Source organism: Streptomyces sp. NPDC023481 (assembly GCF_055560195.1).
In genome coordinates, this window is sequence record NZ_JBVHJE010000024.1 from 56,552 (window position 1) to 106,774 (window position 50,223).

A 50,223-nucleotide genomic window follows, 5' to 3' on the forward strand; every position below is an offset into this window, starting at 1 on the left:
TCACCTTGGCGGCGGTCAGCCCGAGACCGTCGATGAGGATCTGGACGGGCGGGGCGGCGGCTCCGGCCACCTTGGCGTAGTCGCCGATGCTGTAGACCAGCGCCAGCATCAGGACCAGGCCGGCGACCGCCGAATACCCGATGGCGCGGGTGATGCCCTTCGGGGCGCTGACCGTCGCGTGGACCGTTTCCTCGGACATGTGGAAGCTGCCGTCGAAGCCGGTGAAGGTCCAGCTGGTCACGAGCAGGCCGAGCATGCCGCCGTAAAGCCCGCTCGTGAAGCCGGTGTTGTTCTCGAAATGCGTCACGAAGGAAGCGGACTGGTGGTGGTCGGGCATCACGGTGAGTGCGCCCACGATCACGACGAGTCCGATCAGCAGCCACCACACGGAAATGCGGTTCAGTACGGCGACGAGCTGGACGGTGTAGGTGTTGGCGAGCCCCTGGAGCACGATGACCAGGGCCGTGATCAGGACCGTCTGGTGCGCGGTCGGCCGGTAGGACGGCCACTGCAACTGCACGAACACCTGGATGAAGGTGGCCGCGGCATAGCCGGTGGCGGCGGTGCCGCCGACCTGGCCCACGAAGTTCAGCCAGCCCGTGAACCAGGACCAGGCGCCTTTGTGCCGCTTGGCGAGTTTGCCCGCGGAGAAATACAGCGCACCGCTCGTTGGATAGGCGGAGGCGACTTCCGCCATGGCCGAACCGATGAGCAGAACCATGAGCGAGACGCCGATCCAGCCGAACACGAGAATGCGCGGGCCGCCCGCGTTCATACCGAATCCGAAGGACGAGAAAATACCCGAGAGGATGTTGATGATGGTGAACGAGATCGCGAAGTTGTCGAACGCCTGGAAACGCCGGGTGAGTCTTCGCGGATAACCCATCGCGTGCAGGGTGGCGTCGTCGTCGAGCACGACGGGGTCCGCGGCGCGGGCCCGCGACCGGGCGGTCGACATCCGTTCCGACACAGATCGGCCTTTCTCTCGATGGGGGGTGGGGGCGAGCGGGTCAGGCGGGCCCCGGCACGGGCAGGCCGCAGGCGCGCCGGGCCCGGGAGAGCTGCTCGGCGGGGTCGCCGAAGGCGCTCCAGGGCATGCGCGAGGCGTAGGGGCCCATCGCCGTGAAGACCGCCCGGGCCTCGAACTCGCGCCGGCCCATGACCAGCGCGTGCGCGAGATAGGCGAGGTCGAGCACCGGGGTGAAGCGGTAACCGGCCACTTCGGGCAGCCAGTTCTGGTAGATCGACAGCGCGGTGGCGCGCCACTGGGGCTGCTCCCAGACCTGGTCGGCGAGCAGCTGGGTGGGGTTGTAGCTCTCCACCAGGGCCACCAGGGGCAGCAGCCGGAGGGCGGAGTCGGCGGGCGCCCGCTGGCTGAGGAAGGCGGCCACGTCCCAGGCCGCGGTGACCGAGCCGCCGTGACGCGTGAAGAAGAAGGACAGGAAGCGGTGGTGGGCCTCGCGGTGCCAGGGGTCGAGGGAGAGGATGTGCGCGAACAGCCGCCAGGGGCCGGGCGGGGCGGTGAGCAGGCCGTGCGGGGCGGGGTCGCGCAGCCGGTGCAGCCGGGCCATGGCGAGCCGGGCGACCCAGGGGGTGGGGTCGATCGGGTCCGCCTCGGCGGCCCGGTCGCAGGCGGTCAGCGCGATCCGCTCCAGCGCCTCGGCGCGGTCGTCGCGCGCGTCGGCGGCCCGCAGGGCGCGCTGCACCGCGACCCGGGCCCACATCAGCGCGGCCTCGGGCGTCGGCTCCTCGGCGAGCCAGCGTTCCACCAGGTCGGTGCCGGCCGCCTCGGAGGCGAGGACCAGCGAGCGGTGGGCGCGCAGGGCGGGGTCGCGGCGCGTCTCGGCGAGCGCCTCGTGGGCGTACCGATAACGGCCGGCGCGCACGTCGACACATACGCTCGCCAGGACGCGGTCGTCGGCCGCCGGGTGCCATACGTAGTGCCCCTCGAATAAGTCCGCGACCATGTCCCCCTGCCCCATCGCCGTCGATGCATCACCGTGCGCAGGAGGCACCCTACTCAGCGTCGGCCCCACCTGGAACGCCTAATTCGACATATCGGTCAGGGGATTCGCCATGTTTATCGGGCGCCTTTGACTGGCCGCCAGCCGGTGGTTCAAAATCTGACGTTTTCCCGGCCCGGGGACTCCCCCGGTTCGGCCGCTGTGTGCCCCACTAGAATGTTTCACGGAAAACCCACACTCCGCACCGTCGGCCCCACAGGCCACACGCACCCCGGGGAATGACCATTCACGAACTCGCCGCCCGGCTGCTCGGGCTCCCCCCTTCGCTGGGACCGGTCCGGCTGGTCGCCGTCGACGGGCACGCCGGCTCCGGGAAGTCCACCTTCGCCGCACGGCTGGCGCACGCGCTGGGCGGGGCCCCGGTGCTCCATCTCGACGACATCGCCAGCCACGAGCAGCTCTTCGCGTGGACCGGGCGGCTCACGGCCCAGGTGATCGAGCCCCTGGCCCGGGGCGAGTGCGCGCACTACACCCCCTACGACTGGCGGGCCCGCGCCTTCGGTGTCCCCCGCCCGCTGCCGGCCGCCCCGGTCGTCCTGATCGAGGGCGTGGGCGCCGGCCGCCGGGCGCTGCGGCCGCATCTGGCCCGGCTGCTGTGGATGGAGCTGCCCCAGGAGGAGTCCTGGACGCGCGGCCGGCGGCGGGACGGCGCGGAGCAGCGGGAGTTCTGGGAAGGGTGGGTCGCCGCGGAGCGAGCGCACTTCGCCGCCGACCCCTCGCGCCCCCATGCCGACCTGCTGGTGCTCCAGGGGCGGGAGGGTTACGAGGTGCTGCCGGGGCCGGGAGCGACGTCCCGGGCCGGGCGGGATGTGACGCTGCGTGATGGACCGTCCCCGATGTGGTGAAGTGGTGAAGACCCTCGCTGGGCAACTTCTCCGAGTGCCCCAACTCCGCTTGACCGGGGGGCCGTACAGGTCTTACGTTCTCAATGTGCGGCTTTCGGAGTCGCCCGGCGACGCGAGGCCCCCGGTTGTTCCCCCGTGACCGGGGGCCTCGTTCTGCCCCCGGCCCGCTTTTTCCGGCCGCCCCGCGCGCCGGACCTCTCACCCTGGGTCACGAAAAGCCGCGCGCCCCGTCTGCCCCGACCTCGCCGAACGCCCTGTGCGGCACCCTTCGGCCCGCACGGGTACCGCGGGTACGATGCCCTCGGTGCGACCTTTCGAGCGGCTGCCTCGCACCTGCAACTCCGGTCCGCGGCACAGCGGTTCGACCGCGGCGGCCGTCGGGCGACTGCCCGGCGGTGAACCACGGGGGCACGGTTTGTGGGGGGACGTGATGGACTTCGGCACGCAGGGCCCCGAGGCCCCGGCCGACCTCGCCTGGCTGCGGGGGGTGGACGCCTACACGATGGGCGCCTACCCGCAGGCCGAGGAGGAGTTCCGCACCGCGGTGCGGATGGACCCGGGCATGGCCGACGCCTGGCTCGGGCTGCACGCGCTCCGGGTCGACACCACCACCGCGCTGCTGCGGATGTTCCGGCACCGCGACCGCTTCGGCGAACAGCGCACTCGGCACCGCCGCGCCCTCAACTCCTGGTACTGGCTGGGCTGGTGGGTGCAGCCGGTGCTGGAGAGCCCGCGCGATCTGCTGCTGGCGCACGCCTCCCACTGGCTGGACGGCCGGCACGTGCCCGAGCTGGACCGCGCCCTCGCCGGACTGCCCCCGGTCGACGCCGACCCGCAGGTCCGCTTCCTGCACGCCTGCCGCGCCTACCTGGTCAAGGACTGGGAGCAGCTGGTCCGGCACACCGACCCGCTGCTGGACGACCCCCTGCTCGGCATCGAGGCCGGCCTGTTCGGCGGCATGGCCCGGGTCCGGCTGGAGATCTACGGCCAGGCCGAACCACTGCTGGCGGCCGCGCTGATGCGGTGCCGCAGCGAGCAGCCGCAGCGCAAGGAGCTGCGGTACTGGCTGGCGCGGGCGCACGAGGGAACGGGACGCTCGGCCGCCGCGCTCCCCCTGTACCGGGCGGTGCACCGGGTCGACCCGGCCTTCATGGACACCTCCGCCCGGCTCGCCGCGATCTCCGAGGGCGACGGGTACGACGAGACGGCCGGCCTCGCCTCGATCACGCTGACCGGCGCCGGGCAGGACACGGTGGACGGGCCGGACGGGTTCGATCCGCTGTTCGGCATGGAGGGCCGGGACCTGCGGCTGTCCGAGCCCGAGCTGCCGACGGGGCCGCTGCCGTCGGTGACCGGCCCCTCGGTGCGCACGAAGACGGGGCCGACCGGGGTGGCCGCCTCGCCGATCCCGGCCGGACCGACGGACCCCGCGCTGCTGGAGGAGGCGCTCGCCGAACTGGAGCGCATGGTGGGGCTGGAACCGGTCAAGCGCCAGGTCAAGGCGTTGTCGGCGCAGCTGAACATGGCCCGGCTCCGGGCCGGGCAGGGGCTGCCGGTGCAGCCGCCCAAACGGCACTTCGTGTTCTCCGGGCCGTCCGGCACGGGCAAGACCACGGTCGCGCGGATCCTCGGCCGCGTGTTCTACGCGCTGGGACTGCTGGGCGGCGACCACCTCGTGGAGGCCCAGCGGGCCGACCTGGTCGGCGAGTACCTGGGCCAGACGGCCGTGAAGGCCAACGAGCTGATCGACTCCGCGATCGGCGGGGTGCTCTTCGTGGACGAGGCGTACGCGCTGTCCAACTCCGGGTACGGCAAGGGGGACGCGTACGGCGACGAGGCGCTGCAAGTGCTGCTGAAGCGGGCCGAGGACAACCGGGACCACCTGGTGGTGATCCTGGCCGGCTACCCGGAGGGCATGGACCGCCTGCTCGCCGCCAACCCCGGCCTGTCCTCCCGTTTCACCACCCGGGTCGACTTCCCCTCCTACCGCCCGCCGGAGCTGACCGAGATCGGCAAGGTGCTCGCGGCGGAGAACGGGGACCAGTGGGACGACGAGGCCCTGGAGGAGCTGCGGTCCATCGCCGGGCACGTGGTCGACCAGGGCTGGATCGACGAGCTGGGGAACGGACGGTTCCTGCGGACGCTCTACGAGAAGAGCTGCGCCTACCGGGACCTCCGCCTGTCGTCCTACCCCGGTTCCCTGTCCCGGGAGGACCTGGCGACCCTGCGGCTGCCCGACCTGATGCAGGCCTACGGCGAGGTGCTGTCGGGCCGGGGGCCGCAGGATCCGTCGTCCTACAGCTAGGGCGCCCAGCCTAGGCCATCGCTCCGGCCTCCTCCGGTTCCCCGCTCACCCTCGGTTCGGTCAGCCGCACCTCGGGAGCCTCCCGGTGCGCGGGGTCCCTTACCTCGCCGACCAGCATCTCCAGGACGTCCTCGAGGGCCACCAGGCCCAGGACCCGGCCGGAGGCGTCGGCGACCTGGGCCAGATGGGTGGCCGCGCGGCGCATGACGGTGAGGGCGTCGTCGAGCGGCAGCTCGGCGCGGAGCGTGGCCATCGGGCGCCACACCTGCTGCGGTACGGCCCGTTCGGAGTCCTCCAGGTCGAGGACGTCCTTGACGTGCACGTACCCCATGAAGGGGCCCTTCTCGTTCGCCGCGACCGGGAAGCGGGAGTAGCCCGTGCGGGCGGTCAGCTCCACGATCTCGCCCGGGGTGACCGAGGGCTCCACCGTGACCAGCGACTCCCGGCGCAGCAGGACGTCCGTCACCGGGCGGGAGCCCAGCTCCAGGGCGTCTTCCAGGCGCTCCTGCTCCTCGGGGTCGATCAGGCCCGCCTGGCCGGAGTCCTCCAGCAGCCGGTTGAGCTGCTCGGTGGTGACGACCGCCTCGACCTCGTCCTTCGGCTCGACCCGGAACAGCCGCAGGATGCCCTGGGCGCAGGCGCCGAGGGCCACGGTGATCGGCTTGCACAGGCGCGCGAAGTACACCAGGCCGGGGCTGAGCCACACCGCGGCCTTCTCCGGGGCGGCCATGGCGAGGTTCTTCGGGACCATCTCGCCGATCACCAGGTGGAAGAAGACCACCGCGGCCAGGGCGATGACGTAGCCCAGCGGATGGACCATGCCCTGCGGAAGGCGGACCCACTCGAACACCGGTTCCAGCAGGTGCGCCACCGTCGGCTCGGCGACCGCGCCGAGGGTCAGGGAGCAGACGGTGATGCCGAACTGGGCGGCGGCCATCATCTGCGGCAGCCGTTCGAGGCCGTACAGCACCTGGCGGGCCCGGGCGGTGCCGAGCGGTTCGATCTGGCTGCGGCGCACGGAGACGAGCGCGAACTCGGCGCCCACGAAGAAGCCGTTGGCGAGCACCAGCAGGCCCGCGAAGACCAGTTGGAGGACGCTCATCGGGCGGCCTCCATCGCGTTCCCGGCCGGGACCGTCCTGACCAGGCGGACCCGTTCGGCGCGGTAGTGGCCGACCTGGCGGACCGAGAGCCGCCAGCCGGGCAGTTCGGCCCGGTCGCCGGGGGCCGGGATCCGGCCGAGGAGGTCGGCAACCAGACCGGCGACGGTCTCGTACGGCCCCTCGGGCACGTCCAGGCCTATGCGCAGCAGGATGTCGACGCGGCAGCTGCCGTCGACGTCCCAGGCGGGCCTGCCGTCCTCGGGCGGGGCCGGGGCCAGCTCGGGCGTGTCCTTGGCGTCGTGCTCGTCGCGGACCTCGCCGACCAGTTCCTCGACGATGTCCTCCAGGGTGACCACGCCGGCCGTGCCGCCGTACTCGTCCACGACGACCGCGATGGGCTGCTCGCTGCGCAACCGGGCGAGCAGCGGCTGGACGGGCAGGGTCTCGGGGACGAGGAGCGCCTTGCGGGCGATGCGGCCGGCCGGGGTGCGCAGCCGGTCGTGGACCGGGACGGCCAGTGCGTCCTTCAGGTGGGCCATGCCGACGATCTCGTCGATCTTCTCCCGGTAGACGGGGAAGCGGGACAGGCCGGTGGCCCGGGTGAGGTTGACGACGTCCTCGGCGGTGGCCGAGTCCTGGAGCGCGCTCACCTTCACCCGGGGGGTCATGACGTGCTGTGCGGTCAGCTCGCCCAGCGAGAGGGTGCGCACGAACAGGTCGGCCGTGTCCTGTTCCAGGGCGCCGGCCCGGGCGGAGTGCCGGGCCAGCGAGACCAGCTCGCCCGGGGTGCGGGCGGAGGCCAGCTCGTCGGCGGGTTCGACGCCGAGGGCGCGGACCAGCCGGTTGGCGACCGTGTTCAGCGCGGAGATCACCGGGCGGAACAGGCGGGCGAAGCGGTGCTGGGGGCCGGCCACGAAGCGCGCGACCTGCAGCGGCCGGGACACCGCCCAGTTCTTGGGCACGAGTTCGCCGACCACCATCTGGATCGCGGAGGCCAGCAGCATGCCGACGACCACGGCGATGCCGGAGGCGGCGCCGTCGGGGATGCCGAGCGCGGCGAACGGGCCGTGCAGCAGCTCGGCCAGGGCCGGTTCGGCGAGCATGCCGACGACCAGGGAGGTGATGGTGATGCCGAGCTGGGTGCCGGAGAGCTGGAAGGACAGCTCCTTCAGCGACTCCACGACCGTACGGGCGCGGGTGTCGCCGTCGGCGGCGGCCTGCTCGGCCTCCGGCCGCTCGACCGTCACGAGGCCGAACTCGGCGGCCACGAAGAAGCCGTTGGCGAGGATCAACAGGAACGCGGCTGCGAGGAGCAGCAGGGAGATGGTCACGCTGCCACCGCCTTCCCGTTCTGACGGGCAGGGGTGGCGCAGGTACTACAGGACGATCCGTCCATCGCTGGAGGGAGTCACTCCTCGGGTAGCAGGAACCCCTGGGCGCCGGGCGGCGCGCAGGGGCAGAGGCGCAGCGAGATGGCCTCCACCCACCAGATTAATCAAGATCTGGGCTCGTGCGGCAGGGCGGACGACGCCGAGTGGGCCTCGGCGAGCGCGCGCAGGGCCTGGGCGTCGGCGATGGCGCGCCGCTTGGCGATGCCCGGCTGGATGCCGAGCGCGGGCAGGCTGCTGCCGTCGCTCAGGTCGAGGAACACCCAGGGGTCACCCGGCCGGAGGTTCACCCGGAGGATCTCCGCCCAGGCCAGGCGCCGCTTGCTGGCGATGTTCACCACGGTGACGCCGGTCCGGTCGGCGACCACCTTCACCCGGGCGAGCTGGGCCAGCACCCAGAAGATGAGCGCGCCGGTGAGGACGAAGCTGAGCCGCTCCCCCGGGCCGAGCTGGTCCAGCAGCATCGCCATGCCGGAGATCACGACGAGGATCACGACACCGGCGGTGAGCAGGATCACCCGGGTGTGGCCCGGCCGGAAGGTGGCGGGGAGGTCGGGAAGGGGGGTGGATTCGGACATCGGTCGGCGTACCCCTCAGAGGCGGCAGGCGTGGATGGCCGTGGTCAGGATGGCGCGGGCGCCGATGGCGTAGAGGTCGTCCATGATCCGCTGGGCCTCCTTGGAGGGGACCATGGCGCGAACCGCGACCCAGCCCTCGTTGTGCAGCGGGGAGACGGTCGGGGACTCCAGGCCGGGCGTGAGCGCGACGGCCTTCTCCAGCTGCTCGACCCGGCAGTCGTAGTCCATCATCACGTACGTGCGGGCGACCAGGACGCCCTGGAGGCGGCGCAGGAACTGCTGGACCTTCGGCTCCTCGGCGTCGGCGCCGGTGCGGCGGACGACGATCGCCTCGGACTTCATGATCGGCTCGCCGAAGACCTCCAGGCCCGCGTTGCGCAGGCTGGTTCCGGTCTCCACGACGTCGGCGATGACCTCGGCGACGCCCAGCTCGATCGCGGTCTCGACGGCGCCGTCCAGGTGGACGACGGAGGCGTCGATGCCGCCGTCGGCGAGGTGCTTGGCGACGATGCCCTCGTAGGAGGTGGCGACCGTGCGGCCCTTGAGGTCCGCGAGGCCCTCGGCGGTGCCCGGCTTGGCGGCGAAGCGGAAGGTGGAGCGGGCGAAGCCGAGCGGGAGGATCTCCTCGGCGTCGGCGCCGGAGTCGATCAGCAGGTCACGGCCGGTGATGCCGATGTCGAGGCGGCCGGTGGAAACGTAGATCGCGATGTCACGGGGGCGGAGGTAGAAGAACTCGACCTCGTTCTCCGGGTCGACGATGCGCAGCTCTTTGGACTCGCGGCGCTGCTGGTAGCCGGCCTCATGCAGCATCTCCGCCGCAGGGCCGGACAGGGAACCCTTGTTGGGGACGGCGATGCGCAGCATGGGGTCGGCTTCCTTTGCTCGTTCTCTACGGTGGTGGGTGCGGGGGCGGCTTACAGGTGGGCGTAGACGTCGTCCAGGGTGATGCCGCGGGCGACCATCATCACCTGGACGTGGTACAGCAGCTGCGAGATCTCCTCGGCTGCCGCCTCCTTGCCCTCGTACTCGGCGGCCATCCAGACCTCGGCGGCCTCCTCGACGACCTTCTTGCCGATGGCGTGGACGCCCTTGGCGACCAGCTCGGCGGTGCGGGAGGTGGCGGGATCGCCCTGGGCTGCCTTGTGCTGGAGCTCGGTGAAGAGCTCCTCGAACGTCTTCTTGGACATGGTGCGCCCCACCCTACGCGGTGCGGGCGTCTCCCTAGTGCCAGGGTTCGGATACCGAGCGGAGGGTGGCCGCGGTCGCCACGGCGGCCGTCACCGCCTCGTGGCCCTTGTCCTCGTTCGAGCCCTCCAGGCCGGCCCGGTCCAGGGCCTGCTCCTCGGTGTCGCAGGTGAGCACGCCGAAGCCGACGGGGACGCCGGTCTCGACGGAGACCTGGGTGAGGCCCTGGGTGACGCCCTGGCACACGTAGTCGAAGTGGGGGGTGCCGCCGCGGATGACGACGCCGAGGGCGACCACCGCGTCGTAGCCGCGGCCCGCGAGGACCTTGGCGGCGACGGGCAGTTCGAAGCTGCCGGGGACCCGGATCAGGGTCGGCTCGTCGATGCCCAGGTCGTGCAGGGCGCGCAGGGCGCCGTTAACCAGTCCGTCCATCACCTTGTCGTGCCACTGCGCCGCGATGACGGCGACCCGGAGGTCGCTCACGTTGCGTACGGACAGTTCCGGTGCACCCTTGCCGCTCACGTCTCTCCTCAGAGCTGTCTTGCTGTCCTGCTTGCTGTCTTGCTGTCTTGCTGTCTTGCCTACTGGTTGCCGCAGGCCGACACCGCGGGTGTGTCGAGCCAGGGCAGGTCGTGGCCCATCCGGTCCCGCTTGGTGCGCAGGTAGCGGAGGTTGTGCTCGCCGGCCTGGACCGGCATAGGCTCGCGGCCGGTGACCTTCAGGCCGTGGCGGAGCAGCGCGTCGGTCTTGTCGGGGTTGTTGGTCATCAGCCGGACCCCGCGCACGCCGAGGTCGGCGAGGATCTGCGCGCCGGCGCCGTAGTCACGGGCGTCGGCGGGCAGGCCGAGTTCGAGGTTGGCGTCCAGGGTGTCGTGGCCCTGCTCCTGCAGCGCGTAGGCGCGCAGCTTCGACAGCAGGCCGATGCCGCGTCCCTCGTGTCCGCGCAGGTAGACGACGACGCCCCGGCCCTCGGCCTGGATGCGTTCCAGGGCGGTGTCCAGCTGGGGGCCGCAGTCGCAGCGCAGGGAGGCGAAGACGTCGCCGGTGAGGCATTCGGAGTGGACGCGGACCAGGACGTCCTCGCCGTCGCCGATCTCGCCGTGGACGAGGGCGACGTGCTCGACGCCGTCGACGGTGGACCGGTAGCCGTAGGCGGTGAAGGTGCCGTGCCGGGTGGGCAGGCGGGTCTCCGCCTCGCGGCGGACGGTGGGCTCGCTGCCACGGCGGTAGGCGATCAGGTCCTCGATGGAGATGATCGTCAGGCCGTGCTTGCGGGCGAACGGGACCAGTTCGGGCAGGCGGAGCATCCGGCCGTCCTCGCCGGCGATCTCCACGATGGCGCCGGCCGGGCGCAGGCCCGCGAGCCGGGCGAGGTCGACGGCGGCCTCGGTGTGGCCGTTGCGGACCAGGACGCCGCCCGCCCTGGCGCGCAGCGGGAAGACGTGGCCGGGGCGGACGAGGTCGTCCGGCCGGGCGGTGCCGCTCGCCAGGAGGCGGAGGGTGGTGGCGCGGTCGGCGGCGGAGATGCCGGTGCTCACCCCGTGCGCGGCGGAGGCGTCCACCGAGACGGTGAAGGCGGTCTTCATGGACTCGGTGTTGGCGTCCACCATCTGCGGCAGCTGGAGCCGGTCCAGTTCGTCACCCTCCAGGGGCGCGCAGATCAGGCCCCGGCACTCGCTCATCATGAAGGCGACGATCTCGGGGGTGATCTTCTCGGCGGCGATGACGAGGTCACCCTCGTTCTCCCGGTCCTCGTCGTCCACGACGATCACCGGGCGGCCGGCCGCGATGTCGGCGATGGCCTGCTCGACCGGGTCGAGTGCGAGGTCGTCCAGGTCGTCGCCGTCGTACAGCAGCGGTGCCGAGGTCATGCCGGCGCTCCTTCCAGTACGGGCTGCGGGCCCCGGCGGGAGCGCAGCCACCAGTCGCGCATGCCCCACAGGACGAGTGCGCCGTAGATGACGTAGACGAATCCGGAGAAGGCGTAGCCGTTGGCGAAGTTGAGGGGGACGCCGACGAGGTCGACGAGCAGCCAGGCGAACCAGAACTCGACCATGCTCTTGGCCTGCGCGTACATCGCGACGATGGTGCCGACGAAGATGTAGGCGTCGGGCCAGGGGTCCCAGGACAGCTTCGGGTAGGCCGTGAAGAGCAGGGCGACGGCGACCGTGCCGGCGGCGGCCGCGGCGAGCATCGCCGCGCGCTCGGGCCAGGTGGCGAACCGGGGCGTGATGTGGCCGTCCGTGGACCGGTTCCTGCTGCGCTGCCACTGCCACCAGCCGTACAGCGCCACGGCCATGACGACGACCTGTTTGCCGGCGCTGCCGGTCAGGTGGCCGTAGAAGGCGGCGAAGAGGACGAGACCGGACAGGAACTGGACGGGCCAGGTCCACAGGGAGCGGCGCCAGCCGAGGGCGAGGGTGATGAGGCCCAGGATGTTGCCGACCATGTCCGACCAGATGATGTGCTGGCCGAAGAGGGTGAACGCCTCGGAGTTCATCCAGTTCACTTGGCGTCCCCCCGCGCACGGTCGCCGAGGAGCCGCTCGACGTACTTGGCGATGACGTCCACCTCGAGGTTCACCGGGTCGCCGGGCTGCTTCACGCCGAGCGTGGTGAGGGCGAGGGTGGTCGGGATGAGGCTGACGGTGAAGTGGTCCGCGCCGGCGTCGACCACGGTGAGGCTGATGCCGTCGACGGTGATGGAGCCCTTCTCCACCACGTACCGGGAGAGTTCCGCGGGGAGGGAGATCCTGACGATCTCCCAGTTCTCGGAGGGCTCGCGGGCCAGGATCTCGCCGGTGCCGTCCACGTGCCCCTGCACGATGTGGCCGCCGAGGCGGGCGCCGACGGCGGTGGGGCGTTCCAGGTTGACCCGGGAGCCGGCGGTGAGCGCGCCGAGGCTGGAGCGGTTCAGGGTCTCGGCCATGACGTCGGCGGTGAACTCGTCGCCCTCGTGCTCCACGACCGTGAGACAGACCCCGTTCACGGCGATGGAGTCGCCGTGCTGCGCGCCCTTGGTCACGACGGGGCCGCGGAGCCGGAAGCGGGAGGCGTCGCCGAGGTTCTCGACGGCGGTGACCTCACCCAGCTCTTCGACGATTCCGGTGAACACTTCCCGGGTCCTCCTGCCTCTTCGGGCACGGACTCCGGGGCACTGTCGATGACGACAGAACGTACGGACGAACACACACCGGGGCGTCGCCGGAACGGACACGTCCGGACACGGACGGATCCCGAAACGGCGGCGCGCACACCTGAGACGCGTGCCCGCCCGCCGCGCACTGCCTCCCATCCGGACTTTAACCGTCGGTCCAGGAATTTCACCTGGTCAACCGGCCGCTGGAAGCGACCGGGTCGCGGACTGTAACCGCCGGTTCGGACTTTCACCGACCCCGGAGTGCGCTGCTTCTGGTACAGGGCCAGTGTGCCACGCCCCGTACTCGTCCAGGCGGGTGATCCATGTGGGCTCGCTCACAGTGTGTACCGCTCGTTTCGCGCGGTGCAACCGTGCTGGTCAACCCGCCACCGCGGGCGGTGCGTCGAGCCCGGTCCGGACCATTGACCTTACTGGTCTAGTCCTTTTAGGGTGCGGACGGGCCCGGCGGCGGTGACGACGGCCCTTGCCCGCCGCCGGGCCGTGTCACGTTTCGGTGGTTCCGATCCGTCCTGGGACACGAGGGGTGCTCCACGGGGGAGCACCCCGGTGTCCGAGGAGACGGAGAACGGCATGACCACGATCCTGGTGACCGGCGGAACGGGGACGCTCGGCCGGCTCGTCACGCGGCGGCTGCGGGCGGACGGCCATGAGGTACGGGTGCTCAGCCGGCACACCCAGCCGTACGCGGTGGACCTGCGCACGGGCGGTGCCGGCCTGGACGCGGCGCTGGCCGGCGCGGAGACGGTCGTGCACTGCGCCAGTTCACCCCGGGGCGGCGACGAGCAGCCCGCCCGGAATCTGCTCGCGGCGGCCCGGCGGGCCGGGGTGGGCCATCTGGTGTACATCTCCATCGTCGGCGTGGACCGGGTGCCGTTCGGCTACTACCGGAGCAAGCTCGCCGTGGAGCGGCTGGTCGAGGAGTCCGGGCTCGGCTGGACCGTGCTGCGGGCGACCCAGTTCCACGACCTGGTGGTCTCGGTGCTCCAGGGCCTGGCCAAACCGCCGGTGCTGATGCTCCCCGCGGGAGTGGCGGACCAGCCCGTCGAGGTGGCGGAGGTGGCCGACCGGCTGGCGGAGCTGGCGCTCGGTGCACCGGCCGGACGAGTGCCCGACCTGGCCGGCCCCGAGGTCCGGACGTTCGACTCACTGGCCCACGCCTACCTGCGAGCGACCGGCCGGCGCCGCCCGGTGGTCCGAGTGCCCCTGGCCGGGAAGGCGTACCGCGCCTTCCGGTCGGGCGGCCACCTGGCCCCGGACCGCGCGGTGGGCAAGGTGACCTTCGAGGAGTACCTGGAGCGGCGCTTCGGTCAGAACTGACGGCACCTGCCCACGGGCACCGCCCGCGGACGGCCGCACCGGCCCGCCCGCCCGGGCGGCGCGAACAGCTCGCCGTGCGCCCCCGGAGCGCTCCACGGAGCAAGGCCGCACCGCCAGGGCCACTGCGTGCATCGGGCGCAGGGTGCGGCACCGGCCGATGTGGACCGGCCCAGTGCGCGGTGCCGGCCGGTTGCCGGCCGGCACCGCGCACAGCCGCACCCTCACCCACACCCGAACGCGCGGGGCGGGAAGCACGTCGCACTGCCGGGTCTCACCCGTTCAGCGCACCCGCCCCCTCCGGCGGCGCGAACAGTTCCTCCTGCGCGCGCTCGCGAGCCGTCAGCAGCGCACCGCGCAGTACCGCCGGGCCGCCCAGGCTGCTCGCGCGGACCTCCGTGGCCAGGGGGGACATCCGGCGCAGCCGGTCCTCCACCAGGCCGGCCAGGACCTCTCCCCCGGCCTGGCCCACCTCGCCGCCGAGGACCACGCAGCCGGGGTCCAGGACGGCGACCACGGAGGCGACGCCCACGGCGATGCGGTCGGCCAGGGCCCCCAGGAAGCGGGCGGCGGGGCCGTCCCCGGACCCCGTGCCGGCCCACGGGTCCTGCGCCGCCTCCGCCACCGCCCCCCGTACCACCGCCGCCGCCCCCGGCCCGTCCGGCGAGGGCGGGGGCACGAGGCCGTGCCGGGCCGCCAGGGCGGTGATCGCCGCCGCGCCGGTCAGGGAGTGGAAGCCGCCGGCGCAGTCGGTCGCGGCGGGGAGGGCGTCCGTGCCCGGTACCGGCAGGAACCCGATCTCGCCGGTGCCGCCGGAGGCCCCACGGCGCAGGGTGCCGTCCAGGACGACCGCGGCGCCGACGCCGTGCCCGAGCCAGAGCAGCACGAAGGTGTCCCGGTCCCGGGCCGCGCCCTCGCGCTGTTCGGCGAGGGCGGCCAGGTTGGTCTCGTTCTCCACGGTGACCCGGGCGCCGGGCAGCCGGTCCTGGAGGACGGCGGCCAGGCTGCGGTGCCAGGCGGGCAGCCCGGCGGAGTCGCGCAGGTCACCGGTGGCGGGGTCGATGAGGCCGGGCGCGCCGATGCCGACGGTGTGCAGCCGGTCGGCGCCGGCCTCCTTCAGGGCCCGTTCCACGGCGGCCACCGCCTGCTCCACCGCGGGACCGGTGCCGGTGTCCCCGCCGATCGGCACGGACGCCTCGGCCAGTACCCGTCCGAGCAGGTCGGAGACGAGGACCAGGACGCCCTGGGTGCGGACGTCGAGGGCGGCGAGGTGGGCGCGGTCGGCGACGAGGCCGTAGAGCCGGGCGTTGGGGCCCCTGCGCCGGGCACCGGACTCGCCGACCACCGTGACGAGACCGGAGGCGGTCAGCCGGTCGACCAGGTCGGCGACCGTCGGCCGGGACAGTCCGGTGAGCAGCTTCAGTTGCCCTGCCGTGAGCGGGCCTTCCTGCTGCAGCAGCCGCAGGGCCAGCCGGTCGTTGATGGCCCGGGCGGTACTGGGTGATGCGGGCATGACGGGATCCTCCCAGATCGCCTGCGCTACGAGCGCTTTCCGACCGCTATCTATCAGGCAGGGTTCCTGATAGTTTACGGCGCGTCGCAGTGGAGCGGGGCCGGGCTCTCCAGGGGAGGGGCAGAATCGTGAGTGACGTGAGGTACGCGCCCGGCGAGCTCAGGCGCGCCCGGTACGCCGTGGCGGCCGTCTTCGCCGTGCACGGCGCCGTGACCGGCTCGTTCGCGACCCGCGTGCCGTGGGTCCAGGACCACGCCTCGCTCAGTGCGGGCCAGTTGGGCTTCGCGCTGGCCTTCACTGCGTTCGGCGCCTCCTGCGCGATGCCGCTGGCGGGCCGGATCAGCCACCGCTTCGGCAGCCGTACGGCGCTGCGCGGGCTGCTCGCCCTGTGGACGCTGTCCCTCGTGCTGCCGTCGGTCGCGCCGAACCTGCTCACCCTGTGCCTGGCGATGTTCACCTACGGCGCGTCCGCGGGCATGGCCGACGTGGCGATGAACGCGCTCGGCGTGGAGGTCGAGCGGCGGCTCGGCAAGTCGATCATGTCGGGGCTGCACGGCATGTGGAGCGCGGGCGCCCTGATCGGCTCGGCGGCCGGCACCCTGGCCGCACACCTCGGTTCGGACGCCCGCCTGCACTTCGCGCTCGCGGCGGCCGTCCTCACGCTGCTCGGGTTCGTGTACTGCGCTTGGGTACCGGACCTCCAGGCCGCCGAGGACGAGGAGCCGCCGCCGCGGTTCGCGCTGCCCCCGCGCTCGGCGCTGCTGATCGGCGCCGTCGGCTTCTGCGCGGTGTTCGCGGAGGGCGCCAGCCTGGACTGGTCGGCGGTGTACCTGCGGGACCGGCTGGACGGTTCGGCCGGGCTGGCGGCGGCCTCCACGACCGGGTTCATGCTGACCATGGCGGTCGCCCGGATCGCCGGGGACGCGGTGGTCGACCGGTTCGGCGCGGTCCGCACCGTGCGGGCCGGCGGTGTCCTGGCCGTGCTGGGCGGGCTGCTGGTCGTGGTCGCCGGGCATCCGGCGGTGGCGATGGCCGGGTTCGCGCTGATGGGCCTCGGCATCGCGGTGGTCGTCCCGCTCTGCTTCGCGGCGGCCGGGCACGCCGGGCCCAACCCCAGCCAGGCCATCGCGGGCGTGGCGACCATCACCTACACCTCGGGCCTGGTCGCGCCGAGCCTGATCGGCGGGGTGGCCCAGGCGACCAGCCTGGTGGTGTCCTTCGGGGTGGTGACGGTGCTGGCCGGCGGCCTGGCGGTGTTCGCGGGCGTGCTGCGCACCGCCGAGCGCGGGGGCGGCGGGCAGGTCAGTCCGCGGGCCGCAGCAGTTCCCGACCCGCGGCCCTGAAGGCCTCGCTCCAGGGCGCGGGGCGCATGGTCGTCGCGTCCAGCCGGACCAGCACCCGGGTGCCGTGGGCGTAGGTCAGGCTCCCGTCGGCCGAGCAGAAGCGGAAGCCGTAGGTGAGGCCGGTGGTGCCGAGCCGTTCCAGCCAGAGGTGGACGGCGTAGCCGCCGGGGCTGGTGACCGGGGCCTCGTAGGTGATGCGCAGTTCCTTGACGGCGTTGCAGGCGTCGCCGGCCGCCGCCCAGTCGCCGTCGAAGCGGACGCCGTACCCCTGCCACAGCTCGGTCCAGGCGCGCTCGACCATCAGCGGGTAGCGGGCGTTGTGCAGCAGCCCGAGCGCGTCGAGGTCGTCGAAGTGGACGGTGACGGGGATCAGCCGGCCGTGGGAGACGGCGGGGGCGGACGGGGCTTCGGCGGTCACGGGACGGGCTCCTGGGCAGCGCTGGCGGGGTGGTGGCACCCCCGTACCCGAACATACTAAGCGACCGCTCAGGATCCCGTCCGGTGGTGCCGGCCCGCCGGCCACATGAGCGTGCGGCCGCCCGCTACCCCTGACAATGGTTCGGACCACCTCAGTACAGAGAAAGCGAAACCCCCATGGATCTCGGCGTGCGCTGGAAGCTGCACGGAGACGGGCGCACGCCCGCGCCCGGAGCGGTGGTACGCCCCGACGAACGGCTCTCCTGGCCCCGCACCGTGGGCCTGGGCGCCCAGCACGTGGTCGCGATGTTCGGCGCGTCCTTCGTGGCCCCGGTGCTCATGGGCCTGGACCCGAACCTGGCGATCATGATGTCGGGCGTGGCGACCGTGATCTTCCTGCTCGCCACCCGCGGCCGGGTGCCGAGCTACCTCGGCTGCTCCCTGTCGTTCGTGGGCGTGGCCGCCGTCATCCGCGCCCAGGGCGGCACCAGCGCGACCGTGACCGGCGCGGTGCTCGTCGTCGGCGTGGTGCTGTTCCTGGTGGGCCTCGCCGTGCAGCGCTTCGGCGCGCGGATCATCCACGCCGCGATGCCGCCGATCGTCACCGGCGCGGTCGTCATGCTGATCGGCTTCAACCTGGCCCCGGTGACCGCCTCCACCTACTGGCCGCAGGACCAGTGGACGGCCCTGCTCGTGATGCTCTTCACCGGCCTGGCCGTGGTCTGCCTGCGCGGGTTCTGGTCCCGGATCGCGATCTTCCTCGGCCTGGTCTTCGGGTACGGCATCTCCTGGGCTTTCGACCGGATCTTCGGCAGGATCCACTCGACGGGCCCGGGCGGCAAGGTCACCGACCACTGGCGGCTGGACCTCTCCGGCGTCTCCAAGGCCGACTGGATCGGCCTGCCCCACTTCCACGGGCCGTCCTTCCAGTGGTCGGCGATCCTGGTCGCGCTGCCGGTGGTCATCGCCCTGGTCGCCGAGAACGCGGGCCACGTCAAGGCGGTCGGCGAGATGACCGGCGACCCGCTGGACGACAAGCTCGGTACGGCGATCTCGGCGGACGGCGTCGCCTCCGTGCTGTCGACGGCCGTCGGCGGCCCGCCGAACACCACCTACTCGGAGAACATCGGCGTGATGGCCGCGACCCGCGTCTACTCCACCGCCGCCTACTGGGCCGCCGCCGGCTTCGCGCTGCTCTTCGGCGTCTGCCCGAAGTTCGGCGCGGTCGTCGCCGCGATCCCGGGCGGGGTCCTCGGCGGCATCACCGTGATCCTCTACGGCATGATCGGCCTGCTCGGCGCGCAGATCTGGCTGCACGCCGGCGTGGACCTGCGCAATCCGCTGAACCTGGTGCCGGCCGCCGCGGGCATCATCATCGGCGTCGGCAACGTCACCATGAAGTTCACCGACACCTTCTCGCTCAGCGGTATCGCCCTCGGCACGCTGGTCGTCATCACCGGCTACCACGCGCTGCGCGCCTTCGCCCCGGCCCATCTCAAGGAGCAGCGACCGCTGCTGGACGAGGGCACCTCCGCCTACGGCAAGGAGGCGGAGGGGGAACCGGGCACACGGGCGCCGCGCGCCGAGCCGTAGAGCCGTAGGACGCCGAGGCGGTGGGCCGTAGGACGCCGAGCCGCAGAGCCGTAGGACGTGGACCGTAGGACGCCGAGCCGTGGATCGGCGAGACGAGGCCCTCGCCCGGCGTTCCCCCGTTCCGGCGAAGCACCGGGCCGGTCGGCACGCCGGCCGGTGCCGGGCTGGGACCCTTCCCCCATGGTCCGGACGGAACTGCTCAGCTCCCCCGTCGACGCCGTCGTCACGCGGATGCGCGCGCTCGACGCGGCGCTGCCCGCACGGGACGGCGTCGCCGTGTTCAACCGCGTCTACCTCGCCGTCACCGAGGAGATCGACCGCCGCCTGGACACCGGGGAGTTCCCGGACCCACGCGCGGCGGCCGCCCTGGACGTGCGGTTCGCCGAGCGGTACCTGGCCGCGGTCGACGCGGTGGCCGCGGACCGCCGCCCGCCCGCCTGCTGGCGCCCGCTGTTCCAGTTCCGCCGCCATCCAGGGGTACGGCCGCTGCAGTTCGCGCTGGCCGGTATCAACGCCCACATCGGGCACGACCTGGCGCTGGCCGTGGTCGACGCCTGCCACACGCTCGGCTGCGAACCGGCCGATCTCGAGGACGAGTTCGACCGCGTGGGCGATCTCCTCGGGTCGCTGGAGGAACGCATCCGCGAGGATCTGATGCCGGGCCCCGACCTGCTGCAGATCGCCGACCCGCTCACCCATCTGCTGGGCTCCTGGAGCCTGGAGCGGGCCCGGGACGCGACCTGGGCGGCGGCCCGGGCGCTGTGGGTGCTGCGGCACTGCGCCGACGTGGCCGAGGAGTTCACCGAACGGCTGGACGCGGCGGTGGGGTTCGCAGGCCGGATGCTGCTGACACCGCTCGCCGACTGACCCGGCCTCGTGGAAAAGGCGCGGGCGGCCGGAGTCGGTTCCGGCCGCCCGCGCCCCGTTCGTGCCCCGGGTGCCCTCCCGGGGGTCCCCCGTTCGTCGCCCGTTCGTCCTCCGGGCGCCTCCCGGGTCAGTCCTCGGGAAGCTCCACGGGCGCGATCTCGTCGTAGACGTCACCCGGGCCCGGGTTCGTCGCGTCGGTCGTGCCGCCGAAGTGGTGCATGACGCCCCACACCGCGTTCAGCGCGGTCTGGACGGCACCCTCGGCCCAGCCGGCCGTCCAGGAGATGTCGTCGCCGGCGAGGAAGATGCCCCGCTTGTCCTCCGGCAGCCGGTCCTGCATGAAGTGCGTGAACAGGCGCCGCTGGTAGCGGTAGTGGCCGGGCAGGTTGGCCTTGAAGGCCCCCATGAAGTAGGGCTCGTTCTCCCAGGAGACGGTCACCGGGTTGCCGATGATGTGCTTCCTGATGTCGACCTTCGGGTAGATCTCGCCGAGCGACTTCAGCATGACCTCCATCCGCTCGTTCGCGGACAGCGGCAGCCACTTCAGGCTGTCGTCGCACCAGGTGTAGGACAGGCAGATCACGGCGGGCTTGTCCGGGCCGTCGTCCAGCAGGTAGGTGCCGCGGGTCATGCGGTCGGTGAGCGTCATCGACATGACGTCCCGGCCGGTCTCCTCGTCCTTGTCCAGCCAGAACGGCCGGTCCACCGGGACGAACAGCTTGCTGGACTCCATGTAGTGGGTGCGCTCGATCGCGGTCCAGTGGTCGATCGGGAACAGCGAGTCGTCGCAGGCGATCTTGGACAGCAGCATCCAGGACTGGGCGGTGAAGATCGCCGCCTGGTAGGTGCGGATGTCGCCGTTCGCGTCGGTCACGGTGATCCGGTTGCCGGCGGTGCGGTGCAGCCGGGTCACGGCCGGCCGCGGCTCGCCGCCCTCGTGGAGCGTGGCGAGCGAGGTGCCGTACGGCCAGTGGACGATCTTCTCCGGCTCGCGCTCCCACAGGCGCAGCGGCAGCTGCTGCGAGCCGCCGACGATGCCCCGGTGGTGGTCGTCGGCCTCGGTGTAGACGACGCGGAGGATCTCCAGGATGGAGTTCGGGAAGTCGGTGTCCCAGCCGCCGGTACCGAAGCCGACCTGGCCGAAGATCTCGCGGTGCCGGAAGGACCTGAAGGCCTCGGAGTCGCAGAGGAAGCCGTAGAAGGTCTGGTTGTCGAGCTTCTCGACCAGCTTCGCCCAGATCTCGCGGATGCGGGGCACGTCCCGCTCGCGCATGGCGCGGTTCATGTCGGAGAAGTCGGCGCCCTCTTCGAGGCACTTGCCCCACGCCTCGGCGACGTCCCGGTACACCTGGGGCAGGTCGTCGATCGTCTCGGCGTAGTGCGACTCGCCCTTGAGGTCGACCACGGTGGACGGGGTCGCCTCGGCCAGCGGGTTGGGGAAGGGCCTGGTCTCCAGGCCGACCAGGTCGATGTAGTGCTGGAGCGCGGTGGAGGACGGCGGGAAGCGCATCGCGCCCATCTCGGCGGTCAGCGACTCGTCGCAGCCGTCGAAGCCGACCGTCCGGAGCCGGCCGCCGATCTGGTCGGCCTCGTAGACGACGGGCTTGAGGCCCATCTTCATCAGCTCGTAGGCGGCCACGATGCCGGACAGGCCGCCGCCGATGACCGCGACCTCGGTGCCGTGCTCGGTCGCCGGGATCTGGCCCAGGCCCGCCGGGTGGGCGAGGAAGTCGTCGTAGGCGTACGGGAAGTCCGGGCCGAACATGGTGATCGGCGGCTGCTGCTCGTCGGTGTGCTCGACGGCGTTGGGCACCGTGGACGTCATGGGGTACGGACTCCTTGCACGAGGTGGAACAGGGGGGAGGCTCGGCGGCTCAGACGAGGGAGCCGTACAGACCGGGGCGGCGGTCCGCGAGGTAGGGGTTGTTCTCCCGGGAGGCGGCCAGGAAGGCGGGGTCGGCGTCGGCGAGGACGAGCTGCTCGGCGCGGCCGGCGCGGGTGCGGGCGACCCCGTCGGGACCGGCGAGGACGGACAGGCCGACGAACTCGAACTCCCCTTCCCGGCCGACCCGGTTGACGTACGCGACGTACATCTGGTTCTCGAAGGCGCGCACCGGGATCATCGACTCGGCGACGAACTGGAAGGGGTGCATCTGCGCGGTCGGTACGACGAGGAGGTCGGTGCCGGCCAGGGCGTGGGCGCGGACGTTCTCCGGGAACTCGACGTCGTAGCAGATCAGCAGGCCCACGGTGAGGCCGTTCAGCTCGGCCTGTACGACCTGCTGCCCGCCCGGCGTGAAGTGGTCGCGCTCGAAGCAGCCGAAGAGGTGGGTCTTGCGGTAGTTCGCGAGCCGGGTGCCGTCGGCGGAGACCAGCTGGGCGGAGTTGTAGACGGTGTCGCCGGCGCGCTCCGGGTAGCCGTAGGCGACGGCGATGCCGTGCCGGGTGGCGATCTCGGCGACCGTGTCGGCCCCGTCACCGTCGGCCGGCTCGGCGAGGCGGGCGATGTCGTCGCCGATCGCGTACCCGGTCAGGAACATCTCCGGCGCGGCCAGCAGCCCGGCGCCCGCGGCGGCGGCCCGGCCCGCGGCCTCGTCGAGCACCTTGAGGTTCTCGGCGACGGAACCGGGGCGGCCGGAGCTCTGGAGCAGGGCGGTGCGCATGGGGCATCCTTCACCGGAACGGGACGTTTGGGGGGTCAGGAAGACGGTACGGTCGGCGCGCTCGGCCGGACAAGCAGGAGCCGTTGCGCGCCGGTGCGCGGTTCGTTGCGTACGGCGGGCGCGGGACGGCGATTCGTTGCGCCTCTCCCCCTGGCAGACCCCCGATCAGCCCATCGGCGGGTCCCCGGCTGCCCCCGGCGCGACCGGCGGCGGACGTCCACCGGCGTCCGGGCCCCCTGACGCGGAACGGCCCGGGTCCGCGCGCGGAGGTGCGCGCGGACCCGGGCCGAAGCCCCGTCCCGGGGCGTGCTCGGGGCCTGCCCAGCTAGCCCGGGGCGCCCGACGAGAAGCGGCGCAGCAGCGGGGAGAGGACCAGGACCGACTTGGTCCGCTCCACGAACGGCTCCCCGGCGATCCGCTCCAGCACCCGCTCGAAGTGGCGCATGTCGGAGGCGAAGACCTGGGCGATCGCGTCCGCGTCGCCGGTGACCGTCGACGCGGCCACGACCTCCTGGTAGCGCTCCAGGCCCCGCTGGATGGTCTCCGGCGAGGTGTTGCGCCGGCAGTAGATCTCGATGTAGCCCTCGGTCTCCCAGCCGAGCGCCGCCGGGTCCACCCGGACGGTGAACCCGGTGATGGCTCCGGTGGACCGCAGCCGGTCCACGCGCCGCTTCACGGCGGGCGCGGACAGGCCGACCATCTGCCCGATGTCCGCGTAGGAGCGGCGGGCGTCCTCGGCGAGGGCGTGCACGATGCGTTCGTCGAGATCGTTCAGCACTGGGGGTGGTTCACTTCTTCGGTTCGGGTCACTTCTCTGCCGTCACCGCGATGTCCTCACCGGTCGCAAGACGGGAACGGCGATAGCCGTACAGGAAGTAGAACACGAGTCCCGCGGCCATCCAGCATCCGAAGACGACCCACGTCACGGTGTCGAGGCTGGACATGTTGTAGGCGCAGAAGACGAAGCCCAGCACCGGCAGGACCGGCCCGAACGGCACCCTGAACGTGCGCTCCAGGTTCGGCCGCTTGTAGCGCAGCACGATCACCGCGATGTTGACCAGACCGAAGGCGAACAGCGTGCCGATGCTGGTGGCGTCGACGAGCTTGCCGAGCGGGATGAGGGCGGCGAGCACACCGCAGAAGAGGGAGACGATCACCGTGTTGAGGCGGGGGGCGCCGGTCTTGGAGTGGATCCTGCCGAGCGCCTTCGGCATCAGGCCGTCGCGGGCCATGGCGAAGAGGATGCGGGTCTGGCCGTAGAGCACGGTGAGCACCACGCTGGCGATGGAGATGACCGCGCCCAGGGCGAGCAGGGTGCCCCAGAAGGTCTGGCCGCTGACATCGTCCATGATCGCGGCGAGGGTCGCCTCCGAACCGTCGAACTTCTTCCAGTTCCAGGCGCCGACGGCGACGCCCGCGACGAGCACGTACAGCGCGGTCACGATGATCAGCGACAGCATGATCGCCCGCGGCAGGTCCCGCTTGGGGTCCTTCGCCTCCTCGCCGGCGGTGGAGGCGGCGTCGAAGCCGATGTACGAGAAGAACAGCGTGGCGCCGGCGGCGCTGACCCCGGTCATGCCGAGCGGCATGAAGTCGGCGTAGTTGCCGGACTTGAAGCCCATCACGCCGATGGCGCAGAACAGCACCAGCGCGGCGATCTTCACACTGACCATGATGGTGTTGGCGCGGGCGGACTCCCGGGCGCCGCCGAGCAGGAACACCATCGCCAGCAGGACGACGATCAGCGCGGGCAGGTTGATGACACCGCCCTCGCCCGGCGCCGAGGACAGGGCGCTCGGGATGGTGACGCCGATGGTGCCGTCAAGCAGCTCGTTCAGGTACTGGCCCCAGCCGACGGCGACGGCGGCCACCGACACGCCGTACTCCAGCACCAGGCACCAGCCGCACACCCAGGCGACCAGCTCGCCCAGCGTTGCGTACGCATACGAGTAGGAGGAGCCGGCGACCGGGATGCTGCCCGCCAGCTCGGCGTAGGACAGGGCGGAGAAGAGAGCCGTGAGGCCGGCGATCACGAAGGACAGGGTGACCGCGGGACCGGCCTCCGGGACGGCGTCGCCGAGGACGACGAAGATGCCGGTGCCGAGCGTGGCACCGATGCTGATCATGGTCAGCTGCCACATCCCGAGGGAGCGCCGAAGCTGTCCTCCCTCGCCCTGGCCGCCCTCTGCGACCAGGCGTTCCACGGGCTTGCGACGCAGCAGGCGCGCGGCGACGCCCGGGGACGCGGGGGCGGCCGATAGCGGGTTCTGCGGGGGTGCGCCTTGATCGAGCACGCGCTGGCTCCTTGTTCGCTGCCGTCGAGTGAGAGTACGGACCGGCATGTCCGCCGGCCGTCGCGGCCGGGACCGGGGGAGCCTGCGGGGCAGGAACCGACCGAGCGGGGTCCCCGGCACACACGTACTAGCGCAGCACCCTACGAGGCTGGCCTTCACGGGCGTAATGCAGCAACCTTGCGCATCCCCGCATGATCATTGCGTTCATCCGGCCGGAATGACAAATCGTTGCGCAGGCGCTGTCGACCGTTGCGCGATGATCTCCCGTGCCTGCTCAGCGGCGGTCCGGGGGCTCCTGGTGCGGGAACGCCGACGGCCCCCGCCGCTCCCGGGTACGGGAGCGGCGGGGGCCGTCCAGGCACTCTCTTCGGACCTCGCCGGCGTCGCCCGAAGGCACCGCCACCCGAGGCCGACCCGATCCGACGGAAAGGACCTAGCTCCAGCTGGCGTGCAGCGGCTTGCCCTCGGCGTAGCCGGCCGCGCTCTGGACGCCGATGACGGCCTTCTCGGCGAACTCCTCCAGGGAGCCCGCGCCGGCGTAGGTGCAGGAGGAGCGGACGCCCGCGATGATCGAGTCGACCAGGTCCTCGACGCCCGGACGGGCCGGGTCGAGGAACATGCGGGAGGTGGAGATGCCCTCCTCGAACAACGCCTTGCGGGCGCGGTCGTACGCGGACTCGTCGGACGTGCGGTTGGCCACGGCACGGGCGGAGGCCATGCCGAACGACTCCTTGTAGGCACGGCCGCTGGCGTCGTGCTGGAGGTCGCCCGGGGACTCGTACGTGCCCGCGAACCAGGATCCGACCATCACGTTCGACGCGCCGGCCGCGAGCGCCATGGCGACGTCACGCGGGTGGCGGACACCGCCGTCGGCCCACACGTGCTTGCCGTACTTCCTGGCCTCGGCGGCGCACTCCAGGACGGCGGAGAACTGCGGCCGGCCCACACCGGTCATCATGCGGGTGGTGCACATGGCGCCCGGGCCGACACCGACCTTGATGATGTCCGCGCCGGCGTCGATCAGGTCCTTGACGCCCTCGGCGGAGACGATGTTGCCGGCGACGATCGGCACCCGCGGGTCGAGCGCGCGCACCACCCTGATGGCGCTGATCATCGACTCCTGATGGCCGTGCGCGGTGTCGATGACGAGCGTGTCCACGCCCGCGTCGAGCAGCTGCTTGGCCTTGCCCGCCACATCGCCGTTGATGCCGACGGCGGCGGCGATCCGCAGCCTGCCCTGGGCGTCCACGGCGGGCGTGTAGAGCGTGGCGCGCAGGGCGCCCTTGCGGGTGAGGATGCCGGCCAGCCTGCCGTCCTCGTCGACGGCCGGGGCGTAGCGGCGGTTGTGCTGGTCGAGGGTGTTGAAGGCCTCGCGCGGGTCGATGTCGGCGTCCAGCAGGAGCAGGTCCTTGGACATGACCACTTCGAGCTGGGTGAAGCGGTCGACGCCGGACAGGTCGGCGTCGGTGACGACACCGACGGGCCGCCGGTTCTCGTCCACGACCACACCGGCGTTGTGCGCCCGCTTGGGCAGCAGCGCGAGCGCGTCGGCGACGGTCTGGTGCGGCGCGAGCACGATGGGGGTGTCCAGCACCAGGTGGCGGCTCTTCACCCAGGAGACCACGTCGGTGACGACGTCGATCGGGATGTCCTGCGGGATGACCACGAGGCCGCCCCGGCGAGCCATGGTCTCGGCCATCCGGCGGCCGGCGATGGCGGTCATGTTGGCGACGACGAGCGGGATGGTGGTGCCCGTGCCGTCCGGCGAGCTGAGGTCCACGCCCTGACGCGAGCCGACCGCGGAACGGCTCGGCACCATGAACACGTCGTCGTACGTCAGGTCGTACGCGGGCTGGATGTCATTGAGGAAACGCACGTGCTGCACATCCCAGTCGATCAGAGGTGACCCCCGGACAGGTGTGCCAGGGGGAAAGAGCACGTACTTCATTCTCCCATGTCGGGGGCCGTGTCATGCCCCGACGGAACATCCAGGGTCGCCGCGGGTCGCCTAGGAGCTTCCTCCAAGGGCGAGGGCGACGGTCAGCGCCGGCATCACGCGCATGGCGTGCGTGAAGACCTCCTGGGCGGTCTCCCACTCCTGGGGCCGCTGCCGCGCGTAGCCCTCCCAGCCGCGTACGACGACCAGGAGCCCCCTGCCCTCGGCCTCCTGCGGCCACACGGACAGGTCGGACAGGGAGTCGGCCAGCGCGTCCCAGTTGCGGCCGAACCAGCCGGGCAGCGACAGGGTCCGGGCGGCGCGGTCCATCAGCCCGGCCTTGTCGGTGACGCCGTCGAGGTCGAGGACGACCACGAAACGGCCGGTCAGGTCTTCGCTCATCTCAGTACCGCCCGGAACGACTCGTAGTGATCATCGGTGTAGTAGATCTCCCCGTCTCGCCCGGTGACCAGGCGCCGGGCCCCGCGGTCGGGTGAGCCGGGGGTCGGCACGGTGTACTCGTGGTAGTAGCCGCGCCGGTGCTTCGGCAGCCGTCCCTCGAAGTCGCCGAAGACGGTGCCGTCCTTGGCGTAGGGGAAGGGGCCGCCCTTGTCGACGAGGGCGAGTGTCCTGCGGGCCTCGGCCGGGAGCCGGGACTCCTGGACGGTGGCCATGCCCCGGGCCCAGGGCGGGGTGGCGGTGCCCGTGCCCGGCGGGGCCGGGGCGGAGCCGCCCGCGCACCCCGTCAGGAGGACGGCGAGAGCGACGAGCAGCCCGGCGAGGGCGCGGGGGACGAACCGTGGCAGCATGCGGACGATGCTGCCACGGCCGCCCGGGCACGACCCTCCGTCAGACCCCGTCGGGGTCCTGACGGTTGAGCGCCGGCTTCGGCGTGGGCCCCGCCGTCATCAGGTAGTCGGCGGCCGAGGTGTCCGTCACCAGGCTGGTGACCAGCCCGGAGCGCAGCACCGCGTCGATCGCGGACGCCTTGCGCTGCCCGCCCGCGATCGCCACGACCTCCGGGATACGGCGCAGCTGGTCGGCCTTGACCGTGATGCACCGCTCCCCCAGGTCCCGTCCGATGCGGCGTCCCTCGGCGTCGAAGAGGTGCGCCGACATCTCGGCGGCGACACCGAGCGAGGCGTAGTGCGCCCGCTCCTCGTCGCTGAGCATGTCGTGCACGGTCGAGATGCCCGGCTCCCAGGAGCCGATGGAGACACAGGCGACCGTGACCTTGTCGAAGTACTCGAAGGCCCGGGCGATCCCGGTCTGGTTGCGCAGGGCCACCGCGGTGGCCGCGTCCGGCAGCAGCATCGGCGCGTAGATGGGGTGGGCGTCGCCGCCGGAGACCTGGGCGGCCCGGCGGACCGCCTCCACCGAGCCGCGCTCGGCGGTCCCGGCGTCGTACACGCCCGTCAGCTGCACCACCGTGCACGGCGGCAGCCGGTCGAGCGCCGCCGCCATGTGGATGGTGGACCGGCCCCAGGCCAGCCCGAGGACGTCCCCCTCGTTGACGAGCTCGCCGAGCAGGTCGGCGGCCACCTCGCCGAGGTTCTCGGGGTCGGGGGTCTCCTCGGCCTCGGCCGGGGACTCGACCACGACGGCGTGCCGCAGGCCGTAGCGGGCGCGGAGCGCGTCGGAGCGCTCGGCGTCCAGCTCGGCCGGGACGCGGATCTCGATGCGGACGAGATCCCGTTCGAGGGCCGTCTCCAGGACCCGGGCCACCTTGAAGCGGCTGACGCCGAACTCCTCCGCGATCTGGATCTTGGACTTGCCCTCAAGGTAGAAGCGGCGGGCCATGGCCGCCGCCTGCACCAGCTCAGCGGGTCCCATCCGCATGGCTGACCGGCCCGCCGACATACCCGACACGGCGATCTCCTCACTGCTGTTCACACTCTGGATTCGCCGTTCATCCTCGCAGATTCGGCGCTACTGATCCGCCCTGATGGGCGGCGTTCACTCAAGCGTTCACTTTGCCGTGGCTCAGTGGTCGCATGCCCAGGACGCCTTGGCGGTGGCCGCCTCCGCCCGCGTGCGCAGGGCGCGTACGGCCTCCGCCGGGTCGTCCGCACCGTAGACGGCCGAGCCGGCGACGAACACGTCCGCTCCCGCGTCCGCGCACCGCTCGATCGTCGAGGCCGAGACACCCCCGTCCACCTGCAGCCACAGCTGCAGGCCGTGCTTCCTGATCAGCTCACGGGTGCGGCGGATCTTGGGCAGCATGATGTCCAGGAACGCCTGGCCGCCGAAGCCCGGTTCCACCGTCATGACGAGCAGCATGTCGAGTTCCGGGAGCAGGTCCTCGTACGGCTCGATCGGTGTGGCGGGCTTGAGCGCCATGGAGGCGCGGGCGCCCTTGGCGCGGATCTCCCGGGCGAGCCGTACGGGGGCGGCGGCCGCCTCCACGTGGAAGGTGACCGAGGAGGCCCCCGCCTCGACGTACTGGGGCGCCCACCGGTCGGGCTGCTCGATCATCAGGTGGCAGTCCAGCGGGGTGTCCGTCGCACGGGCCAGGGACTCCACCACCGGCACGCCGAGCGTGAGGTTCGGGACGAAGTGGTTGTCCATGACGTCGACATGGAGCCAGTCGGCGCCCTGGACCGCCTTGGCCTCCTCCGCGAGGCGGGCGAAGTCGGCGGACAGGATGCTGGGGTTGATCTGCGCGGCCATGCCCCAAGCCTGCCATGCCGCCGCTCCGTGCCGCAGCGGCGGTCCTCGGATGGGGATGCGGCTGCCGGGCCGGTGGGGGCCGGTCGCGCCGTTCCTCGCGCCCCTTTCGGGGCGCTGCGCCCGGCGGCTTCACGCGGTTCTGCGGATCAGGGCCAGGTACATCGCGTCCGTGCCGTGGAGGTGCGGCCAGAGCTGCAGGTCGGGGCCCTCGCCCAGGTCCGGGACGCCGGGCAGGAGAGGGCGGGCGTCGACCAGCTCGGCGTCCGGGTGCTGTTTGAGGACGTCGGCCACGACCGCGCGGGTCTCGGCGAGGTGCGGGGAGCAGGTGGCGTAGCCGACGACTCCGCCGACGCGCACCGAGTCCAGGGCGGTGCGCAGCAGTCCGCGCTGGAGCGGGGCGAAGTTGTCCAGGTCCTCGGGGCGGCGGCGCCAGCGGGCCTCGGGACGGCGGCGCAGGGCGCCCAGACCGGTGCAGGGCACGTCGACCAGCACCCGGTCGAAGGTCCGGGGGCGCCACGGCGGGCGGGTGCCGTCGGCGGCGATGACCTGGTACGGCCCGGGATTGCCGTGCAGCGCCTTGGCCACCAGGGCGGCCCGGTGCGGCTGCTTCTCCGAGGCGAGCAGCGTGGCCCCGCGCGCGGCGGCGAGGGCGCCGAGCAGCGCCGCCTTGCCGCCCGGGCCGGCGCACGCGTCGAGCCACTTCTCGTCGGGTCCGTCGAGCGGGGCGTTCGCCAGCGCGAGGGCGACCAGCTGGCTGCCCTCGTCCTGGACGCCGGCGCGCCCCTCGCGGACGGCCTCCACCGCGCCCGGCTCACCGCCCTCGGCGAGCCGCACGGCGTACGGCGACCAGCGCCCCGGTACGGCGGCGTCCTCGCGCAGCAGCTCCTCGGTGGTGGCCCGCCCCGGCCGGGCGACCAGCGTCACCTCGGGCCGCTCGTTGTCGGCCGCCAGCAGCTCCTCGATGCCGGCCCGGCCACCGCCGAGGGAGTCCCACAGCGCGGAGACGACCCAGCGGGGGTGGGAGTGCACGACGGCGAGGTGGTCCTCGGGATCGTCGTCGTAGGGCGGCGCGACCTTCTCGACCCATCCGCCGAGGTCGTTCTGGGCCACCTTCCGCAGCACGGCGTTGACGAACTTGGCCCGTCCGTCCCCGAGCACCACGCGGGCCAGCTCGACGGCGGAGGAGACGGCGGCGTGGGTGGGGATCCGTGTGCCGAGCAACTGGTGCACGCCGAGGCTGAGCACGTCCAGCACCGGCGGGTCGACCTCGCGCAGCGGCCGGTCGACACAGGCGGCGACGACGGCGTCGTACGTGCCCTGCCGGCGCAGCGTGCCGTACACCAGCTCGGTGGCGAGGGCGGCGTCCCGGGCGTCGAAGTCGCCCTTCTCGCGGGCCTTCCTGAGCAGCGGCGGCAGCACGAGGTTGGCGTACGCGTCCCGCTCGTCCACCGCGCGCAGCGCCTCGAAGGCGAGGATGCGGACGGGGTCCTTCTGGGGACGGCGGTAGGGCTTGGCGGGCTTGCGCGGCCGCCGGGACTGCTCGCTCACGAAAAGGTGCTCCGGGTGGGAAGAAGGGGATGCGGCTCCAGCCTACGTCGGCCGCAGCGCCCTCCTGGCCGCCCGGGGTTGTCGTCCACGCGTCCGGTGGGTCAGGCAGCTCAGGCGCCGAGGCTGTCGGAGCCCGTGATGCGCGCTCCCCTCGCCCAGTCGGCGGCGCGCATCGGCTTCTTGCCCTGGGCCTGGACCCAGAGCAGCTCGACGGCGTACGAACCGGTGCCCACGTGCACGCTGTTCTTGCCCACCGCGAGCCGGCCCGGCGCGAGGTCGGTCCGCTCGGGCACGGGCGTGACCTGGATGAGCTTGAGCCGCTCGCCGCGGAAGACGGTCCACGCACCGGGCGCCGGGGTGCAGCCGCGCACGACCCGGTCGACGCGCAGCGCCGGCGCCGCCCAGTCCACCTGGGCGTCCTCGACTGTGATCTTCGGCGCGAGGGAGATGCCCTCGGCGGGCTGCGGTACGGCCTTCAGGGCGCCGTCCGCGATGCCGTCCATGGTCGCCGCGAGCAGCCCCGAGCCCGCGAAGGCGAGCCGGGTGAGCAGGTCACCGCTGGTGTCGGTGGGGCGGATCTCCTCGGTCACCGTGCCGTAGACCGGCCCGGAGTCCAGGCCCTCCTCGATGAGGAACGTGGACGCCCCGGTGATCTCGTCGCCCGCCATGATGGCGTGCTGCACCGGCGCCGCGCCGCGCCAGGCGGGCAGCAGCGAGAAGTGCAGGTTGACCCAGCCGTGCGCGGGGATGTCCAGGGCCGCCTTCGGCAGCAGGGCGCCGTAGGCGACGACCGGGCAGCAGTCCGGCGCGATCTCCGTCAGCCGCTCCAGGAACTCCGGGTCCCGGGGCTTGTGCGGCTTCAGGACCTCGATCCCGGCCTCCTCCGCCCGCTCGGCCACGGGCGACGCGACCAGTCGGCGCCCGCGCCCGGCCGGCGCGTCGGGCCGCGTGACGACGGCGGCCACCTCGTGCCGCCCGGAGGCGAGCAGAGCGTCCAGAGCGGGAACGGCGACCTCGGGGGTACCGGCGAAGACGAGCTTCATGGGCGGGATCGGGCCTCTCGGGCGGGGGTCGGGCGGGCAGCACACCAGTCTATGACCATGAACGGCGCACGAGCGGATGGGCGGGCGTACGCATATGCCCGTACGCCCCCACCCCGTGACCAGCGGAGCGTCAGCGCGTTGGTCAAGAAAGAGTTGACCACATCGGGCCGCTTCTCCCGGCCCAGTTCCTTTCAACGCCGGTTCGAGAGGCTTGTTCATGGCCGACCACGCAACCCACGACGCCCAGGCCCGGGCCAGCCTGCACTTGCTGGTGCGGGACATCGAGCGGGTCCGCCGGCAGGTGGACGCGCTGCGCACGCTCACCGCCCAGCTGGGCAACGTCTACCGCCCGCGCCGCACCGGCCCGTCCACGGGCTTCGTCGTCTACGGACGCGCCCCCGCGCCGACGGTCCGCCTCGCCCAGGAACTCCGGGACAGTGTCGAAACCCTGGTCACGGCCGCCGTGGACTTCGACCGCTCGCTCGGCTTCTCGTGGGACGCGGTGGGCTCGGCGCTCGGGGTCACCAAGCAGGCGGTGCACCGCCGTTACGGCGCCCGCCGTGCCGCGGCCCAGGCGGCGGCCGAGGCCGAGCGGACACCGGAGCCGACCGGCACCCGCACGATCAACGTGCCCACCGGGCTGCCGACGGTCCCCGCGGCCCGCTCCATGCCCACCCAGCCGACCGCGGGCAGCCCCGCGCTGCGCGACGACGTCCGGCCGACGGCCTTCCCCGGCCCCCGCAACGGCTGACGCCCCCACCCGGCCCCGCCCTCCCGGATCCCGTCCGTGAGGGCGGCCGCGTGCCGGGCGTCCGTCACCGCCGTGGAACGCCCCGGCGAGACACCCGGTGTCAGCCGATGTCCGGTGGGTCGATCCGTACCCGTACCGCCTCCGCGCCGCCCCGCGCCATGCGCGCGGCCTGGGCCGTCTTCAGGGCGGTGGCCAGCGCGGCCCCGCTGCCCGGCGGCACCCGGACCAGGGCCCGCTCCCAGTGCTCGCCGGGTGGCGGCGCGCCGGGTCGGTGGGGCCGGCCGGGCGGCGGGGGCGGCAGCGGTACCGGACCCAGCACCTCGGCGTCCGGCGGCAGGCCGGCCGCCGCCAGGAACTCGGCGACGGCCGCGGGCGGACCGGACACGGCCGCCATCCGGGACACCGGCGGGAAGCCCAGCTCGGCCCGCTCGGCCAGCTCCCGCACGGCGTGCCCGACCGGGTCCCAGCGCACCAGCGCCTGCACGGGCCGCAGGGTCGGCTCGGCCACCACGACCACGGTGCCCCCCTCGCTCTGGGGCCGCACCAGCGCGCCGGCCGCGATCCACCGGCGCAGCGCGTCCTCACCGGCCCGCAGGTCGGGCCGTACGAGCATGGCCCAGCCGTCCAGCAGGAGCGCCGCCGCGTATCCGCCCTCGGCGACGGGTTCGGCGCCCGGCGTGCTGACGACCAGCGCGGGCGCGTCCGGCACGGTGTCCAGCACGTGCTCGCGCCCCGAGGTGCGCACCGGTACGGCGGGGAAGGCCCGCCCCAGTTCCTCGGCGGTGCGGCGCGCGCCCACGACCTGGGCGCGGAGCCGGAAGCCGCCGCACTCCGGGCAGTGCCAGGCGCCCTCCTCGCGTCCGCACCAGTCGCAGCGCAGCACGCCCGCGTCCTGCCCCTGGAGCGGTCCGGAGCAGTGCCGGCACCGGGCGGGCGCCCGGCACCGGGCACAGGCCATGCGGGGCGCGTAGCCACGGCGGGGCACCTGCACCAGCACCGGCCCGTGCCGCAGCCCCTCGCGGGCCGCCTGCCAGGCGAGGGTGGGCAGCCGGGCGGCCCGGGCGGCCTCGTCGCGCGCGAGGTCGTCGTCGCCGACCGTGCGGACCAGGGGCGCGGTCCGGCGCACCTGCTCCCGCCCGGCGGCCAACGGCCGCGCCCAGCCGCTCTCGACGAGCTGGGCGGCCTCCACCGTGCAGCTCCAACCCCCCAGCAGGAAGGCGCACTTGTCCAGCGCGGCGCGGAGCAGGAGCACATCCCGGGCGTGCGGCTGGGGGGCGTGCTGCTCGCTGTGGCTGTCGTCCCCGTCGTCCCAGACGGCGACGAGCCCCAAATCCCGCACGGGTGCGAACATCGCCGCCCGGGTCCCCACGACGGCCCGCACCGAACCCCGCGACACCGCGAGCCACTGCGCGTACCGCTTCTCAGGCCCGGCGTCGGCGGTGAGCAGCGCGTGCCGGCCCGTGCCGAGCAGCGCGGTCAGGGCGGCGTCGACGCGCGCGGCGGCCCGCCCGTCCGGTACGACGACGAGGGCACCGCGTCCGGAGGCGAGGGTGGCGGCGACGGCCCGGGCCAGCTCCTCGCTCCACCGCGGCCCCGGCAGCGCGTTCCACACGGCCCTGGGCGCCCCGCCGGAGGCCAGCGCGTCCAGGAAGGCGGCCCCGTGCTCGTAGCGCGCCCAGGGGCCGGGCTGAGGTTTCTCCGGCGGGGGCAGCGGGGCGGGCGAGGTCCGCTGCTCGGCGCGGGCGTTGCGCGGCGGCACGGCCAGCTGGAGGACGTCGGCGAGGCTGCCCGCGTACCGGTCGGCGACGGCGCGGGCGAGGCCGAGCAGTTCCTCGCTCAGCACCGGCTCCGGCGACACCACCTGGGCGAGCGCGGCCAGCGGTCCCGGGTAGTCGGACTCGGCGCGCCGCTCGATGAGGAAGCCGTCGATGAGGCCGCCGCCCTCCCGGCGGCCCTCCCGCACCCGGTGCCGCCCGGCTCCGAACCGCACCCGCACCCGCACGCCGGGCCGCGCCTCGGCGTCCAACTCCTCCGGGACGGCGTAGTCGAAGTACCGGTCGAGGTGCAGCACGCCCTTGTCGACCAGCACCCGTGCGACGGGCAGTTCCTTGGCGAGCGCGGCCCCCCGCCAGGTCCGCGGCTTGGCCCGCGGCGCCTTGGCCCGCCGGACACTCTCCCGAATGAGCGCAAGCTGCTCCGGCGGCGCCCCCTCGGCCCCGCCGTCCCCGCCCACCCCGTTCTCGCTGCTCACCCTTGCATTCTTACCAAACCCCACCGACAACACCGCCGAGCCCTTGGGCCACCTCGGCCTTCCGGGCCCGGGCCGCGCCGCCCCCGCCCCCCGCACCCGGGACACACCACGGCCCGGCTCCCCGAAGGAAGCCGGGCCGTGGACGGGCCGGTGTGGGGTTACAGGCCCGCGGCGGCGCGCAGGGCGTCGACGCGGTCCGTGCGCTCCCAGGTGAAGTCGGGGAGCTCGCGGCCGAAGTGGCCGTAGGCCGCCGTCTGGGAGTAGATCGGGCGGAGCAGGTCGAGATCGCGGATGATCGCGGCCGGACGGAGGTCGAAGACCTCGTCGATCGCCTTCTCGATCTTCTCGGGATCGATCTTGTGCGTGCCGAAGGTCTCCACGAAGAGACCGACGGGCTCGGCCTTGCCGATCGCGTAGGCGACCTGGACCTCGCAGCGGGACGCCAGGCCGGCCGCCACGACGTTCTTCGCCACCCAGCGCATCGCGTAGGCCGCCGAGCGGTCGACCTTGGACGGGTCCTTGCCGGAGAACGCGCCACCGCCGTGGCGGGCCATGCCGCCGTAGGTGTCGATGATGATCTTGCGGCCGGTGAGGCCGGCGTCGCCCATCGGGCCGCCGATCTCGAAACGGCCGGTCGGGTTCACCAGCAGGCGGTAGCCCTCGGTGTCCAGCTTGATGCCCTCGTCCAGGAGCGCCTTCAGCTCCGGCTCCACGACGAACTCGCGGATGTCGGGCGCGAGCAGCGACTCCAGGTCGATGTCGGAGGCGTGCTGGGAGGAGACGACCACCGTGTCGAGGCGGACGGCCTTGTCGCCGTCGTACTCGATGGTGACCTGCGTCTTGCCGTCGGGGCGCAGGTAGGGGATGGTGCCGTTCTTGCGGACGTCCGAGAGGCGCTTGGACAGCCTGTGCGCCAGGAAGATCGGCAGCGGCATCAGGGTGGGCGTCTCGTCGGACGCGTAGCCGAACATCAGGCCCTGGTCGCCCGCGCCCTGCTTGTCCAGTTCGTCGTCGTCGCCCTCGACCCGGGCCTCGTACGCCGCGTCGACACCCTGCGCGATGTCCGGGGACTGCGCGCCGATGGACACCGAGACACCGCAGGAAGCGCCGTCGAAGCCCTTCTTGGAGGAGTCGTAGCCGATTTCGAGGATCTTGTCCCGCACGAGCTGCGCGATCGGCGCGTACGCCTTGGTCGTGACCTCGCCGGCCACGTGGACCAGGCCGGTGGTGATCAGCGTCTCCACGGCGACCCGGGAGGTCGGGTCCTCGCGCAGAAGCGCGTCGAGAATGGTGTCGCTGATCTGGTCAGCGATCTTGTCGGGGTGACCCTCGGTCACGGACTCCGAGGTGAACAGGCGACGGGACACAACGCTCCCTGTGGTTGCAGCGGCTGCTGGCTGATCATTTGCGGTCGGCGTGGGCTGCGCCTGGCGCCGACCGTGGACAGTTTATCGGGCCGACCCGGCCGGCGGGCCACTGTCTCGCCTCTCGGGAGCGCTGTGACCTGCGGCACGGGCATTCTGCACATGGGCGAGCGGCCTTGGCCAGGGCCGCCGCACCCCGTTCGGACCAGGTGGAACCCGGTCGACAGTTCCCCCGTTCGCCCGCGGGGCGGTTAGCCCAGTCGCCGTACGACCAGGTCCCAGACGGTGTCGGCGAGGGCCTCCTTGGGGCCGTGCGGCACCGGGGTCTCGCTGCCGTCGGCGCCCAGCACGACGGCCTCGTTCTCCTCTGCGCCGAAGGTCTTGCGCTCCCCCACCTCGTTGACCACGAGGAGGTCGCAGCCCTTGCGGGCCAGCTTGGCGCGGCCGTTGGCGAGGACGTCGTCGGTCTCGGCGGCGAAGCCGACGACCACCTGCCCGGGGCGGGCGCGCTCCGCGGAGATCTCCGCGAGGACGTCCGGATTGCGCACCAGGACGATCGGGTCGGGGTCCTGGCCGTCCTTCTTCTTGATCTTCCCGGTGGCGTACGCGGCCGGGCGGAAGTCGGCGACGGCGGCGGCCATGACGACGGCGTCCGCGTCCGCCGCGGCCTTCAGGACCGCCTCGCGCAGCTGGACGGCGGTGCCGACGCGGACGACGTCCACGCCCGCCGGGTCGGGCAGGCCGGTGTTGGCCGAGACCAGTGTCACCCGGGCGCCGCGGGCGGCGGCGGTGCGGGCGAGGGCGTACCCCTGCTTGCCGGAGGAGCGGTTGCCGAGGAAGCGGACCGGGTCGAGGGGTTCGCGGGTGCCGCCGGCGGAGACGACGACGTGCCGCCCCGCGAGGTCGGATCCGGTGCCGCCCCGGGCCAGCACGCGGCGGCACACCTCGAAGATCTCCGCCGGGTCGGGCAGCCGGCCCTTGCCGGTGTCGACGCCGGTGAGGCGGCCGACGGCGGGCTCGACGACGACGGCGCCGCGGCGGCGCAGCGTGGCCACGTTCTCCCGGGTGGCCGGGTGCTCCCACATCTCGGTGTGCATCGCCGGGGCGAAGACCACGGGACAGCGGGCGGTGAGCAGGGTGTTGGTCAGCAGGTCGTCGGCGAGGCCGTGGGCGGCCTTGGCCAGCATGTCGGCGGTGGCCGGGGCCACGACCACCAGGTCGGCGTGCTGGCCGATGCGGACGTGCGGGACCTCGTGCACCTCGTCCCAGACCTCGGTGGAGACCGGGTTGCCGGAGAGGGCGGACCAGGTGGCGGCGCCGACGAAGTGCAGCGCGGAGGCGGTGGGCACCACGCGGACGTCGTGGCCCGACTCCGTGAACCTTCTCAGCAGCTCACAGGCCTTGTAGGCGGCGATGCCGCCCGTGACCCCCAGCACGACCTTCGGCTTGTCCACCATGGCTCCTCGCGTTCGAGAATCTGCAACACCCATGACACACCACAGGCCCGGCAGCATGACTGCCGGGCCTGTGGATAAGTCAGTCGCGATCTGAAAGTACTACCGCGCGTACTACTGGGCCGGGCCCTCGATGGCCTCGGAGGTCAGCAGACCGGCGTTGATCTCGCGCAGCGCGATCGAGAGCGGCTTCTCGTGGACGTGGGTGTCCACGAGCGGACCGACGTACTCAAGGAGGCCCTCACCGAGCTGCGAGTAGTACGCGTTGATCTGGCGGGCACGCTTGGCCGCGTAGATCACGAGGCTGTACTTCGAGTCGGTCGCCTCAAGAAGCTCGTCGATCGGCGGGTTGATGATGCCCTCGGGCGCGGTGATGGAAGAGGACACGCTCTACCTTCCGATGGATGGGAAAGAACCAGACATCGTGATCACAGTCACGATCACACAACGTCCATCAAGGCTAGCAGCTCGCGGGCCACGTCCTCGACGGAGGTGTTGACCAGGGTCTCGTCGAACTCCGGCTCGGCCGCCAGCTCGGTCCTCGCCGCCGCCAGACGGCGCTCGATGACCTCGGGCGGCTCGGTCCCCCGGCCGGTCAGCCGGCGCACCAGCTCCTCCCAGGAGGGCGGGGCCAGGAACACCAGCTGGGCGTCGGACAGGGACTCGCGGACCTGCCGGGCGCCCTGGAGGTCGATCTCCAGCAGGACCGGCTCGCCCTTCTCCAGCCGCTCCTGCACGGCCGCGCGGGGCGTGCCGTAGCGGTTGCCGGCGAACTCGGCCCATTCCAGCAGCTCGCCGTTGGCGATCAGCTTGTCCATCTCCTCGTCGGTGACGAAGAAGTAGTGGACGCCGTGCTGCTCACCGGGGCGCGGCTTGCGGGTGGTCGCCGACACCGAGAGCCAGACCTCGGGGTGTTCCTTGCGCATATGGGCGACGACCGTGCTCTTGCCGACCCCCGAGGGGCCGGAGAGCACGGTCAGCCGCGGACGTGCGTCCGGGGGCTCGGGGGTCGTCCCCCGGAGTGTTACTGCCATGCAGCGATTATTCCAGCAATCCCGGAGTGCCCGGGACTCCCTGCCCGCCGGGAGGCGGATCTCAGGAGCCGGTGCTGCCGAACTCACGCTCCAGGGAAGCGATCTGGTTCGAACCGAGACCGCGCACGCGGCGGCTCTCGGAGATTCCCAGACGCTCCATGATCTGCTTGGCGCGGACCTTGCCCACGCCCGGCAGGGACTCAAGGAGGGCGGAGACCTTCATCTTGCCGATGACGTCGTTTTCCTGGCCCTGCTTGATGACCTCGTGCAGGGAGGCGCCGGAGTGCTTGAGTCGATTCTTGACCTCGGCCCGCTCCCGGCGAGCCGCGGCGGCCTTTTCGAGCGCGGCTGCGCGCTGTTCAGGGGTAAGGGGCGGAAGAGCCACGCCTACGTCACCTCGGATGTCGAACTGTCGGATACGGACCGGTGAGGAACCTAGTCGCCCCACACCTGGGGAGCTACGAGCAACACGCTTCGCCCGCTCTCCCCCACTACCTCAGGGGTGTGGGGGTGTCCCCACAGCTCGGAGACTAGCGGGCAAGTCCGCCAGAGTCAGCGAGAACAGCGGAAAAGTCCTGGTCAGCCTCCGCCAGGTCGGACATTTCAGACATAATGCCCCCGATTTGAGGATGTATTCACACTCAGGTCGCCGTGTTCCCGCTCCGCCGGGCACCCGCCCGGGGCTCAGCCCCCGGCGACGGCGGCCCGGATCTCGTCCGCGAACCGCTCGGCGGCCCCGCGCAGCGCGCTGACGTCGGGACCGTGACGCAGAACACCCCGGCTGACGTTCGGCACGACGTTGCGGACGGCCCGACCGAACACCCCGGGCAGGTCGGCCGGCGTCGCGCCCTGCGCCCCGATGCCGGGCGCGAGGAGCGGTCCGTTGACGTCCAGGTCGTAGGAGGACAGGTCGCCGAGCGTGGCGCCCACCACGGCCCCGAAGGAGCCCAGCGGCTCCTCCCCCGCGTTCTCGGCCGCCAGGTGGGCCAGCATGGTCGCCCCGACGCTCCGCCCGTCGGCGCGCACCGCGTGCTGCACCTCGCCGCCCTCCGGGTTGGAGGTCAGCGCCAGCACGAACAGCCCGGTGCCGCTCTGGCGGGCCAGGGCGACGGCCGGGGCGAGCGAGCCGTAGCCGAGGTACGGCGAGACGGTCAGGGCGTCGGAGAACAGCGGCGCGTCCGGGTGCAGGAACGACTCGGCGTAGGCGGCCATGGTGGAGCCGATGTCACCGCGCTTGGCGTCCGTCACGACCAGGGCGCCGGCCGCCCGCGCCTCCCGCACCGACCGCTCCAGGACGGCGAGGCCGCGCGAGCCGAACCGCTCGAAGAAGGCACTCTGCGGCTTCAGGACCGCCACCCGGTCGGCCACGGCCTCGACGACGGTGCGGCTGAACCGCTCCAGGCCGGCCACGTCGTCGTCCAGGCCCCACTCGGCGAGCAGGGAGGCGTGCGGGTCGATGCCGACGCACAGCGGGCCGCGCTCGTCCATGGCGCGGCGCAGCCGGGCACCGAAGGGCTCCAACGGGCTCATGCGGGCTTCCTCACGTCGGCGCCGACCGCGTCGGCGAGGGTGGCGTACGGGCTGGTGCGCAGTCGGGCGGCGAGGCCCTTGTGGATCGCGCGGCACCAGAAGGGGCCCTCGTAGATGAAGGCGCTGTAGCCCTGGACCAGCGTGGCACCGGCCAGGATGCGCTGCCAGGCGTCCTCGGCGGTCTCGATGCCGCCGACGCCCACCAGGGTGATCCGGTCGCCCACGCGCGCGTACAGGCGGCGCAGGACCTCCAGGGAGCGCTCCTTGAGCGGGGCACCGGACAGTCCGCCGGTCTCCCCCACCAGCGCGGGCGCGGAGCGCAGTCCGAGGCCCTCGCGCGCGATGGTGGTGTTGGTGGCGATGATGCCGTCCAGGCCCAGCTCCACGGCGAGGTCCGCGACCGCGTCGACGTCCTCGTCGGCGAGGTCGGGGGCGATCTTCACCAGGAGCGGGACGCGCCGGTGCGCCACCGTGCGGTCGGCGGCCTCGCGCACGGCGGTGAGCAGCGGACGCAGGTGGTCCACCGCCTGGAGGGTGCGCAGGCCGGGGGTGTTCGGGGAGGAGACGTTGACGACCAGGTAGTCGGCGTACGGCGCGAGCCGCTCGGCGGACTTCACGTAGTCGGCGACGGCCTCCGCCTCCGGGACGACCTTGGTCTTGCCGATGTTGACGCCGACCACCGTCCTGAAGACCGGCTCACGGGTGGCGAGGCGGGCCGCGACGGCCAGGGAGCCGTCGTTGTTGAAGCCCATGCGGTTGATCAGCGCGCGGTCCGCGACCAGGCGGAACAGCCGCTTCCTGGGGTTGCCGGGCTGCGGTTCGCCGGTCACCGTGCCGATCTCGACGTGGTCGAAGCCCAGCATGGACATGCCGTCGATGGCGACGGCGTTCTTGTCGAAGCCGGCGGCGAGCCCGAAGGGGCCGTGCATGCGCAGCCCGAGGGCCTCGGTGCGCAGCTCCTTGTGGCGGGGCGCGAGGGCGGCCGCGACGAAGGTGCGCAGCCCGGGGACGCGGGCGGCGAGGCGGATCCAGCGGAAGGCCAGGTAGTGGGCCTTCTCGGGGTCCATGCGCTGGAAGAACAGCCGGAAAAAGATCTGGTACATGGTGTCCTCGTGAAGAGGGGGACACCGTTTCCGGTGTCCCCCTCGGGGCTGCTAGTCGCGGGCCGCGGTCAGGTGGGCCGCGTGTTCCTGGAGCGAACGGACGCCCACGTCGCCGTGGTTGAGGGCGTCGATGCCCTGGACCGCCGCCGCGAGCGCCTGGACGGTCGTCAGGCACGGCACGGAGCGGGCCACCGCGGCCGTACGGATGTCGTAGCCGTCGAGGCGGCCGCCGGTGCCGTACGGGGTGTTGACGATGAGGTCGACCTCGCCGTCGTGGATGAGCTGGACGATGGTCCGCTCGCCGTTCGGGCCGGTGCCCTCGGACTGCTTGCGCACGACCGTGGCGTTGATGCCGTTGCGCTTGAGTACCTCGGCGGTGCCGGAGGTGGCCAGCAGCTCGAAGCCGTGGGCGACCAGCTCGCGCGCCGGGAAGATCATCGAGCGCTTGTCGCGGTTGGCGACCGAGATGAACGCCCGTCCCTTGGTGGGCAGCGGGCCGTAGGCGCCGGCCTGCGACTTGGCGTACGCCGTGCCGAAGACGGAGTCGATGCCCATGACCTCGCCGGTCGAGCGCATCTCCGGGCCGAGGACGGTGTCCACGCCGCGGCCCTGGATGTCGCGGAAGCGCGACCAGGGCATGACGGCCTCCTTGACGGAGATCGGCGCGTCCAGCGGCAGCTCGCCGCCGTCGCCGTTCGCCGGCAGCAGGCCCTCGGCGCGCAGCTCGGCGACGGTCGCGCCCAGCGAGATGCGGGCGGCGGCCTTCGCGAGCGGCACCGCGGTCGCCTTGGAGGTGAAGGGGACCGTACGGGAGGCGCGCGGGTTGGCCTCCAGGACGTAGAGGATGTCGCCGGCCATCGCGAACTGGATGTTGATCAGGCCGCGCACGCCGACGCCCTTGGCGATGGCCTCGGTGGAGGCCCGCAGCCGCTTGATGTCGAAGCCGCCGAGGGTGATCGGGGGCAGGGCGCACGCCGAGTCGCCGGAGTGGATACCGGCCTCCTCGATGTGCTCCATGACGCCGCCGAGGTACAGCTCCTCGCCGTCGTAGAGGGCGTCGACGTCGATCTCGATGGCGTCGTCCAGGAAGCGGTCGACGAGGACCGGCCGGGAGGGGCTGATCTCGGTCGACTCGGCGATGTAGGAGGCGAGGCGGGTCTCGTCGTAGACGATCTCCATGCCGCGCCCGCCGAGCACGTACGACGGCCGGACCAGGACCGGGTAGCCGATCTCGTCGGCGATGGCCTTGGCCTCCTCGAAGGTGGTGGCCGTGCCGTGCTTGGGCGCCGGCAGGCCCGCCTCGGCGAGGACCCGGCCGAAGGCGCCCCGGTCCTCGGCCGCGTGGATGGCCTCGGGGGACGTGCCCACGATGGGTACGCCGTTGTCCTTCAGGGCCTGCGAGAGGCCCAGCGGGGTCTGGCCGCCCAGCTGCACGATCACGCCCGCGATCGGGCCGGCCTGCTGCTCGGCGTGGACGATCTCCAGCACGTCTTCCAGCGTCAGCGGCTCGAAGTACAGGCGGTCGGAGGTGTCGTAGTCCGTGGAGACGGTCTCCGGGTTGCAGTTGACCATCACGGTCTCGTAGCCGGCGTCGGACAGCGCGAAGGAGGCGTGGACACAGGAGTAGTCGAACTCGATGCCCTGGCCGATGCGGTTCGGGCCGGAGCCCAGGATGATGACGGCCGGCTTCTCGCGCGGCGCGACCTCGGTCTCCTCGTCGTACGCGGAGTAGAAGTACGGGGTCTTCGCGGCGAACTCGGCCGCGCAGGTGTCGACCGTCTTGTAGACGGGGCGGACGCCGAGGGCGTGCCGGACCTCGCGGACGACGTCCTCGCGCAGGCCGCGGATCTCGGCGATCTGCTGGTCGGAGAAGCCGTGCCGCTTGGCCTCGGCGAGCAGCTCGCGGGTCAGCTCGGGGGCCTCGGCCAGCTCGTCCGCGATCTCCTTGATCAGGAAGAGCTGGTCGACGAACCACGGGTCGATCTTCGTGTACGCGAAGACCTCCTCCGGGGTGGCGCCCGCGCGGATGGCCTGCATGACCGTGTTGATGCGGCCGTCGGTGGGGCGGACGGCCTCGCGGAGCAGGGTCTCCTTGTCGCCGGGCTCGCCGGTGAAGGCGAACTGGCTGCCCTTCTTCTCCAGGGAGCGCAGCGCCTTCTGGAAGGCCTCGGGGAAGTTGCGGCCGATGGCCATGGCCTCGCCGACCGACTTCATGGTGGTGGTCAGCGTGGAGTCGGCCTGCGGGAACTTCTCGAACGCGAACCGCGGGGCCTTGACCACCACGTAGTCGAGCGTGGGCTCGAAGGAGGCCGGGGTCTCCTGCGTGATGTCGTTCGGGATCTCGTCCAGCGTGTAGCCGACCGCCAGCTTGGCGGCGATCTTGGCGATCGGGAAGCCGGTCGCCTTGGAGGCGAGCGCGGAGGAGCGGGACACGCGCGGGTTCATCTCGATGACGATCACGCGACCGTCCTCGGGGTTCACCGCGAACTGGATGTTGCAGCCGCCGGTGTCGACCCCGACCTCGCGGATGATCGCGATGCCGACGTCGCGCAGCACCTGGTACTCGCGGTCGGTCAGCGTCATCGCCGGGGCGACGGTGATCGAGTCGCCGGTGTGCACGCCCATCGGGTCGAAGTTCTCGATGGAGCAGACGACCACGACGTTGTCGTTCTTGTCGCGCATCAGCTCCAGCTCGTACTCCTTCCAGCCGAGGATGGACTCCTCCAGGAGCACCTCGGTGGTCGGGGAGAGCGTCAGGCCCTGGCCGGCGATGCGGCGCAGCTCCTCCTCGTCGTGCGCGAAGCCGGAGCCGGCGCCGCCCATGGTGAAGGACGGGCGGACGACGACCGGGTAGCCGCCGAGGGTCTCGACGCCCTTGAGGACGTCGTCCATGGAGTGGCAGATGACCGAGCGGGCGGACTCGCCGTGTCCGATCTTCCGGCGGACCTCCTCCACGACGTCCTTGAACAGGTCGCGGTCCTCGCCCTTGTGGATCGCCTCGGGCTTGGCGCCGATCAGCTCGACGCCGTACTTCTCCAGGGCACCGTTGTCGTGCAGCGCGATGGCGGTGTTCAGGGCCGTCTGGCCGCCCAGGGTGGGCAGCAGGGCGTCGGGGCGCTCCTTGGCGATGATCTTCTCGACGAACTCGGGGGTGATCGGCTCGACGTAGGTGGCGTCGGCGATCTCCGGGTCGGTCATGATCGTCGCCGGGTTGGAGTTGACGAGGACCACGCGCAGGCCCTCGGCCTTGAGCACTCGGCACGCCTGGGTGCCGGAGTAGTCGAACTCGGCGGCCTGGCCGATGACGATCGGGCCGGAGCCGATGACCAGGACGGACTGGATATCGGTGCGCTTAGGCACGCTGGCCCTCCATCAGGGAAACGAAGCGGTCGAAGAGGTAGGCGGCGTCGTGCGGGCCGGCTGCCGCTTCGGGGTGGTACTGGACGGAGAAGGCCGGCTGGTCGAGCAGCTGCAGCCCCTCCACGACGTCGTCGTTCAGGCAGACGTGCGAGACCTCGGCGCGGCCGAACGTCGTCTCGCTGACCTTGTCGAGCGGCGCGTCCACGGCGAAGCCGTGGTTGTGCGCGGTGACCTCGACCTTGCCGGTCGTACGGTCCTGGACCGGCTGGTTGATGCCCCGGTGGCCGTACTTCAGCTTGTAGGTGCCGAAGCCGAGGGCGCGGCCGAGGATCTGGTTGCCGAAGCAGATGCCGAACAGGGGCGTCCTGCGCTCCAGGACGGCGGTCATCAGCGCGACCGGGCCGTCCGCGGTGGCCGGGTCGCCGGGGCCGTTGGAGAAGAACACGCCGTCCGGGTCGACGGCGTAGACGTCGTCGGCGGTGGCGGTGGCGGGCAGGACGTGCACCTCGATGCCGCGCTCGGCCATGCGGTGCGGGGTCATGCCCTTGATGCCGAGGTCGATGGCGGCGACCGTGAACCGCTTCTCGCCGACGGCCGGGACGACGTACGCCTCCTTGGTCGCGACCTCCTCGTACAGGCTCGCGCCCTTCATGTGCGGCTGGGCCTGCACGCGCTCCAGGAGCTCCGCGTCGGGGGCGATCGCCTCCCCGGAGAAGACGCCGGCGCGCATGGAGCCGCGCTCGCGCAGGTGGCGGGTCAGGGCACGGGTGTCGATGCCGGCGATGCCGACGACGCCCTGCCGCTCCAGCTCCTCGTCCAGGGAGCGCCTGGAGCGCCAGTTGGACGGCACGCGCGCGGGGTCGCGCACGACGTAGCCGGACACCCAGATGCGGTCCGACTCGTCGTCCTCGTCGTTCCAGCCGGTGTTGCCGATCTGGGGGGCGGTCGCGACGACGATCTGCCGGTCGTACGACGGGTCGGTGAGGGTCTCCTGGTAGCCGGTCATGCCGGTGGAGAACACGGCCTCGCCGAAGGTCTCCCCCACGGCCCCGTAGGCGCGGCCACGGAAGATGCGGCCGTCCTCCAGGACGAGTACGGCGGGAGTCTTCACGGCTCCCCTGGTGGAGGTCGTCATCGTGCGCCTTCCGTGTCGTTGGTCATCTGGTTCAGGGTGTCGACCCACTCGGTGTGCTCGGCCGCCCGGTCGGAGCGGAAACCGGAGTCGATCAGTCTGTCGCCGTGTGCCCAGGTCACCACCAGCAGTCCGCCCTCGGTGAGGACCTTGCCGGCGATGCCCTTGTCGAGGCGGGCGCCGCGCAGGGCGGCGGCGGGGACGAAGAAGTCGTTCGCTCCGGGGCGCTCGACCTCCAGGCCCGCGTCGGTCAGGGTGAGCTCGGCCCGGCTGCGGGTGCCCAGGCCATGGGCCACGATGCGGTCCAGCCACTGCCCGGCGGTGGTGGAGCCGTGGTAGCGGCCGCTCATCGTCAGTCTGGCCTCGCCGGACCGCTCCGGCATTCCGGGCTGCGGCGGCTCGCCGCCCCCGTCGGGGGTGGTGGGAGCGGGGCGGGTGGGCAGGGCCGGGAGATCGCCCTGGAGGGTGCCGCGCCACTTCCAGCCCTCGCGCATCAGCCAGTAGACGAGCGCGATGAAGAGGACCAGTCCGACGAGCCAGCCGATGCGGGCCCCCCAGTCGGTGACCTCGGCCGACTTCTTCGCCTCGGCCAGCAGGATTACAGGTGTCACGTCAGCTTCCCGTCGACGAGCGTGGCCTTGCCCCGCAGCCAGGTGTGCGTCACACGACCCGGCAGCTCGCGCCCCTGGTAGGGGGTGTTGCGGCTGCGCGAGGCGAAGCCCGCGGGGTCCACCCGGCCACGGTATTCCGTGTCGACCAGGGTGAGGTTGGCGGGCTCACCAGCCGAGACGGGACGGCCGTGCCCGGTGGCCTGGCCGATCCGCGCGGGCGTGACGGACATCCGGTCGGCGACGCCGGCCCAGTCCAGCAGGCCCGTGTCGACCATGGTCTCCTGGACCACTGACAACGCGGTCTCCAGGCCGACCATGCCCATGGCGGCCGCGGCCCACTCGCAGTCCTTGTCCTCGTGCGGGTGCGGGGCGTGGTCGGTGGCGACGATGTCGATCGTGCCGTCGGCGAGCGCCTCGCGCAGCGCCATGACGTCGCGCTCGGTGCGCAGCGGCGGGTTGACCTTGTACACGGGGTTGTAGGTGCGCACCAGCTCGTCGGTGAGCAGCAGGTGGTGCGGGGTGACCTCGGCGGTGACCTGGATGCCGCGGGACTTGGCCCAGCGGACGATCTCGACGCTGCCGGCGGTCGAGAGGTGGCAGATGTGGACGCGGGAGCCGACGTGGTCGGCGAGCAGCACGTCCCGCGCGATGATCGACTCCTCGGCGACGGCCGGCCAGCCGCCCAGGCCCAGCTCGGCGGAGACCACGCCCTCGTTCATCTGCGCGCCCTCGGTGAGGCGCGGCTCCTGCGCGTGCTGGGCGACGACACCGCCGAAGGCCTTCACGTACTCCAGCGCGCGGCGCATGATCACGGCGTCGTCCACGCACTTGCCGTCGTCGGAGAAGACGGTGACACCGGCGGCGGACTCGTGCATGGCGCCCAGCTCGGCGAGTTTCCTGCCCTCCAGGCCGACGGTGACGGCGCCGATGGGCCGCACGTCGCAGTAGCCGTGCTCCCGGCCGAGCCGCCAGACCTGCTCGACCACACCTGCGGTGTCGGCGACCGGGAAGGTGTTGGCCATGGCGAACACGGCCGTGTAGCCGCCGCTCGCCGCCGCGCGGGTGCCGGTCAGCACCGTCTCGGAGTCCTCGCGGCCGGGCTCGCGCAGATGGGTGTGCAGGTCGACCAGGCCCGGCAGGAGCACCCTGCCGGCCGCCTCCACGACCTCGGCGCCCTCGGCGGACAGGCCGGCGCCCACCTCGGCGATGGTCTCGCCGTCGATCAGGACGTCCTGCGGCGCGCCGCCGAGCACCTTCGCACCACGGATCAGGATCTTGCTCATGGGTCTTACTTCTCCTCGGTACGCGAGTGGGTGACGGCGGGCTCGTTTCCGCCCAGCAGCAGGTACAGGACGGCCATCCGGATGGAGACGCCGTTGGCGACCTGCTCGATGGCGGTGCAGCGGTCGGAGTCGGCGACCTCGGCGGTGATCTCCATGCCGCGGACCATCGGGCCGGGGTGCATCACGACGGCGTGCTCGGGCAGCCTGGCCATGCGGTCGCCGTCGAGGCCGTAGCGCCGCGCGTACTCGCGCTCGGTGGGGAAGAAGGCCGCGTTCATGCGCTCGCGCTGGACGCGGAGCATCATCACGGCGTCGCACTTGGGCAGCACGCTGTCGAGGTCGTACGAGACCGCGCACGGCCAGGACTCGACGCCGACCGGCACCAGGGTGGGCGGGGCGACCAGGGTGACCTCGGCGCCGAGGGTGTGCAGCAGGTCGACGTTGGAGCGGGCGACCCGGCTGTGCAGGACGTCACCGACGATGGTGATCCGCTTGCCGGACAGGTCCTGGCCGAGCCCGGCGTCCCGGCCGACCAGCCGGCGGCGCATGGTGAACGCGTCGAGCAGCGCCTGGGTGGGGTGCTGGTGGGTGCCGTCGCCGGCGTTGACGACGGCGGCGTCGATCCAGCCGGAGTTGGCGAGGCGGTACGGGGCTCCGGAGGCGCCGTGCCGGATGACCACGGCGTCGACGCCCATGGCCTCCAGGGTCTGCGCGGTGTCCTTCAGGGACTCGCCCTTGGACACCGACGAGCCCTTGGCGGAGAAGTTGATGACGTCCGCGGACAGCCGCTTCTCGGCGGCCTCGAAGGAGATCCGGGTCCGCGTGGAGTCCTCGAAGAAGAGGTTGACGATCGTGCGGCCGCGCAGGGTCGGCAGCTTCTTGATCGGCCGGTCGGCCACCCGGGCCATCTCCTCGGCGGTGTCGAGGATCAGGACGGCGTCGTCGCGGGTGAGGTCGGCGGCCGAGATGAGATGACGCTGCATCTGTCAGGCTCCGTAAGGCAGTTCAACAGGGAGGTTCGGGGCAGACCGGCGCGTGGGCGGGCACGCCGAAGCGGCCCGGCGCGCGGGTTGCTACTGGCCGGCCTTCACACCGAGCAGCACGGTGTCGCGACCGTCCTCCTCGGCGAGCTGGACCTTGACCGTCTCCCGCAGCGACGTGGGGAGGTTCTTGCCGACGTAGTCGGCGCGGATGGGCAGTTCGCGGTGGCCGCGGTCGACCAGGACCGCGAGCTGCACCGCGCGCGGGCGCCCGATGTCGTTCAGGGCGTCGAGGGCGGCACGGATGGTGCGGCCGGAGAAGAGCACGTCGTCGACGAGGACCACGAGCCGGCCGTCGAGGCCGTCACCGGGGATCTCGGTGCGGGCCAGCGCGCGCGGCGGGTGCATGCGCAGGTCGTCGCGGTACATGGTGATGTCGAGGGAGCCGACCGGGACCGTGCGGTCGGTGATCTGCTCCAGCTTGGCGGCGAGCCGCTGGGCGAGGAAGACACCGCGGGTCGGGATGCCGAGGAGCACCACGTCGTCGGCGCCCTTGGCGCGTTCGACGATCTCGTGGGCGATGCGGGTCAGCACCCGCGCGATGTCGGGGCCCTCCAGAACGGGCCGGGCGTCGGTCGCTTGCGGATGCGTGGGCGAGTCGTGCTGGTCCTGCTTGTCCATACGAAACGGACCTCCTTCTCCGCCTCACGGGACGGACCTTAAAGGACGTCGGAATTGCGCCATCCACGGTAGCAGGTCGCCGGGCGGCCCTCTGTCACCCGGTTGGCGCAATCGACCGTCGCTACCACGGAAGAGTCGGTGTGGACCATTCGGCTTGACGCAGAAGAGTCACGCTGCGTAACCTCACAGTGAGTTACCAGCCGCGCGGCGGGAAGACAGTCCGGTCGCGTCGACACAGTGTCCGGGGAGCTATATGTCCAGCGAATACGCCAAACAGCTCGGGGCCAAGCTCCGGGCCATCCGCACCCAGCAGGGCCTTTCCCTCCACGGTGTCGAGGAGAAGTCCCAGGGGCGCTGGAAGGCCGTGGTGGTCGGTTCGTACGAGCGGGGCGACCGCGCCGTGACCGTGCAGCGACTGGCCGAGCTGGCCGATTTCTATGGCGTTCCGGTGCAGGAGCTCCTGCCGGGCACCACGCCGGGCGGTGCCGCCGAGCCGCCGCCGAAGCTGGTCCTGGACCTGGAGCGGCTGGCCACCGTGCCGGCCGAGAAGGCGGGCCCCCTGCAGCGCTACGCGGCGACGATCCAGTCCCAGCGCGGTGACTACAACGGCAAGGTGCTCTCGATCCGCCAGGACGACCTGCGCACCCTGGCCGTCATCTACGACCAGTCCCCCTCGGTCCTCACCGAGCAGCTGATCAGCTGGGGCGTCCTGGACGCGGACGCGCGCCGCGCGGTCGCCTCCCACGAAGAGGCGTAAGCACTCTCCAGCCTCAGCAGAAACGTGCCGCCGGGGTGGCCGGAACCATGCGGTTCCGGCCACCCCGGCGGCGTTTTCCCCCGGTCGCCCGGGGGGGTAGGCGTACGGGCCCGCCCCCCGGGGGGGGGGCGGGCCCGTGCCCGAT

Annotated in this window: 46 protein-coding genes and 1 riboswitch (1 of these 47 running past the window's edge); of the genes, 8 read left to right on the top strand and 38 right to left on the bottom strand. The window is 72.4% G+C overall.

Annotated elements, in window-relative coordinates:
• Both ACZ3ZD_RS34340 and ACZ3ZD_RS34345 read right to left on the bottom strand, forming a co-directional pair.
• Positions 1-958: the 5' portion of an amino acid permease gene (locus tag ACZ3ZD_RS34340; protein ID WP_467406397.1), read on the bottom strand. It extends 569 nt beyond the left edge of the window; the window shows 958 of its 1,527 coding nt (coding positions 1-958); it begins with the start codon at positions 956-958; the stop codon falls past the left edge of the window.
• A 52-nt stretch (positions 959-1,010) separates the two neighbouring features.
• On the bottom strand, positions 1,011-1,967 hold the full coding sequence (locus ACZ3ZD_RS34345) for a hypothetical protein (RefSeq protein WP_467406401.1): 957 nt from the start codon (positions 1,965-1,967) through the stop codon (positions 1,011-1,013).
• A 275-nt stretch (positions 1,968-2,242) separates the two neighbouring features.
• Here ACZ3ZD_RS34345 and ACZ3ZD_RS34350 point away from each other — a divergent pair, with 275 nt between their 5' ends.
• Positions 2,243-2,869: a uridine kinase family protein gene (locus ACZ3ZD_RS34350; protein WP_467406403.1), complete on the top strand. Its 627-nt coding sequence runs from the start codon at positions 2,243-2,245 to the stop codon at positions 2,867-2,869.
• A gap of 430 nt (positions 2,870-3,299) precedes the next feature.
• Positions 3,300-5,174, top strand: a complete 1,875-nt coding sequence (locus ACZ3ZD_RS34355; protein ID WP_467406406.1) for an AAA family ATPase — start codon at positions 3,300-3,302, stop codon at positions 5,172-5,174.
• Between the two features lie 10 nt (positions 5,175-5,184).
• Here the strand turns inward: ACZ3ZD_RS34355 and ACZ3ZD_RS34360 are convergent, their stop codons facing one another.
• From ACZ3ZD_RS34360 to ACZ3ZD_RS34400, 9 genes are all read right to left on the bottom strand, one after another.
• Positions 5,185-6,276 carry a hemolysin family protein gene (locus ACZ3ZD_RS34360; protein WP_467406408.1) on the bottom strand — a complete coding sequence of 364 codons (1,092 nt, stop codon included), beginning with the start codon at positions 6,274-6,276 and terminating at the stop codon, positions 5,185-5,187.
• Positions 6,273-7,607: a hemolysin family protein gene (locus ACZ3ZD_RS34365; protein ID WP_467406412.1), complete on the bottom strand. Its 1,335-nt coding sequence runs from the start codon at positions 7,605-7,607 to the stop codon at positions 6,273-6,275. Before ACZ3ZD_RS34365 ends, ACZ3ZD_RS34360 begins: the two co-directional genes overlap by 4 nt.
• Before the next feature lie 164 nt (positions 7,608-7,771).
• Positions 7,772-8,242, bottom strand: coding sequence for a PH domain-containing protein (locus ACZ3ZD_RS34370; RefSeq protein ID WP_467406416.1), 471 nt, complete (start codon positions 8,240-8,242; stop codon positions 7,772-7,774).
• A gap of 15 nt (positions 8,243-8,257) precedes the next feature.
• Positions 8,258-9,106, bottom strand: coding sequence for an ATP phosphoribosyltransferase (gene hisG / locus ACZ3ZD_RS34375; protein ID WP_467406418.1), 849 nt, complete (start codon positions 9,104-9,106; stop codon positions 8,258-8,260).
• A 50-nt stretch (positions 9,107-9,156) separates the two neighbouring features.
• The gene (locus tag ACZ3ZD_RS34380) at positions 9,157-9,429 is read right to left on the bottom strand and encodes a phosphoribosyl-ATP diphosphatase (RefSeq protein WP_467406421.1); all 273 of its coding nucleotides are present in this window, start codon (positions 9,427-9,429) and stop codon (positions 9,157-9,159) included.
• Between the two features lie 34 nt (positions 9,430-9,463).
• Positions 9,464-9,949 (bottom strand): 6,7-dimethyl-8-ribityllumazine synthase, encoded by a 486-nt coding sequence (gene ribH / locus ACZ3ZD_RS34385; RefSeq protein WP_467406425.1) that lies wholly within the window; start codon positions 9,947-9,949, stop codon positions 9,464-9,466.
• Between the two features lie 59 nt (positions 9,950-10,008).
• Entirely contained in the window at positions 10,009-11,298 is a 1,290-nt protein-coding gene (locus ACZ3ZD_RS34390) for a bifunctional 3,4-dihydroxy-2-butanone-4-phosphate synthase/GTP cyclohydrolase II (protein ID WP_467406430.1), read from the bottom strand.
• The gene (locus ACZ3ZD_RS34395; RefSeq protein WP_467406435.1) at positions 11,295-11,936 is read right to left on the bottom strand and encodes a nicotinamide mononucleotide transporter family protein; all 642 of its coding nucleotides are present in this window, start codon (positions 11,934-11,936) and stop codon (positions 11,295-11,297) included. The genes ACZ3ZD_RS34390 and ACZ3ZD_RS34395 overlap by 4 nt, the downstream gene beginning before the upstream one ends.
• Positions 11,933-12,541: a riboflavin synthase gene (locus tag ACZ3ZD_RS34400; RefSeq protein ID WP_467406438.1), complete on the bottom strand. Its 609-nt coding sequence runs from the start codon at positions 12,539-12,541 to the stop codon at positions 11,933-11,935. The genes ACZ3ZD_RS34395 and ACZ3ZD_RS34400 overlap by 4 nt, the downstream gene beginning before the upstream one ends.
• 162 nt (positions 12,542-12,703) lie before the next feature.
• A riboswitch (FMN riboswitch) is annotated at positions 12,704-12,834 on the bottom strand.
• Between the two features lie 322 nt (positions 12,835-13,156).
• On the opposite strand from ACZ3ZD_RS34400, the gene ACZ3ZD_RS34405 reads away from it, so the two are divergent.
• Positions 13,157-13,903: an SDR family oxidoreductase gene (locus ACZ3ZD_RS34405; RefSeq protein ID WP_467406545.1), complete on the top strand. Its 747-nt coding sequence runs from the start codon at positions 13,157-13,159 to the stop codon at positions 13,901-13,903.
• A 271-nt stretch (positions 13,904-14,174) separates the two neighbouring features.
• Here ACZ3ZD_RS34405 and ACZ3ZD_RS34410 read toward each other — a convergent pair whose 3' ends face one another.
• Positions 14,175-15,413, bottom strand: coding sequence for an ROK family transcriptional regulator (locus ACZ3ZD_RS34410; protein ID WP_467406441.1), 1,239 nt, complete (start codon positions 15,411-15,413; stop codon positions 14,175-14,177).
• A gap of 128 nt (positions 15,414-15,541) precedes the next feature.
• On the opposite strand from ACZ3ZD_RS34410, the gene ACZ3ZD_RS34415 reads away from it, so the two are divergent.
• Positions 15,542-16,756: an MFS transporter gene (locus tag ACZ3ZD_RS34415; protein WP_467406443.1), complete on the top strand. Its 1,215-nt coding sequence runs from the start codon at positions 15,542-15,544 to the stop codon at positions 16,754-16,756.
• On the opposite strand, the gene ACZ3ZD_RS34420 is transcribed toward ACZ3ZD_RS34415, so the two are convergent.
• A complete protein-coding gene (locus ACZ3ZD_RS34420; protein ID WP_467406446.1) occupies positions 16,716-17,174 on the bottom strand; it encodes an acyl-CoA thioesterase in 459 nt (152 codons plus the stop codon). The genes ACZ3ZD_RS34415 and ACZ3ZD_RS34420 overlap by 41 nt on opposite strands.
• Before the next feature lie 176 nt (positions 17,175-17,350).
• On the opposite strand from ACZ3ZD_RS34420, the gene ACZ3ZD_RS34425 reads away from it, so the two are divergent.
• Together ACZ3ZD_RS34425 and ACZ3ZD_RS34430 are read left to right on the top strand one after the other, a co-directional pair.
• Entirely contained in the window at positions 17,351-18,766 is a 1,416-nt protein-coding gene (locus tag ACZ3ZD_RS34425) for a uracil-xanthine permease family protein (protein ID WP_467406448.1), read from the top strand.
• Positions 18,767-18,946: 180 nt separating this feature from the next.
• Positions 18,947-19,633 carry a DUF5995 family protein gene (locus ACZ3ZD_RS34430; protein WP_467406451.1) on the top strand — a complete coding sequence of 229 codons (687 nt, stop codon included), beginning with the start codon at positions 18,947-18,949 and terminating at the stop codon, positions 19,631-19,633.
• Between the two features lie 127 nt (positions 19,634-19,760).
• Here ACZ3ZD_RS34430 and ACZ3ZD_RS34435 read toward each other — a convergent pair whose 3' ends face one another.
• The 11 genes from ACZ3ZD_RS34435 to fmt form a co-directional block, all read right to left on the bottom strand.
• A complete protein-coding gene (locus ACZ3ZD_RS34435; protein ID WP_467406454.1) occupies positions 19,761-21,458 on the bottom strand; it encodes a flavin monoamine oxidase family protein in 1,698 nt (565 codons plus the stop codon).
• A 49-nt stretch (positions 21,459-21,507) separates the two neighbouring features.
• Positions 21,508-22,296, bottom strand: coding sequence for a carbon-nitrogen hydrolase family protein (locus ACZ3ZD_RS34440; protein WP_467406459.1), 789 nt, complete (start codon positions 22,294-22,296; stop codon positions 21,508-21,510).
• Between the two features lie 325 nt (positions 22,297-22,621).
• A complete protein-coding gene (locus ACZ3ZD_RS34445) occupies positions 22,622-23,074 on the bottom strand; it encodes an Lrp/AsnC family transcriptional regulator (RefSeq protein ID WP_450798795.1) in 453 nt (150 codons plus the stop codon).
• Between the two features lie 28 nt (positions 23,075-23,102).
• The gene (locus tag ACZ3ZD_RS34450) at positions 23,103-24,590 is read right to left on the bottom strand and encodes an amino acid permease (RefSeq protein WP_467406464.1); all 1,488 of its coding nucleotides are present in this window, start codon (positions 24,588-24,590) and stop codon (positions 23,103-23,105) included.
• Positions 24,591-25,023: 433 nt separating this feature from the next.
• Entirely contained in the window at positions 25,024-26,466 is a 1,443-nt protein-coding gene (locus ACZ3ZD_RS34455; RefSeq protein WP_467406468.1) for a GuaB1 family IMP dehydrogenase-related protein, read from the bottom strand.
• 132 nt (positions 26,467-26,598) lie between these two features.
• Positions 26,599-26,928, bottom strand: coding sequence for a barstar family protein (locus tag ACZ3ZD_RS34460; RefSeq protein ID WP_467406471.1), 330 nt, complete (start codon positions 26,926-26,928; stop codon positions 26,599-26,601).
• Positions 26,925-27,335, bottom strand: a complete 411-nt coding sequence (locus ACZ3ZD_RS34465; protein WP_467406474.1) for a guanyl-specific ribonuclease — start codon at positions 27,333-27,335, stop codon at positions 26,925-26,927. The genes ACZ3ZD_RS34460 and ACZ3ZD_RS34465 overlap by 4 nt, the downstream gene beginning before the upstream one ends.
• Positions 27,336-27,375: 40 nt before the next feature.
• Positions 27,376-28,419 carry a sugar-binding transcriptional regulator gene (locus tag ACZ3ZD_RS34470; RefSeq protein WP_467406475.1) on the bottom strand — a complete coding sequence of 348 codons (1,044 nt, stop codon included), beginning with the start codon at positions 28,417-28,419 and terminating at the stop codon, positions 27,376-27,378.
• A gap of 90 nt (positions 28,420-28,509) precedes the next feature.
• Positions 28,510-29,196, bottom strand: a complete 687-nt coding sequence (gene rpe / locus ACZ3ZD_RS34475; protein WP_467406481.1) for a ribulose-phosphate 3-epimerase — start codon at positions 29,194-29,196, stop codon at positions 28,510-28,512.
• A gap of 129 nt (positions 29,197-29,325) precedes the next feature.
• Positions 29,326-30,744, bottom strand: coding sequence for an RsmB/NOP family class I SAM-dependent RNA methyltransferase (locus ACZ3ZD_RS34480; protein ID WP_467406485.1), 1,419 nt, complete (start codon positions 30,742-30,744; stop codon positions 29,326-29,328).
• Between the two features lie 110 nt (positions 30,745-30,854).
• Complete coding sequence (gene fmt / locus ACZ3ZD_RS34485) at positions 30,855-31,787, bottom strand: methionyl-tRNA formyltransferase (protein WP_467406489.1); 933 nt, start codon at positions 31,785-31,787, stop codon at positions 30,855-30,857.
• 217 nt (positions 31,788-32,004) lie between these two features.
• Here fmt and ACZ3ZD_RS34490 point away from each other — a divergent pair, with 217 nt between their 5' ends.
• On the top strand, positions 32,005-32,538 hold the full coding sequence (locus tag ACZ3ZD_RS34490) for a hypothetical protein (RefSeq protein WP_467406492.1): 534 nt from the start codon (positions 32,005-32,007) through the stop codon (positions 32,536-32,538).
• 100 nt (positions 32,539-32,638) lie between these two features.
• On the opposite strand, the gene ACZ3ZD_RS34495 is transcribed toward ACZ3ZD_RS34490, so the two are convergent.
• The 14 genes from ACZ3ZD_RS34495 to pyrR all read right to left on the bottom strand — a co-directional run bounded on the left by ACZ3ZD_RS34495 (position 32,639) and on the right by pyrR (position 49,321).
• On the bottom strand, positions 32,639-34,789 hold the full coding sequence (locus ACZ3ZD_RS34495) for a primosomal protein N' (protein ID WP_467406495.1): 2,151 nt from the start codon (positions 34,787-34,789) through the stop codon (positions 32,639-32,641).
• A 158-nt stretch (positions 34,790-34,947) separates the two neighbouring features.
• On the bottom strand, positions 34,948-36,156 hold the full coding sequence (gene metK / locus ACZ3ZD_RS34500; protein WP_467406499.1) for a methionine adenosyltransferase: 1,209 nt from the start codon (positions 36,154-36,156) through the stop codon (positions 34,948-34,950).
• 248 nt (positions 36,157-36,404) lie between these two features.
• Positions 36,405-37,607 carry a bifunctional phosphopantothenoylcysteine decarboxylase/phosphopantothenate--cysteine ligase CoaBC gene (coaBC, locus tag ACZ3ZD_RS34505; protein WP_467406548.1) on the bottom strand — a complete coding sequence of 401 codons (1,203 nt, stop codon included), beginning with the start codon at positions 37,605-37,607 and terminating at the stop codon, positions 36,405-36,407.
• Positions 37,608-37,721: 114 nt separating this feature from the next.
• A complete protein-coding gene (gene rpoZ, locus ACZ3ZD_RS34510) occupies positions 37,722-37,994 on the bottom strand; it encodes a DNA-directed RNA polymerase subunit omega (RefSeq protein ID WP_005319902.1) in 273 nt (90 codons plus the stop codon).
• Positions 37,995-38,047: 53 nt separating this feature from the next.
• The gene (gmk, locus tag ACZ3ZD_RS34515; RefSeq protein ID WP_467406502.1) at positions 38,048-38,641 is read right to left on the bottom strand and encodes a guanylate kinase; all 594 of its coding nucleotides are present in this window, start codon (positions 38,639-38,641) and stop codon (positions 38,048-38,050) included.
• 61 nt (positions 38,642-38,702) lie between these two features.
• The gene (locus ACZ3ZD_RS34520; RefSeq protein WP_003977346.1) at positions 38,703-39,026 is read right to left on the bottom strand and encodes an integration host factor; all 324 of its coding nucleotides are present in this window, start codon (positions 39,024-39,026) and stop codon (positions 38,703-38,705) included.
• 299 nt (positions 39,027-39,325) lie between these two features.
• Positions 39,326-40,171, bottom strand: a complete 846-nt coding sequence (gene pyrF, locus ACZ3ZD_RS34525) for an orotidine-5'-phosphate decarboxylase (protein WP_467406504.1) — start codon at positions 40,169-40,171, stop codon at positions 39,326-39,328.
• On the bottom strand, positions 40,168-41,274 hold the full coding sequence (locus tag ACZ3ZD_RS34530) for a quinone-dependent dihydroorotate dehydrogenase (RefSeq protein ID WP_467406505.1): 1,107 nt from the start codon (positions 41,272-41,274) through the stop codon (positions 40,168-40,170). The genes pyrF and ACZ3ZD_RS34530 overlap by 4 nt, the downstream gene beginning before the upstream one ends.
• Before the next feature lie 51 nt (positions 41,275-41,325).
• Positions 41,326-44,634 carry a carbamoyl-phosphate synthase large subunit gene (carB, locus tag ACZ3ZD_RS34535; protein ID WP_467406508.1) on the bottom strand — a complete coding sequence of 1,103 codons (3,309 nt, stop codon included), beginning with the start codon at positions 44,632-44,634 and terminating at the stop codon, positions 41,326-41,328.
• Complete coding sequence (gene carA / locus ACZ3ZD_RS34540; protein ID WP_467406511.1) at positions 44,627-45,769, bottom strand: glutamine-hydrolyzing carbamoyl-phosphate synthase small subunit; 1,143 nt, start codon at positions 45,767-45,769, stop codon at positions 44,627-44,629. The genes carB and carA overlap by 8 nt, the downstream gene beginning before the upstream one ends.
• Entirely contained in the window at positions 45,766-46,377 is a 612-nt protein-coding gene (locus ACZ3ZD_RS34545; RefSeq protein WP_467406515.1) for a PH-like domain-containing protein, read from the bottom strand. Before ACZ3ZD_RS34545 ends, carA begins: the two co-directional genes overlap by 4 nt.
• Positions 46,374-47,660, bottom strand: a complete 1,287-nt coding sequence (locus ACZ3ZD_RS34550) for a dihydroorotase (RefSeq protein WP_467406520.1) — start codon at positions 47,658-47,660, stop codon at positions 46,374-46,376. The genes ACZ3ZD_RS34545 and ACZ3ZD_RS34550 overlap by 4 nt, the downstream gene beginning before the upstream one ends.
• Positions 47,661-47,665: 5 nt before the next feature.
• A complete protein-coding gene (locus ACZ3ZD_RS34555) occupies positions 47,666-48,643 on the bottom strand; it encodes an aspartate carbamoyltransferase catalytic subunit (protein WP_467406524.1) in 978 nt (325 codons plus the stop codon).
• A 90-nt stretch (positions 48,644-48,733) separates the two neighbouring features.
• The gene (pyrR, locus tag ACZ3ZD_RS34560) at positions 48,734-49,321 is read right to left on the bottom strand and encodes a bifunctional pyr operon transcriptional regulator/uracil phosphoribosyltransferase PyrR (protein ID WP_467406528.1); all 588 of its coding nucleotides are present in this window, start codon (positions 49,319-49,321) and stop codon (positions 48,734-48,736) included.
• A gap of 253 nt (positions 49,322-49,574) precedes the next feature.
• Between pyrR and bldD the strand changes: the two genes are divergently transcribed.
• Positions 49,575-50,078: a transcriptional regulator BldD gene (bldD, locus tag ACZ3ZD_RS34565; protein ID WP_018570201.1), complete on the top strand. Its 504-nt coding sequence runs from the start codon at positions 49,575-49,577 to the stop codon at positions 50,076-50,078.
• Positions 50,079-50,223 lie beyond the last annotated feature (145 nt).

Excerpts from the sequence above, each read along its gene's own strand:
- ACZ3ZD_RS34345 (WP_467406401.1), bottom strand. The coding sequence starts at position 1,967 with ATGGTCGCGGACTTATTCGAGGGGCACTACGTATGGCACCCGGCGGCC.
- ACZ3ZD_RS34350 (WP_467406403.1), top strand. The coding sequence starts at position 2,243 with ATGACCATTCACGAACTCGCCGCCCGGCTGCTCGGGCTCCCCCCTTCG.
- ACZ3ZD_RS34355 (WP_467406406.1), top strand. The coding sequence starts at position 3,300 with ATGGACTTCGGCACGCAGGGCCCCGAGGCCCCGGCCGACCTCGCCTGG.
- ACZ3ZD_RS34360 (WP_467406408.1), bottom strand. The coding sequence starts at position 6,276 with ATGAGCGTCCTCCAACTGGTCTTCGCGGGCCTGCTGGTGCTCGCCAAC.
- ACZ3ZD_RS34370 (WP_467406416.1), bottom strand. The coding sequence starts at position 8,242 with ATGTCCGAATCCACCCCCCTTCCCGACCTCCCCGCCACCTTCCGGCCG.
- hisG (WP_467406418.1), bottom strand. The coding sequence starts at position 9,106 with ATGCTGCGCATCGCCGTCCCCAACAAGGGTTCCCTGTCCGGCCCTGCG.
- ACZ3ZD_RS34380 (WP_467406421.1), bottom strand. The coding sequence starts at position 9,429 with ATGTCCAAGAAGACGTTCGAGGAGCTCTTCACCGAGCTCCAGCACAAG.
- ACZ3ZD_RS34390 (WP_467406430.1), bottom strand. The coding sequence starts at position 11,298 with ATGACCTCGGCACCGCTGCTGTACGACGGCGACGACCTGGACGACCTC.
- ACZ3ZD_RS34405 (WP_467406545.1), top strand. The coding sequence starts at position 13,157 with ATGACCACGATCCTGGTGACCGGCGGAACGGGGACGCTCGGCCGGCTC.
- ACZ3ZD_RS34410 (WP_467406441.1), bottom strand. The coding sequence starts at position 15,413 with ATGCCCGCATCACCCAGTACCGCCCGGGCCATCAACGACCGGCTGGCC.
- ACZ3ZD_RS34425 (WP_467406448.1), top strand. The coding sequence starts at position 17,351 with ATGGATCTCGGCGTGCGCTGGAAGCTGCACGGAGACGGGCGCACGCCC.
- ACZ3ZD_RS34430 (WP_467406451.1), top strand. The coding sequence starts at position 18,947 with ATGGTCCGGACGGAACTGCTCAGCTCCCCCGTCGACGCCGTCGTCACG.
- ACZ3ZD_RS34435 (WP_467406454.1), bottom strand. The coding sequence starts at position 21,458 with ATGACGTCCACGGTGCCCAACGCCGTCGAGCACACCGACGAGCAGCAG.
- ACZ3ZD_RS34440 (WP_467406459.1), bottom strand. The coding sequence starts at position 22,296 with ATGCGCACCGCCCTGCTCCAGAGCTCCGGCCGCCCCGGTTCCGTCGCC.
- ACZ3ZD_RS34460 (WP_467406471.1), bottom strand. The coding sequence starts at position 26,928 with ATGAGCGAAGACCTGACCGGCCGTTTCGTGGTCGTCCTCGACCTCGAC.
- ACZ3ZD_RS34465 (WP_467406474.1), bottom strand. The coding sequence starts at position 27,335 with ATGCTGCCACGGTTCGTCCCCCGCGCCCTCGCCGGGCTGCTCGTCGCT.
- rpe (WP_467406481.1), bottom strand. The coding sequence starts at position 29,196 with ATGGCCGCGCAGATCAACCCCAGCATCCTGTCCGCCGACTTCGCCCGC.
- fmt (WP_467406489.1), bottom strand. The coding sequence starts at position 31,787 with ATGAAGCTCGTCTTCGCCGGTACCCCCGAGGTCGCCGTTCCCGCTCTG.
- ACZ3ZD_RS34490 (WP_467406492.1), top strand. The coding sequence starts at position 32,005 with ATGGCCGACCACGCAACCCACGACGCCCAGGCCCGGGCCAGCCTGCAC.
- gmk (WP_467406502.1), bottom strand. The coding sequence starts at position 38,641 with ATGGCAGTAACACTCCGGGGGACGACCCCCGAGCCCCCGGACGCACGT.
- pyrF (WP_467406504.1), bottom strand. The coding sequence starts at position 40,171 with ATGAGCCCGTTGGAGCCCTTCGGTGCCCGGCTGCGCCGCGCCATGGAC.
- ACZ3ZD_RS34530 (WP_467406505.1), bottom strand. The coding sequence starts at position 41,274 with ATGTACCAGATCTTTTTCCGGCTGTTCTTCCAGCGCATGGACCCCGAG.
- carA (WP_467406511.1), bottom strand. The coding sequence starts at position 45,769 with ATGACGACCTCCACCAGGGGAGCCGTGAAGACTCCCGCCGTACTCGTC.
- ACZ3ZD_RS34550 (WP_467406520.1), bottom strand. The coding sequence starts at position 47,660 with ATGAGCAAGATCCTGATCCGTGGTGCGAAGGTGCTCGGCGGCGCGCCG.
- ACZ3ZD_RS34555 (WP_467406524.1), bottom strand. The coding sequence starts at position 48,643 with ATGCAGCGTCATCTCATCTCGGCCGCCGACCTCACCCGCGACGACGCC.
- pyrR (WP_467406528.1), bottom strand. The coding sequence starts at position 49,321 with ATGGACAAGCAGGACCAGCACGACTCGCCCACGCATCCGCAAGCGACC.
- bldD (WP_018570201.1), top strand. The coding sequence starts at position 49,575 with ATGTCCAGCGAATACGCCAAACAGCTCGGGGCCAAGCTCCGGGCCATC.